Consider the following 56537-nt stretch of genomic DNA (forward strand, 5'->3'; position numbering starts at 1 on the left):
TCGAGCTGGCGCTGCGCGATTGCGAAAACGGGCGGCCCGTGCGCCCCGTCATCGTCTTCGAAACAGGCGGCGTGCGTCTGCAGGAAGCCAACCTCGGCTTGGCCGTCATCGCGGAGATCCAGTCGGCCATCGTCTCGTTGCGCCGCCACGTCCCCGTCGTCGGCGTGATCGCCGGCATGGTGGGGTGCTTCGGCGGCATGTCGCTCGCCGCCGCGCTCTGCACGCGGCTCGTCATGACGCGGCAGGGGCGCCTCGGCATGAATGGCCCGGAGGTCATCGAACAGGAAGCGGGCATCGACGAACTCGACGCCACCGATCGTCTGCGCATTTGGCAATTGATCGGCGGTGCCCAACGGGTCGCTTCGGGTTTTGCGGACATGCTCGTCGAGGACGACGCCAGCGCGATCGCAACGGCGGTGCACGTCGCCTTTTCGCAAGGCGTGGCCGGCCCGCATCGCAGCGAGGCGGTCCAGCGCTATCTGAACAGCCTCGCGCGCATCGATCCGGCAACGGTCGCACCCGAGGCGATGCGCGCCGTGTTCCGCCCCTGCGGCCAGCAAGACGCATGCGATGAGCCGGCTTGCGAGCAGCACGCCGCGCCGCAAGCGAATCGTGAGGAGTCCCAATGAACGAAGCCCCCCTGACCCGCGGCGAGCGCTGGATGCGGGCACTCGCGGGCGAGCCGGCGACACCGGCCCCCGTCTGGTGTGCCGATGCACCGCTTGGCGGCACGCGCACGCGCTTCATCGCCGTCGTGCCTGACGAACGGAACCGCTTCGTGCGCGCGCGCGAGAACGTGGTCGGACTGGAGCAGGGATGGCTGCTCGCACGCGCAGTGCGGCAGGCCATCGACGAAGATGCCGCGAGCGCACGGCCGCGTCCGATCGTCGCGATCGTCGACGTCAAGAGCCAAGCCTACGGCTATCGCGAGGAAATGCTCGGCATTCATCTCGCCTGCGCAGCAGCCGTGGATGCCTATGCCAGCGCGCGGCTCGCAGGGCATCGTGTCGTCGCGCTGATCGTGGGCCCGGCGATGTCGGGCGCGTTCCTCGCGCACGGGTATCAAGCGAACCGGATTCTCGCGCTCGACGCGCCCGGCACGATGGTCCACGCGATGGGCAAGGATGCGGCGGCGCGCGTCACGCGCCGCTCGGTCGAAGCGCTCGACGCGCTCGGCGAGACCGTCACGCCGATGTCGTACGCGTTATCGGCCTTCGCCAAACTCGGCCTGCTCGATCGTCTCGTCACGGATGTCGATGCGGATGCGCCCACCGCCGCACAGATCGAACGCGTGCGCGACGCGCTCGTGGAAGCCATCGCCGGCATAGACGGCAGCGAGCGCGACCTGTCCCGCCGGCTCGACAACGAAGCGGCCCGATCGACGCGCGCGGCTTCCATCGAGGTACGACGACGGCTCGCAGCGCAATGGGACGCGGCCTGAGCGCGGGAGCGGCATTCACGATGGCACGCCCTCACGACCTGCTGAAACTGAATCGCTCACCGCTGGCGAGCGACGCGCCCGCTTGGGCGCACGCGGCGCTGAGCCGCATACCTTTTGCCGTGGTGCGCCGGGCGGTCTACGCCAACGCCGCGATTCCCATCGGCATCCGCGGCGACGTGCGCACGCAACGCTATGCGGCTTACGCGAGGCGTGAGGACATCGAAGCAATCGTCGGCCCGGAGCAGTTGTTGGCCGCCGCCCCGTCCGCCGACCGCCGCGGCCTCGGCGCGTTCGTCGCACTCGCCGGGCTGCGCGCTGTGCGCCGCCTCGCGCGCTATCAGTGGGGGCCGACGGGCAGCGCGGGTTTCGAGCTCGCCACGCGCCTACCGACCGTCAGCGCATCGAGCGACCTCGATTTACTCGTGCGCGCACCGGACGAAGTGGCGCCGGGCGAGGCGGCCGCCCTCCTCGCGGACATCCAGGCGGCAGGGGCCATGGCCGGCGCACGGATCGACGTTCAACTCGAAACGCCGGCGGGCGCCATCGCGCTTTCGGAGTGGGCCGCGGCCAAGCCGCGCACGATGCTCAGGACTCCGAACGGCCCGTGCCTGGTCGACAATCCCTGGTCGGCACAGCCGGTCGACCCATCGCCCGTGCAAGGCGCATGATGCTCGCCTGTCTTTTTCCGGGCCAGGGCGCGCAAAGCCCCGGCTTCCTCCACCGGCTGCCCGAACATCGGGTCATCCGGGAGACCGTCGATCAGGCATCGGCGGCGCTTTCGATCGATGTCCTCTCGCTCGATACGTCAGATGCGCTGCGCTCGAGCGTGGCGGTGCAGATCGGCCTCGTCGTGGCCGGTGTGGCATCGGCGCGCCGTCTCGCCGATGAGGGGTTCGACATCGCAATGTGCGCCGGCTTGTCCGTCGGCGCCTACGCGGCGGCGGTGACCTGCGGCGCGCTCGGGTTCGAAGACGCGCTCGCGCTCGTGAAGCGGCGCGCCGAACTGATGGAAGCCGCCTACCCGGGCGGCTACGGCCTTGCCGCCATCGATGGGCTGACCGAGCACGAAGTCGAGGCACTGGCCGATCAGGTGGCACGGGAACATGCAGTGCGCGTCTACGTCGGCAACGTCAACGCTCCCCGGCAGATCGTCGTCGCGGGCTCCGATGAAGCACTCGAAGCGTTCAATGCGCGTGCGCTCGAAGCGGGTGCGCATCGTGCCAAGCGACTCGCGGTCAGCGTCCCGTCGCATTGCGAGCTGCTTGCGGCTCAATCGGACGAATTGTCGTCGTATGCGGCCCAGATTCCGTTTCATGCGCCTCGCGCGCTCTACATCGGCAATCGTCGGGCGCGGCCGCTGCGCGCCCCGGACGCGATCCGCGAAGATCTGGCTACCAATATGCGCTATACCGTGCGCTGGTTCGACGCCCTGACATCGATCGTCGAACTGGGGGCATCGGTGCTCGTCGAAGCGCCCCCGGGCCAGGTGTTGACATCCATCGCACAGATCGCCTTTCCGGAGGTCCCCGCGCTTTCGGCGTGCGCGATGCCCGACGAGCGGCTCATTCCGGTGTTGCGCAAACGCATCACTCAAGAAACCAGATAGACGCATCGGCGATGCGCATTCTCGAGTGTGCGAAAATGCGCGGCCCTACGCGTTTGGATCGAACGGACCGCTTGACGCAATAGCGCATATATCCATATCGTAGGGTCAATCCGATCGAATCTCAGCGAAGTCCGAGAATGCACCCGAATGGTGGAGACACATGGCGGTAAAACGATGCGCGCGCGAATCAGACGAATAAGAAGCGTCTTTTCGCGCTGGGGCGGGCCGAGCGGGGTTGTACTCGGCGCAATCGTCATCGCCGCGATCATGGTTGCACTGTCCGTGGTCTCGCTCTATCAGGGGCGGCTCAGCGCATTCGAGCGCGCCGAAGATATTTCTAAAAGCCTCGCGCTGATTGCCGAGCGAGACATTACGCGCAATTTCGAGATTTACGCGCTCTCGCTGCAAGCCGTCGTCGACGGTGTAAGCAGTCCGGTGACGATGGCATTGCCGCCGCAGGTGCGCCAGGACGTGCTTTTCGATCGCGCGACGACGGCCCAATACCTCGGGTCGGTGCTGGTGCTCGACGAGAAAGGTAATATCGTCCTCGATGCGGTCGGTCCCGTGCCCCGGCATGGCAATTTTTACCACCGTGAGTATTTTCAGGTCCACCGGGATCGCCCGGATGCCGGTCTTTACATCAGCGACCCGTTCCAGTCCCAGTTGCGAGCCGGCTCGCCGAGCATTGCGTTGAGCCGCAGGATTTCGCGCCCCGATGGCTCGTTCGCCGGCATCGCGCTCATGGCGATCAATCTCGAGTACTTTCACGACCTGTTCGCCGGGCTGGCTCTCGGGCCGCACGGCTCGATGTCGCTGATCGGCGAAGACGGCGTCATGGTGATGCGCCAACCGTTCGATCCGAAGATCATCGGTCGCAATATCCGGTCTGCCAGCACGTTTCGCCGCTTCATGTCGGCGCCCGAGGGCACCTTTACGGACACCGCTTCGATCGACGGCGTGCGCCGGCTCTACTACTTCAAGCACCTGAAAGGGTTGCCGCTCATCATCATGACGGCCCAGGGTGAGGACGATATCTATGCGAGCTGGCAGCATCGGGCGCTGCCGGTCCTCGGACTGATGGTGGTGCTCGCGCTCGCGTTCGTCGCACTCGCCATCATGCTGAGCGTCCAACTGCGGCGGCGCCTGCTCGCCGAATCCGAATTGCAGCTGCTCGCCCGCGTGGACGGCCTGACCGGGTTGAACAACCGCCTCATGCTCGGTGAAATCCTCGAGCAAGAATGGCGTGAGACGCGCCGCGCACGGCGCGCCCTTTCGCTGCTCTTCGTCGATATCGATCACTTCAAAGCCTACAACGATACCTACGGGCATCAGGCCGGCGACAATGCGCTGCTCGAGGTCGCGCGCTGCATCAGCGCGAACATCCGTTTGCCGAACGACAGTGCAGCACGCTACGGCGGCGAGGAGTTCCTGATCGTGCTGCCCGACACGCCGGCAAACGAGGCGGCTCAAATCGCCGAGCGGATTCGCAACGCAATTGCGAACCTCGACATCGTCCATGCGAGTAGCGAGTTCGGCCGCGTGACGGCGAGCATCGGTTTTGCGACCTGGGACCCGGAACGGGATGCCGACGAGCAAACCGATGCGGCCAAAGTGATCAAGGCCGCCGACGAGGCGCTCTATCACGCGAAGGCCGCAGGCCGCAACAAGGTGCTGCCGGGCGAGGCCGCCACGGCGAACTGAGAGGCGCGCAGCCGCAGCGTTTTTGATTTCGGGAAGCGGCCAGCGCGGCTTCCCGAACCGCTGCACGCTGGCGTGCTATGCGATCTCGAACTCGATTTTCCCGAACCCTTCGATCGTGCCGTGCACGCGAGCGGGCTCTTTCGCCATATAAAGCGGCGTGTACGAGCCCGTTGTCAGCACGGTACGCGCGGGAATCGAATGACCGTTTCGCAGCGTCTGCGCGACGAGCCATGCGACGAGGCGGCGCGGATCGCCCGCGGGATGCTTCGCGCGGCCGCTGAAAATCTCGTGCTCCCCGCAGCGAAACGAGACCTGCGGCGAAGCGAAATCGAAATTCTTGTCGTAGGGCCGCGAATCCCCGATCACGAGCGCACCGTTGTTCTGCAAATCCGCCAATTGCAGCAGCGGATCGATCTTGGGCCACCCCTCATAGCGGCTATCGACCACCTCGACGACCACCGACATCGTATCGATCGCGTCCAGCGTGTCTTCGGCCCGCTCGGCGAACGTCCGGTCGATATCCTCGGCAAAGCTGAACGCGATCTCGAGTTCGAGCCCGAGCCGCGTGTAGTCGGCCAGGCGCACGCCCTTCGCCGCGCCGAAAACGCGGCGCGCCGGCAATGGCGCATAGGACGGCTCGGCGGTGGGCGAGGCCGCTCCGATCTTGTAACCGGCGCATCCGCCCAACTCGGCGAGCACCGATTGCTGGACGACGTAGGCTTCCTCGGCATCCGCGGGCGTCAACGCAGCGATCGATCCCGCATCGATCAACCGATGCGTGCGGTGCGCCTCGATCAGTTGAGCGGCAAGCGTTTGTGTCGGGGTCATGATTCGCGTCTCCTCAATTCGAATGGCCTGCGATGGCATCGGACCAGCGTCTCGTCAGCGCGCTCGCAAACAACGGGCCACCCGCCCCGAACTGCGTCGGAGGATCAGAACTTATGGCGAAGGCCGACACGGCCGACCACCTGCCGGGAACTGCCCGACAAGTCGGCCGCACCCGGCACGTAGGCATTATCGAGGCTCGAGCCGGTCGCGTCGCCCCCGACTTTTTGGAACGCGCCCTGGATGTAGACATCGGTCCGGCTGGAAAGGTTGTAATCGGCCATCAAACCGAACGAATGAATCTTCGGCCTTGCGCTGCCGAGCGCCGTGTTGTACGTCTCCAGCGTGTAAACATATTGCGCGCCGACATAGAGCGTCGGCGTGAGCTGATACTTGCCGTTGATCTCGAAGTTCTGGAACCGGATCGAGGTCACGGCCGCACCGGCCAGCGGCCCGGTGACCGGCGCCAGCGTCTCGCCCGTCGTCATCTGATTGAGATAGCCATTGGCAGTCGGATCGCGCACGTCCGCATTCGTATAGGCGAAGCCCGCGGTCGCCGGGCCAAATGTATAGTTGACGCCCGCGCCGAAAATACGCAGCCGGCTTGCTACGAAATTGGTATCGCCGCCATTGCCGATCGCGCCCGTTGCATTGGCGGACGGATTGTTCGCCTGCAAGTAAGCCGCGGCAAAGAGCAATCCGGCATTCGCGTATTGCCCGCCAATGCTGTATTGGCGATTATTGGCGAAGTTCGTACTATTGCTGAAGCTATAAGTACCGCCGAATTGCGCGCCCGCGAAATCAGGGCTCAAATACTTGACGGTATTGTTGACGCGGAAGGTGTTGTCGGTGTTGTCGTTATCGAAAGGATGCGAGAACAGCAGACCGCCCCAACTGCCGTTGGCCGTCGTCGGCGCGAGGAAGTCCACCACCGAGTCGTATTGGCGGCCTACCGTCAGCGTGCCGTATGAATCGCTGGCCAGCCCCACATAAGCCTGCCGGCCGAACATCAGGCCGCCCTGGCCCAGACGTCCATTGCTCAGATTGAAACCGTTTTCGAGCTGAAACACCGCTTTGAGACCGTTACCCAGCGACTCGGTGCCCTTGAGCCCCCATCGGCTGCCCTGCACAAACCCGCTTTGCAACTCGTAGTCGTGATGACCGAGCACGTTGTTCGTGAAGTCGAAGCCTTCGTCGATCAGACCGTAAAGCGTCACGCTGTTCTGCGCGACCGCAGGCCCGGCGAATGCCGTCAGCACCGCCAGCGCCACGATATGCTTTTTCATGAAGCCTCCCAACCGTCCGCTTGGGTCATTTTTGTTGCGCTTTTGTTGTTTGGCCGGCCTGACGCCGTCAGTCATTCATGGAGCGATGGTGGCATGACTGATCCGTTGCGTCTATCGGGAGACGAGCCCCGCGCACGGAGTCGTTGCCCAATCGCCACTCGCCCATCAAACGACCGTTTGACACGACGCTGGGCCCGCGGTAAACGCGGGCCTCAATCCCGATCGCAAAAAATGGCGGTGATGAACGGCGCGACGTGGTGCACGATCGCATTGCTGTGCGCCGCGTCGACCGAGGCCTTGACCTTGGGCGTCGAGCCCCATACCACGGCGCCGTACGCGGAACGCGAAAGACGCGTGCCGCTGCCCTTGCGAAAAATCGGATCGCCCTCCTCGTAGCCGACTATCGCGAACACCGGGTAGCCGAACGCGCGCAAGTCCACCCCTTTGACGAGGTTGAAAGCGTTGATGGAATTCGATTCCACGCGCGTCGGCTCGCCGTCGATCTGTCCGGCGTCGATCAGGCTGTGGATAAACGTATGGGCGGACACATTGCAATGGAGCGCGTCGTCGAGCGGCGCGCATGCGCCCGCCTGGGGCAGCGCAGCGGCAATAGCGACGGCGGTGGCAGTGACGAGGTACTTGTTCATGCAAGTGGATGGAGTCGATCGAACCGTCCGGCGAAACGCGCGACGAGGCGGATTGCGCAGATGGACAACGAGCGATCCGCCGTTCCCGGCAACGCGACGAAGCCGACATTGACGCACTCGAAGGCGCCTGAAGGCACGCACTTTACCGTTTTTATCGATCTCTCGCTGCAACAGTCCGTAATCGCGCGATGCAAGGATGAACGCACTAAAAGTGAAAACCGTATATATTTGCACGGATGGATAATTGCGCCGATACGAACGCTCAAGCCGCCCCGCAAGTCCCGCCGCCGCGTACCTGGGACGCTCGACTCGCACGCTGGCTCGTCACGCCGCTCAAGGACACGCGCATCGTGCCCAATCACCTCACGACGCTGCGGCTCCTCACGGGCCTGGCCGGGGCGGCCGGTCTCGCCATGGGCGATTTTGCGTGGACCAACGCGGGCGCGTTGCTGATCGTGCTGTCCAATTTCATCGATCACACCGACGGCGAGCTCGCGCGCATCAGCGGCAAGTCGAGCCGGTTCGGGCATCTCTACGATCTCGCGAGCGATGCGCTCGTCACCGTCGCGCTGTTCGTGTCGATGGGCGTCGGGATCGCGAAACCGGGCGAATCGGCATTCGCGTTGCCCATTGCGCTGGGGGCGATCGCGGGCGTTGCCGTCGCGCTGATTTTCTATCTGCGCATGCGCATCGAATCGATCGCCGGCAAGGCGGGGACGCGCCAGGCATTCGCCGTCGGCTTCGAGACCGAAGACGTGCTGTACCTGCTGCCGCTCGTCACGCTCGCGCATGGGATCGAACCGTTCATCGATGCGGCCGCGATCGGCGCGCCGCTCTTCGCCGTCTGGGTCACGTTCGATTATTGGCGAGTCGTGCGGCGGGGGCGCCCTGCGCGGCAAGCGGCCGAGCTGCGGATGTCGCGATGAGCGGGCCCGCCTCCGAAGATAACGCGCTGGCCACGCGCGAAGCGCCCGCGATGCCGCAAAATCACGCCGATGCCGGCTCGCTCGATCGGCAGTTGGCCGCGCGACTCGATCGGCTTGCTCCCGCTGGATTGCAGCGCGAGTTCGCGCGACAGGGCGCATTCCTCTATCTCGAGGATTTCTTGCCGGCCGAGGTGACCGCAAGACTGGCCGCTCTCGCACACGCGCTGTTGCCGGCCGTCAATCGCAACTATCTGCCCGGACACAAGCAAGGCGGCAGCGTCAGCCGTCATACGATCGACCGGCTCGCGCCGTTCATCGCCGAGCTCTACCGCTCGCGCGAACTGATGGCATGGCTCGAATCGATCACCGGCGCCCGCCTGCTGCCATCGCCCGGGGACGACCCCCACGCTTACGCCCTCTATTACTACACGCGCGCCGGCGATCACATCGGTTGGCACTACGACACCTCCTACTACGAAGGCACGCGCTATACGGTGTTGCTCGGCGTCGTCGACGATTCGTCGTGCCGGCTCGACTACGAGCTGCATACTCGCACGCCGAACGTCTCACCCGTCGCCGGCTCGATTCAATATCCCCCAGGAGCGCTCGTCCTGTTCGACGGCGACAAGCTGCGACACCGGATCACGCCCGCGGGTGCCAACGAGATGCGTGTTTCGCTCACGTTCGAATACGTCACCGATGCGCGCATGCGCCCCTGGCGGCGCTTCATTTCGAACATGAAAGACGCCGTTGCCTACTTCGGCTTTCGGCAGGTGTTCAGCAAGCCATCGCTGCGCGCGAGCGCGGGCGGCGGACCGGGGGACTCCGCATGACCCGGGCGGCCTTGGCGTTGCTCTCGCTGGGCACCGCTGTCTTCGTTGCGCTCATTGCATGGCAGGGATTCGGCGCGGTGGCCGGTACGCTCGCCGCGGCCGGATGGGGGCTCGCGCTCGTCGCGCTCTTTCATTTGCTGCCGCTCGTCATCGATGCGGGTGCGATTCGCGTGCTCGCGACGCGGCATACGACATTGACCGATACGGTTTTCGCGCGCTGGGCCGGCGAATCGGTCAACAGCTTGTTGCCGGCCGGCCAGCTGGGCGGCCCGGTGCTGATGGCCCGTCATCTGGCGCAACGCGGCATGCCGATGCCGAGCGCCGCCGCGGCCGTCACGGTCAGCACCACGATGCAGGCCGTCGCGCAAATCGTCTTCGCCTGCCTCGGACTCGCCGCGTTCGCGGCCGTCGCGGCGGTTCCGGCCCGCTTGGCCACACCGGGCGTGCGCATGGCGATGCTGATCGCGGGCGTTGCGCTCGGCGTCTGCGTCGCGGCATTTTTCATCGCCCAGCAGCGCGGCGTATTCGGCCGCCTCGTGCGTGCGGCGTCGAAGGTGTTCGGCAAGCGCGATGGCGGCGCGCTCGCCGCGCGGGCCGATACCATCGACGAACACGTACGCGCGCTCTACCTTCGCCGGGGCCGCGTGGCGGCCACGTTTGCCTTCAGCCTGGCCGGCTGGGTCGTCGGCACGGGCGAAGTCTGGCTTGCGCTGCGCTTTCTCGGTCATCCGGTCGGCTGGCTCGATGCGTTGCTGCTCGAAAGCGTGGGGCAGGCCATCCGAGGCGCCGCATTTGCTATTCCGGGTTCGCTCGGCGCACAGGAAGGCGGCTACCTGCTGCTCGCACCGCTCGTGGGGCTGCCGCCCGAAACCGCGCTGGCGCTCTCGCTGGCCAAACGGGCGCGCGAGCTCGCGCTGGGCTTGCCCGGCCTCGTTTATCTGCATTGGAGCGAACGCAGATGGCGGCAACGCCGCGCAGCCGCAACGGGGCCGGTCGATGACGACGGGCCGCGGCCCCGGGCATCGATTTTATAGCTTCGACTTCACGAGCCGGTCACTTCAGCCGGCCCCTTGCAAGGAGACAATCGCTATGCGAGCGATCATTCTCGCCGCCGGGCTCGGCCTGCGTCTGCAGATGCCGGCCGGCGAGCAGCATCCGAAATGCCTGCTGCGCTTTCAGGGCATCACGTTGCTCGAGCGCCACCTGCGTGCACTGCGCGGCGCGGGCGTCACCGAAGTGGTCCTTGCGCTCGGTTTCGAGCCGCAACAGGTGCGCGCCGAACTGGCGCGCATCGAGTGGCAGCCGGCGCCCGAAATCGTGCTCAACCCGCGCTACGAGCTCGGCAGCGTCCTGACCGTTCACACCGTTGCGAATGCGCTCACGCGCGGCGGCGACGTCTTGCTGATGGATGCCGATGTCCTCTACGACGAAGCGATCCTGCGGGCCCTGACGGCCGGTGCCAGCGCGAACCGCTTGCTGCTCGACCGCGACTTCGAGGCGGGAGACGAGCCGGTCAAACTCTGTCTCAAGAACGGCGTGCCCATCGAGCTTCGCAAGCAGCTCGCGGTAGGGCTCGACTACGACACGATCGGCGAATCGGTAGGCTTTTTTCGCTTTCGCGAAGACACGGCGCGGCGACTCGCGCAGATCGTCGCGCAATACGTCGACGACGGCCGAAGCAACATGCCGCACGAGGAAGCCGTACGCGATCTGCTGCTCGAAAGCGGCAACCGTTTCGAGGTGGCCGATGTCACCGGCATGCCTTGGGTCGAAATCGACTTTCCCAACGATGTGAAGCGGGCCGAGCAGGAAGTGCTGCCGCGCCTCGCACCGATTGCAGGAGCCATTCAATGAATGCACGCGAACCGATGAACTCCGCCCCGGCACGCTCCCGTTTTGCGCGGCTGCGCGAGATGATCGCGAGCCAGGAGCTCGAATTCATCATGGAGGCACATAACGGCTTGTCCGCGCGCATCGTGCGCGAGGCTGGCTTCAAAGGCATCTGGGCCTCGGGCCTCGCCATTTCCGCGCAGTTCGGCGTGCGCGACAACAACGAAGCCAGTTGGACGCAGGTGGTCGACACACTCGAGTTCATGGCCGATGCGAGCGATCTGCCGATCCTGCTCGACGGCGATACCGGCTATGGCAACTTCAACAACGTGCGCCGGCTGGTGCGCAAGCTCGAGCAGCGCGGCATTGCGGGCGTGTGCATCGAAGACAAGCAGTTTCCGAAGACGAACAGCTTCATCGGCGGCGAGCGCCAGCCGCTGGCCGATATCGACGAATTCTGCGGCAAGATCAAGGCCGGCAAGGATTCGCAGTGCGAAGCGGATTTCTCGATCGTCGCGCGCGTCGAAGCGCTCATCGCCGGGTGGGGCATGGACGAGGCGCTCAAGCGTGCCGAAGCTTATCGCGCCGCCGGTGCCGATGCGATCCTCATCCACAGCAAACTGTCGCGTCCCGACGAAATCCTGACCTTCGCGCGCGAATGGGCGGGCCGTGCGCCGCTCGTCATCGTGCCGACCAAGTACTACAGCACGCCTACCGAGGTGTTCCGCAAGGCCGGCATCAGCCTCGTCATCTGGGCCAATCATTTGATCCGTGCCGCCGCGTCGTCGATGCAGGCGGTAGCAAGAGAGATTCGCGACAGCGAAACGCTCGTGAACGTGGAAGAACGCATCGCGACCGTCGACGAGATCTTCCGCCTGCAAGACGCCGACGAATACTCGAGCGCCGAGCGCCTTTATCTGTCCAGCACACGGCGCGCCGGCGGCGCCGTGGTGCTGGCCGCCAGCCGCGGCCGCGGGCTGGAAGCCGTCACGGAAGACCGACCGAAAGTCATGCTTCCCGTCGCAGGCAAACCGCTTTTGCGCTGGCTCGTCGACGCGTTCAAGCAGCAACGGGTCAACGAGATCACCGTGGTCGGAGGCTATCGCGCCGATGCGATCGAGCCGACCGGCATCCGGCTCGTCGTCAACGAGCAGCACGCTCAAACCGGCGAACTCGCATCGCTCGCCTGCGCACGCGATGCGCTCGCCGGCGACACCGTTATCTCGTACGGCGATCTGCTCTTTCGCCATTACATCCTGCGCGATCTCGTCGAAAGCGATGCGCCGTTCACGGTCGTCGTCGACTCGTCTCAGACGCAACCGTCGAACCGCAGTGTGCGCGATTTCGCGTACTGCTCGGCGGCCGACGACCGCGCACTGTTCGGACAGAAAACCTATCTCGAGCGCATCCGCTCCGGCTCGCATGCGGATGCCGCTGCCCATGGCCGATGGATCGGTCTGCTGGGCGTGCGGGGCGCCGGATGCGCCCGGCTGACGGCCATGCTGGACGAAATGCGGCAGCAGCCCGATTTCGACGCGCTCGATATGCCGGCGCTGATCAATGCGCTGATCGACGCGGGCGAGCGCATCGAAGTGCAGTACGTGCACGGGCATTGGTGCGGCGTCAACGATCTCGAAGATTTCCGCCGCGCCGGCGATTTCGCGCACTCACAAGCGCCGCTGGGCGCCGCGCGCAACGGCGGGGCCAACGGAGGCCCGCGGTGATCGAAGCGCAACAGTTCGTCGAGGCGGCGCGCCGGCATGGGTTCCACTGGTACGGGGGCGTGCCCTGTTCGTTTCTGACACCGTTCATCAACTATGTGCTGCAAGACCCCGGACTGCACTATGTCAGCGCGGCCAACGAAGGGGACGCCGTGGCGTTCGCGGCAGGCATCGCACTCGGCGCCCGCAACGGCGTGCGGGCCGTCACGATGATGCAGAACTCCGGGCTCGGCAATGCGGTGAGTCCGCTGACTTCGCTGACCTGGACGTTCCGGCTGCCGCAACTGCTGATCGTCACCTGGCGCGGAGAGCCCGGCGTGTCGGACGAGCCGCAGCACGCGTTGATGGGTCCGATCACGCCGAAACTGCTCGAGACGATGGAAATACCGTGGGAGCGCTTTCCTTGCGAAGTGCACGAGATCGAGCCCGCGCTCGGGCGCGCCGTCGCCCATATGAACGAGACGGGCCGCCCGTATGCTCTAGTGATGCAAAAAGGCAGCGTCGCGCCGTATCCGCTGAGCGGGCAGCCCGTCGCGCGTGCGACCCATTGCCAACCTCGCGCACAGTGGCGGGGGCTGCCGGTCGATTCGCTGCCTACGCGGCACGAGGCGTTACAGCGCGTCATCGAGCTCACGCCGCCCGATTCGACCGTCGTTCTCGCATCGACAGGTTTCTCGGGACGCGAACTCTACGCGATCGACGACCGCCCGAATCAGCTCTATATGGTAGGTTCGATGGGTTGCGTGACGTTGTTGGCGCTCGGCTTGTCGCTCGCGCGGCCCGATTTGCGCGTCGTCGCGCTCGACGGCGACGGAGCCGCGCTGATGCGCATGAGCGCATTCGCAACGCTCGGCGCTTACGGCCGGGGCAATCTGCTGCATCTGCTCGTCGATAACGGCGTGCACGATTCGACGGGCGGCCAGGCCACGGTCTCGCCGCACGTCTCCTTCGCCGCGATTGCCGCCGCCTGCGGTTACGCGTCGGCCATCGAGGGCGACGATGCGAGCGTGATCGATGCGCTCTTCGACGATGCCGGCCCGAGCTTGCCCGACGCGCCCCGCTTCGCGCGACTGACCGTGCGCCGCGGTACGCCCGAGGGACTACCGCGGCCCACCGTCTCCCCGGTCGACGTCAAGACGCGGCTCATGCGCCATCTCGGCGCCCCTACCGGAGTGTGATCGATGCTGCTGCTCAACCCTGGCCCCGTAACGTTGACGGAGCGCGTCCGCCAAAGCCTGCTCCGAACCGACCTGTGCCATCGCGAAAGCGAGTTCTACGACTTGCAGGACGAAGCGCGCGCGCGTTTGCTCGACGTCTACGGTCTTGACGCCGCGACATGGTCCGCCACCGTGCTGACCGGATCGGGCACGGCCGCCGTCGAAAGCATGGTTGCCTCGCTCGTACCGCGCGAGGGCAAGCTGCTCGTCGTGCAAAACGGCATCTACGGCGAGCGGATCGTCGATATCGCGCGGCAGTACGGCATTGCGCACGACGCACTCGTCCATGAGTGGACGGCCGCGCCCGATCTCGGCCGCATCGCGGCGCAGCTCGAGGCCGATCGCGCGATCACGCACGTTGCCGTGATCCATCACGAGACGACGAGCGGGCGCCTCAATGACATCGACGCAATCGGCCAGCTCTGCAACGAGCGAGGCGTGCGTCTGCTCGTCGACGCGGTGAGCAGCTTCGGCGCCGAGGCAATCGATTTCGCGAGCGGCGCGATTGCGGCGGTTGCGGCCGGCGCCAACAAGTGTCTCCACGGCGTGCCCGGAGCGGCATTCGTCATTGCCCGGCACGATGCGCTCGAACACGCGGTGAGCCGGACCTACTACCTCGATCTGAGCCGCCTGGCGCGCTTGCAAGCCGAGCGCAACACGCCGTTCACGCCGGCCGTGCACGCTTACTATGCGCTCGTCGAAGCGTTGCGCGAATTCCGCGACGAAGGCGGCTGGCAGGCGCGTCATGCGCGTTACGCGGCCCTCGCCGAGCAAGCCCGCGCCGGGCTGGCCGCGCTCGGAATCGAGGCCGTGCTGCCGCCCGAACGTTCGTCCGTCGTGCTGCGCGCCTATCGGCTGCCGCAAGGCGTGCCGTTCGAGCCGTTCCACGACGGGCTCAAGGCGCACGGGTTCGTGATCTATCCAGGTCAGCGTGCGCTGTACGACAGCGTCTTTCGTATTTCGACGATGGGCGCGATCGAGGCCGGCGATATCGACCGGTTCTTGCAGGCGGTCCGGTCGTCTATCAAGTAGTGCGAGCGTATTCGGAGAGCAAACGATGACCGCAGTACCGCAGTACGATTTTCGCAGCGACACCGTGACCCGGCCCGACGCGGGCATGCGCGCCGCGATGGCGGAAGCCCTCGTCGGCGACGACGTATTCGGCGACGACCCCACCGTCAAGCGCCTCGAAGCGGAACTCGCCGGGCGGCTCGGCAAGGAAGCCGCGCTTTTCGTTCCGTCGGGAACGCAATCGAACCTCATCGCGCTGATGGCGCATTGCGAACGCGGCGACGAGTATCTCGTCGGGCAGCAGGCTCACTGCTACCGCTGGGAAGCGGGCGGCGCGGCGGTGCTGGGCAGCATCCAGCCTCAACCGATCGAAAATCAGGCCGACGGCACGCTGCGTCTGGCCGACATCGAAGCCGCGATCAAGCCCGACGATCCGCACTTCGCCCGCTCGCGGCTTCTGGCTCTCGAGAACACCATCGGCGGTAAGGTATTGCCGATCGCCTATATGGAAGAAGCGGCGGCCTTGGCGCGCCGCCACGGGCTCGCCTGCCACCTCGACGGGGCGCGCGTGTTCAATGCGGCCGTCGCGCTCGGCGAACCGGTCGCCAGGCTTGCGCGACCGTTCGATACCGTCTCGGTCTGCCTGTCGAAAGGGCTCGGTGCCCCTGTTGGGTCGGTGCTCGTCGGCTCAGCCGCGCTGATCGCGAAGGCGCGCCGCCTGCGCAAGATGTTGGGCGGCGGCCTAAGACAAGTCGGCATTCTGGCCGCCGCGGGCCTTTACGCGCTCGAGCATAACGTCGACCGGCTGGCCGCCGATCACGCGAACGCGAAAACGCTGGCGCTGGGGCTGGGCAAGCTGCCCGGCGTGACGGTTGCCGAGCCCGATACGAACATCGTATTCGTCGAGATCGCGCCGCGGTACGCAAGCGCATTCGCCGCGTATCTCGCCGATCACGGCATCGGCATCACGTCCGCATATGGCGCGACGCGCCAGCGTTGGGTGACCCATCTCGATGTGGATCGCGAAGCGGTCGAGCATGCGCTCGCCGTCGCGACGGAATTCTTTTCGATGCAGACCTGATTGAGCAGGCAGCGGATCATGGAAGCCACGAATTTTTCCTTGCGCGCGTACTTCGAGCGGATCGGCTACCGGGGTCCGGAAGCGACCGATCGGCAAACACTGACGGCAATCATGCGGCACCAGCTGCGCGCTGTGCCGTTCGAAAACCTCGACGTGCAGGCGGGCAAGGTCGTCTCGCTCGTGCCTGAAGACATCGTCGAGAAGATTCTCGACAACGGGCGAGGCGGCTACTGCTATGAGGTCAACGGGCTGTTCGCCATGGCGGTGCAGGCGCTTGGCGTGCCCTATCGTATGGTGGGCGCTCGTCCGCGCACCTATGCGAGCCGCCGGCCGAAGACGCATATGGCGCTCATTCTCACGTTCGAGGGCGAGCGGTGGCTTTTCGACCTCGGCTTCGGCAGCCATGGTATCCGTGCGCCCCTATCGCTCGATCGCCCCGACACGGACGTCGTCCAGGACTTCGATACCTATCGGCTCGAGAAAATCGGCGACGATCGGTATCTGTTGCGAACCGTCGTGGAAGGGAAATGGGCCGATCAATACGAGTTCGATCTTTCTCCCCAGGAATGGGTCGACTTCGTGCCGGCCAATTTTCTGAATTCGAAGCATCCCGATTCGATCTTCGTCCAGCACCTGGTTGCCGTCCGGCAGACGGACGAAGGGCGCATAATTCTCCTCGACAATACGTTCAAGATCATCGCACGGGGCCAAATGGAGTCACGCAGCGTTGCGCCGCACGAACGCGATGCCGTCTTGCTCAGTGAATTCGGGCTCATCGCGCCACGTTAGCGGCACGGACGACACGGAACGCGCGGATGACGCGGACGGCGGACGGGTGGAGCGGCCCAGCTGTCACAAAACCGGGGCCGCCCTCGTCTTGAGAGTGTCCCCTCGTCGTCACCGGCGGCAACACCGCTCATCAGCATGGATACGCCACATCCCAGTTCAGCCCCCGATCCGTTCGACGCGTTGCGTCCGCGTCTTTTCGCCATTGCCTACCGCATGCTGGGTACACGTGCCGACGCGGACGACGTACTTCAGGACGCCTGGTTGCGCTGGCATCAGACGGATCGCGCCGTAATCCAGTCACCCGAGGCCTGGCTCGTCACGATCGTCACGCGCCTGGCGATCGACCGGCTGCGAGCCGCCAAGGCTGAACGCGATCATTACGTGGGATCCTGGCTACCTGAACCGCTGGTCGAAATCGACGAGCGCACGCCGGAAACGGCTGCGGAGCTCGCAAGCGAGCTTTCTGTCGCCCTGCTCTGGGTGCTCGAGCGACTCGCTCCCGAAGAGCGGGCCGCGTTCTTGTTGCGTCAGGCATTCGATCAGGACTACGAAGAGATCGCCGCGCTGCTCGGCAAGAGCGAAACGGCCTGCCGGCAGATGGTGCATCGTGCGGTGGAACGGGTGCGGCAACAGCGTGTGAGGTTCGATGTCTCCGAAGAAGCGCACCGGCGCGTCGTGGCGAAGTTCAAGAAAGCCGCGGAAACCGGGGATCGCAATGCCATCCAGGCGCTGCTCGCGGACGATGTCGAGCTCATCGGGGATGGCGGCGGCAAGGTGCCGTCGACGCTCAAGATTTTGCGCGGTGCCTATCGTATCGCCAATCTTTATTGGGCGACCTACCGGCGCTACCCGCAAATCGTCTATCGCATGGCACGCATCAACGGCGAGGCAGGCCTTTTACGTTATGTCGACGGCCAGCTCGAATCGGCACAGACGTTCGTCGTCGACGGCGAGCGGATCGTCGCGGCGTATCTCGTGCGCAACCCCGACAAGCTTGCCCACATTCCCCCGCTCCAGCGATGACCGCCCGGAGCGGCTCGTTGGGCGAGCAAGCGGGCGAATCGCACTGTCACAAACGCGCGGGCGCTACCGTCTTGAAGGTATGGAGGCCGCACGGTGCGGCACTCCGCTTTCATCGAAAAGGGTAACGTCATGACCGCTTCACCTCGTATCGACTACCGCAAACTTGCACCGAAGGCATTTCAGACCCTGTATCAGCTCTCGACCGGCTTGCGGCGCGACCTGCTGGGCCAACGGCTCATCGATCTCGTATTCCTGCGGGTCTCGCAGATCAACGGTTGCGCATTTTGCATCGACATGCATTGGCGCGATCTGATCGAGCTCGGCGTCGAGCCGCGTCACCTGAACGCCGTAGCGGGCTGGCGCGAGGCACCGTTCTTCGACGCACGCGAGCGTGCCGCGTTCGAGTGGGCGGAAATCGTCACCACGATCGCGACGAGCGATGCAAGCGACGAAGCCTTCGCGAGGTTGCGCGAGCACTTCAGCGACGAGGAAATCGCGGAGCTCGGATTCGTGATCGCAGCCATCAACGCATGGAATCGCCTCAACGTGAGCTTGCGCGTTCCAGTGCCGCAAACGGTCTGACCGAAGGGCGGACGCTTCGCGTTTTCTGGCGTGCCGCCTGAGCGATCGCGGATCTCTTTTGGGCGGCCGAAAAGAAAATGCGCGCTGGGACAGGCACGGGCGCGCCGGCCGTGCCGGAGCCCGCCGTGTGCGTCGCGACGCCCCGCCCTATTGCGCCGAATCGCGCCACACCACCGCGAGCGCAGTCATCAATGCGGGTCCGATGAAGAGGCCGACGAGCCCGAAAGTCTGCGCGCCGCCGAGAATTCCGAACAGCACGAGTAAAAACGGTAATCGCGCCGTATTGCCGATCATCACCGGGCGCACGAAGTGCTCGGCCACGAATACGACGACGGCGCCCGTCGCCAGCACGGCGAACGCGCCCGTCGCCGAACCATGCGAGAAAAGCCACAGCGCGGCAACGCAAAAGACGATCGGCGCGCAAAACGGCAACATCGCGGCGATGGCCGTCAAAAGGCTCAGCGCAGCGGCGTGCGGCAAACCGGCGAGTACGTAAGCGATGCCGATCAAGGCACCTTCGCCGAAGCCCACGACGACGAGTCCCGTCACCGTACCGCGGACCGCCGCGGCCATCCGCACGGCAAGGCGCGCGCCCGCCATGCCGAAAAGACGCCGCACCGCCCTGACCGACTGATCGGCGAGCTGGGGGCCGGTCCTCAAAAGAACGAACAACACCAGCAGCATGAAGCCCAGGTGCACGATGCCGCGCAGCGCGAGAAAGCCGACGTGCCGGCCGACCGTGACGACCGTCGCCGTGCCGTGCAACTGCTCCATGGCCGGCGAGCCGATCAAGGGGCGAGCGAGATTGGCGCTCCACCAGTCGGCGACCTGGCTACCGAACGGCAGTTTCGGCAGAAAGGCGGGCACGGGAATGCCGTTGGCGATGGCGTCCTTGAACCATGCGGCAAGGTCATGCATCTCGCTCACGGTCTGGGCGAAGACGACAACCACCGGCACGACGACGAACAAGCCGACGGCGATCGTCAGCAGCAGCGCGATCGCGCTGGCCTTGCGCGGCTCGTGCTGCGGGCCGGATATCCGCAACAGCAGCGGCCACAGGGCGATGGTGACGACAGCAGCCCAGACGACAGGCCCGATGAAATCGCGTATCACCCAGAGCGCAAGCCCGATGAGCACTACGTTGAGCACGAGCCATGCGATCCGCTGCGCCTTGCGGGTGTCGCGCATCGGGGAAAGGAGAGGATGATTGGATGACATCGGAAACGCTCGCATCTGGGGGACGATGGGACCACATGTTATAGGATCGATTCCACGATCTATGCTGCATTGACTCCGTCAGCGTTTGCCTACGAGCGCGACGCCCGACGGGACCCACTTTTTGTCGGGAGTCTCCATGCGTCCTCGCTGCATTGGCCTACCGCATCGCCCGGCCCTGCGCACCGCGTTTCCGAGCCGCCATGCGCGCCCGGTGAGCGCCATCCTTGCCTGCCTGTCGACGGCGCTTTGCCTCGCTAGTCCGCTCGCGCACGCGGCCGACGACGAGGCCGCTCCGCCCGACACGCCCGTCAGTGCGCATGCGGCGCCGGCAGCGGCCGTGTCGACCGCTTCCGGGGCCTCCGCCGCCGTGGCGGCATCGACCGCATTGCCGGCGCCGAACGAAACATCGAAGGTCACGGAGCACACGATCGGCATCGACGGCCACCGGATCGCTTATCGCGCAACCGCGGGCACGCTGCTGATACGCGATGCAAAAGGCGAGCCTGACGCCAGCATGTTCTATGTCGCCTACACGGCGCGCGGCGGCAACGCCGCACATCGACCGGTGACGTTTCTCTTCAACGGCGGCCCGGGCGCGAGCAGCATCTTTCTGCTCATCGGCTCGCTCGGGCCGAAACGGGTGCATACGCAAAGCCCGGCGCCCACGCCGGCCGCGCCCTACCCGCTCGCCGACAATCCCGATTCCCTGCTCGACAAGAGCGATCTCGTGTTCATCGATGCGGTGGGGACGGGTTTCTCGCGCCCGATCGGCCACGGAAGCGGCAAGGAGTTTTATGGCGTCGACGGCGATCTCGACGCGTTCGTCCGCTTTATCGACCGGTATTTGACCGTCAACCAGCGCTGGAACTCGCCGAAGTTTCTGATGGGCGAATCGTACGGCGCGACGCGGGCCGCCATGCTCGCCTACCGTCTGGGCCAGCATCAAATCGCAGTCAACGGCGTCGTACTGCTTTCGTCGGTGCTGAATGCGAACGTGCATGCGCCCGGTTACGATCTCGCCAGTGTGCGCTATCTGCCATCGTATGCAGCCGTCGCGTGGTACCACGGCAAAATCCGCGATACGGGCGCCGCCGATCTGCCCGCATTTCTCGACGAGGTGCGCGCATTCGCGGCGGGGCCCTATTCGGCGGCACTGGCCAAGGGAGACGCACTGCCTGACAGCGAACGCGATGCCGTCGCGGCGCAGCTCGCGCACTACACCGGACTCGACGTGCAATATGTGATCGCCGCCCACCTGCGTGTACGGCCATCTCAGTTCCGCCAGGTACTGTTGCGCGACGAGGCGCGCAGCGTCGGCCGCTACGATGGGCGTTTCAAGGGAATCGAAGCGGATTCGACATTGGATTCGCCTGACTTCGATCCGTCGGAAAAATACATTGTGAGCGCGTTCGATGCGGCTTTCCACGAGCACCTCGCGCGCGACCTCAACTACCAGTCGCCCCTGCCCTACCTCGTCTTCAACAGCAAGGTACTCAGCGCCTGGAACTCGAAACATCGCATGTGGTGGGGCGAAACGCTCCAAGTGCCCTATGCCGCGGGCGACCTCGCCGAAGCGATGCGACAGGATCCCGGCTTGCGCGTGCTGTCCGCCAACGGCTACTTCGATCTCGCGACGCCCTTTTTCTCGACCGAATACGACCTGGCCCATCTGGGCCTGGAGCCCTCGCTGCGCTCGCACATAGAGATCACGCATTATGCGAGCGGCCACATGATCTACCTCGACGATGCGGCGCTGCACGAGCTCAAACGAGACCTGGCGCGTTTTTACGATACCGCGACAAGGCGCGATGCCCGCCGATGACCGGCACCGGCGGGCATTTTTCCTTGCGTTGTCTATTGCAAACCAAAAGCCAGCATGACTTGCCGCGAATCGGGGTCGACGGTGAGCAGCCAATATTTGCCGGCGAAGTGCGTCAGCGCAGGCGTGAAGCGACTCCTTAGAGGATGGCCGTCCGAAGTGACGACGCTGTCGACCAGGAATTGCGGAACATTCGACTGCTTGCCCTGGTACTGGGCAACGGAAGAAAGGCGCCCGTCCGAGTGCGCGGGAAAGACCATCAGCGAGCGGTTCGCTGCGCCCGCCGAGGCCGCCGCCACCGCACCGGTAGTCGTGGGCTGCCACCCATCGGCCGTTGCGACGGGTTGATTGCCGAAAGTCGACAGCGCGCCGTCGGTATAGTCCACGAGTGTCAGCCAGTACAACGAGTAACCGTTGTGCGACCGGTAGTAGAAGTACGCCTGGCCGGGCGTGTACACCGCAATCGGTTGATCGTCGGTTCGCGCGGCGTAGGGAGGTTGCCCCACACCGTACATGTTGTCGAACGGCGACCAGTGCGAGTCCGGTCCCTGACGCCAGGCGCGGTGAAGCAAACTATCGCCGCGTGCTTTCCAAACCAGCCATAACTGATTGCTGAGCGCGAGCGAAACCGCGGCCGGCATCGCATCGGTCAGCGCAATCTGTCCCTGCGCGGTCACCGGCCCCTGGGACGACCATGCGCCATCTCGATGCTGCAACCATTGAATTGCTCCGCCTGTATCGGCATAAAAGCAGTGGAGCACGCCTTGATGAGCGACGAGACAACCGCCCGTCGACGCATCGGCAACACCGATCGGCTCGAACTCGCTCCACTGACCGGTATGAGTCCCGACGAGCAACTGGCTGCCCTGCTTCACGCAGACCCACAGTCGGCCGCCGTGTTCCAGCGACGACGGCGTCGCATCGGTCAGTAACGGAACGCCTTGCGATTGCAGCAGGCCTCCCTGCGCGAGCCAGGCGGCCACGTCATCGCGGTCGTGCACGTTCGGGCCGCTGCTTTCTCCAGTTTTCGGCGGCGCGCCTCGCATCGCGATTTTGAAGATGCTGTGAAAGTCGAGCAATGTACCCACCCAGCGCCGATAACCGTCGCCCACTTTCAGCCATCGGTAGGCCTTGGGGTCGGTCGGAAATTCCCGCCGATAAGCCATCTCCCCCGGTTTCACGACGGTGAAGAGCGGCGAGTAATTGTTCTTGTCATCGGCGCTGAGCGGCAAATCTGGGAGCAAGCGGTGCGACCGGGCGCTGGCCGGCAATGCGCCGCGCTTGAATGCCTCGTAGACGTCGCGAATCGCTTCACGCAGGGCCGCGCGCATGACGTTTCGGTTCGCCCGGTTGGCTTCGTCGAAGTACCGGCCGTCGCCAAAGGCGATCCAGTGGTCGCCCGCCTCGTTGCGCACCCAAAGGCCGTTATAGCTGTCCTCGTTGTGCATCAGGTTCGAGCATGCATCGGGCGCGAAGTGAACGGTCGAGGTATGCGCCGCGTTGAAATCATGCATATGCCGGCGCGGCGTACGCAGATGACCGGCGGAATAGCTGTCGGTCAGATAGTGGCACGCGAAAGCGAGGTACACGTAAGCTCGCAACAGCGCCGTGTTGGCAGCGGGACCGGACTGGCCGTGGCCTTCGGCCGCCGTCTTCATCGCGAGCGAGAGCCCTGCGGAATAGACGACACGGGCATGCTCGCCGAAATGATCCCAGTTGTAGGAGACCAGCCACATAAAGCGGCCCCAGTCGCCGATGGACTGGTAGTAGTTCGATTTGCCGGAGCCGCCCGTCGCCTGGTTGTATTGGGCATTCCATTTATCGCCGAACTTTTCGTAGGCGACGTGGGCCGGATCGCCCGACAGAATCGCTTCTGTCAACGCCTGGAACTCTTCCTGCATGATGGCGAGAATCCGGCCGATCTCGCCGGTGTCGCCATGGTCGAGGGTATCGAACGCATCCTTGAATGCGCGCTCCGTGTCGGATTGGTCCGAAATCGGCTTGGTGGGAATGGCGTAGAAGTCGCCGGCCAATGCGAGAATCTGCCCGAACTTGAGTTTGGCACCGTTGCTCAATTTGAATTCATAGGTGGCGGCATCGGCGAATGAGCCATCTGCCATCGGCAGCGACATGCCGTCGACGATGGACCAATGTTCAGCGCTGTCGAAAAAGCGGGTGCCCACTGGACGGCCCCCCGCGAGTGCAGAGCGAATGCGAAAACGAACCGGTCTATACGGTGCGCCGAGATCGTCGGTATCGGCAGGTGCGTCGGTAACGTCATGGCTTGACATGGCTGGCCCCTCGTCAGTGATTTCGTTGTGGGTTGAAGCGTGTCAATGATCGGACGACGGACAAGCGCGCAACAAGTCCAAACTTTGCATCTATTGCGCTACGCTCATGAAAACGTGAGGACCTCATGATCGACGACGATCGTTATGCCCGCGCCGTGCTGCGCCATACCGAGCATGTGCTCGAACTGTTCGTGGGCGAGCGGCTGATCAACAAGATCTTTGCGCGCGTGTTCCAGTCTCACGCCATGGGACGACTCGTCATTGCGCATTTCGACTGGAAAGCCGGCGTGGGGCCGCGTCCCACCCTGGCCAGCTTGCAGGCGCAAACGGGCAGCGGTCGCACCCTGGCCGCTTTCATCGGCATCGCGAAGGTGGCACGACTCGTGTCGGTCGAGCCGGACCCGACGGACCGGAGGCAGAAGTTCCTCGTCCCCGGCCCGCGGGTCGTCGAGGGACTGAGGACTTGGCTGCGGCATCATCTCGAACTCGCGCATGCCATCGGCATCATGCCGGCCGAATGCGCGAACCGGCTGGATGAAGACAACGCATACTTCGAGCGCTTCGTCAGGGCATCGATCATCGTCATCGACGGCGTGGCCGAAGCAGGCAAGCGCTTTACGCAGTGGCAATGGTTCGAGGATCACGAATGCGGGCAACGCATTGCCTATGCGCTGCTGCGTGCGCACTATCAGGCCTGTCTCGCCGCGCGCACGCCGGTTGACGAGGCGTTGGACCTCGCGATCAGCGGCGCGGCTGTGGCCAACATGCTGGGACTGTCGAAGTCGCACGTGCGCAACGTGCTCAATGGTGCGGAAGCGCGTGGGGCGCTCTCGCACGACGAGTCGCGCAGGACCATGCGGTTGACCAGTGAGTTTCTGCGCGAGGCCCGCGATCAGTTCGTCAACGTGTTGACGTTGATGGCGCGTACGCACGCCGAGGCGGAATTGGAATCAGGACGGTCGCCAGCCAGTCCGAGCGAGCATCTCGGAACACGGGGAATGACAAGCACACCCGCGATCGGTAATGCGGCCTCATATCGATAGCCCGGCCGCCCTCGGCTCGCCAACACTAAGCACTCGATATTCAGAACACGGGTTTCGCATGTATCAAGCGATATTCCCGATCACTGGAATGCGATTCAAATCGGATATACGGTTTATATCGGCGATAAAAACGACGAAATTCGCATACGCGTTTATCGATAAGACACGGTCGCCGCAGTCCCCATAGCCCTCTGCGCGGCGCGCAGGACGCTCCCTCACACATCTGACAGCTGTACGGCAAACCTTTTGTCTCTTACGTTGGATGCGCTCATCAGAATCGATCGAGCAGCTTGAAACGAATGCCGGCTTTTTCCTGGCAAAGCGCAATCCCTTAGGAGGTCGAATTGAAATCGAGAGCAAAATTAATGCGGTCGATATCGCCGTTGTGCCTCGGAGCGGCACTTGCCGCCGCGTCAGTGTCGGTCGAGGCGACGGCGGCCGTTATCGAGGCAGCGCCCGATGCGAACCCCGCTGCGCGCACCGCCGCCTTGCACGAGAACCCCCAATGGGTTGCCACCGCCACACGCGGCTTTCTCAACCCGCGCCAACTGCGCACTTTCGCCGTCGAGCCCACGCGGGAAGCGAAGGCGGGCGAGGCCGCACACATCGTCGTGGCCATGAAAGCGCGGGACTTCGGACAGTTGCGCGACCTGGCCGCCGCGGTCACCCGTCCCGCCGATCCCAACTATCACAAGTTCCTGACACCCGAGACGTTCCTCGAGCGCTTCGCTCCGACGCCCCGGCAAATAGAGCGCGTGGTCGCCCATTTGCGGCAAAACGGATTCATCAACATCCAGGTGTCGAAAAACCGCATGCTGATTTCCGCCGACGGCACCGCAGGCACCGTGAAAACCGCATTCCGTACCCCGCTCGTGCACTTTCGCCGAAACGGGCGGGCGGCGTATGCCAATGCCGCGGCGGCGCAGGTGCCGCAAGCCCTCGGCGAATCGGTCATGGCCGTGCTCGGCCTGCAAAACATCACACGCGCCCACACGATGGCGCGCATTGGCCCGCGCACGCCGCCAGCCAGTGCCGGCGGCGGCACGGCGATCGGTCACGATCCGCTCGAATTCCCCGGCATTTACAACGCGGCGATGCTGCCAAGCGCTGAAAACACCACCGTGGGCATCATCACGATCGGCGGTGCCAATCAAGCCGCATCCGATCTGAGCCAGTTCACGAGCGCCAACAATCTGCCCCCGGTGAACGTCTCGGCCGTCCGGTCAGGCAACCCGGACGGCAATTACGCGGACGATCCGGACGGCCAGGTCGAATGGGACCTCGACAGCCAGAGCATCGTCGGCGCGGCCGGCGGTGCGCTCGGCGGGCTCGTCTTTTACGAAGCCGATCTCGACGCCGGCAACGCCGGCCTCACGCAGGCGTTCAACCAGGCCGTCACGGACAACCAGGCGAAAGTCATCAATGTCTCGCTGGGTTGGTGCGAAGCCGATGCCAACGCGGACGGAACGCTCGCGACCGAAGAACAGATCTTCACAGCCGCCGTGGCGCAGGGCCAGACTTTCTCGGTCTCGTCGGGCGACGAGGGCGCCTACGAATGCAACAACCGCGGATACCCGGACGGCAGCACCTATTCGCTGTCATGGCCGGCCTCGTCGCCTCACGTCATTGCCGTCGGCGGCACGACACTCTTCACCGGCGGCAACGGCGGCTACGCGAGCGAGACGGTCTGGAACGAAGGCCTCGATCAGAACGGCAAGCTCTGGGCATCGACCGGCGGCTTGAGCGCCTATCTGCCAGCGCCATCGTGGCAGCGCTCGCTGGCCGTCAGCCCCCGACCCACGAACCGCGCCGTGCCGGACATCGCGTTCGATGCCGCGCAAAGCACCGGAGCGTTGATCCGCGTCGGCGGCGAGGTCATGCAGGTCGGGGGAACGAGTCTCTCGTCGCCGCTCTTCGTCGGATTCTGGGCGCGGCTGCAATCGGCTCGCGACAACGGGCTCGGCTTCCCGGCGTCGAGCATCTATGCCTCGGTCGGCGCGACGCCATCGCTCGTGCACGATGTCACCGCGGGCAACAATGGGTATAACGGCAACGGCTACGTCGCAGGCAGCGGTTGGGACTACCCGACCGGCTGGGGCAGTTTCGACATGGCCCGCCTTGCCGCCTACATCGAGCGGCATCCTTTCGCACGGTAGCCCAACCACATCGGGCCCATGGCTCGGCATTGAGCTCGTTGCGCGCGCAACCGATATTTTGATGTTGGGGTGCGCGGTTGCGCGCGCATGCGGCAAACTCGGCGCATAATTCGTGCTTTGTGCCCGCCGCCGCAACGCCGCTTTTTCATGCCGCTTGCCATCCAAGCATTCATCTCGCCTTTGATCGTTGCCTGTGCGCTGTTCATGGAAAGCGCGGATGCCAACATCATCGTCACGGCGCTGCCCTCGATGGCACGCGATTTCGGAACCGACCCAGTGGCGCTGAAAGTGGCGATCACGAGCTACGTCGTGGGTCTGGGCGTGTTCATCCCGATATGCGGCTGGCTTGCGGACCGCTTCGGCGCGCGCACCGTGTTTCGGACTGCCATCGGCGTTTTCATTGCGGGCTCGCTGCTGTGCGCCGCCTCGCGTTCGCTGCCCCTCTTCACGCTTGCACGCTTTTTACAGGGTATCGGTGGCGCGATGATGGTGCCGGTCGGGCGCATCATCATTTTCCGCTCGGTGCCGAAAAGCGAATTCGTGCGCGCGATGAACTACCTGAGCCTGCCGGCAATGTTTGCGCCGGCCGCGGCGCCGCTGCTCGGCGGTTTCATCACCACGTATTTGCACTGGCGCCTCATTTTCTTCATCAATGTGCCGATCGGCATACTCGGCATCTATCTCACGAACCGCCACATCGCCAACACGCACGAACCGCATCCGGGCCCGCTCGATTGGTTCGGCTTCCTGCTCTCGGCCATTGGCGCTTCCTTGTTGCTGCTCGGCATGTCGTTCATCGGCGCCGAACTGATCGAAGACCGGACCGCTTACGAAATGTGCCTGACGGGTGTGCTGCTGCTCGCCTTTTATGTGTTGTACGCGCAACGCGCCGCCCGACCCGTGCTCGATCTGAGCTTCCTGAGGATTCCGACCTACCGCGCCAGCGTGCTCGGCGGTTCGATGTTCCGCATCGGGCTCGGTGCGGTGCCGTTTCTGCTGCCGCTCGCGCTGCAAGAAGGGCTCGGCATGTCCGCCTTCGAATCGGGCCTCATCACCTGCGCATCGGCGTTCGGCAGCATGTTCATGCGCTCGCTGACTTCGTTCGTACTGCGAACGTTCGGCTTTCGCACCGTGCTCATGTATAACGCAGTCTTTGCAGGCGTTGCGATCGCCGCGTATGGCTCGTTCTTTCCGGGCACGCCCGTCTGGCTCATCTGGATCATCGTGCTGTTCGGCGGGTTTTTCCCCGCGCTGCAATTCACGAGCCTCAATTCGATGATTTATGCCGATATTGCGAGCCGCGACGTCGGGCGAGCGACGAGCCTCGGCAGCGTCGTCCAGCAAATGTCGCTCGGTCTCGGCGTGACGATCGGCGGCATCGTCGTGCAGATTGCACGCTCGGCGCACGGCCATCCCCACGCGACGTGGTCGGACTTCTGGCCGGCATTCCTCGTCGTCGGTCTTTTCTCGTTCGGCTCGATTCCGATCACACGCCGTCTGGAGCCCAACGCAGGGGACGAAATCGCGCGCGGCTCGCGCGGCTGAGCGCCGCTCCGGGTTTACGTTCTTCCAGTTTGGCGCGGCAAGGCCTATCACATAGAGGCCGAGCGCAAGCTTTCATATTCCCTTCAAAACACTGAAGAAAGGCCGGCCGCTCGAACCGGCGGGCGCCAGCGATGGCGCACACCGCCCTCCCCACGCACACTCGCACAAGGAGCAATGCCATGACGCGTAAATATATCGATTGCCGTGAGTTTCCAAGCGAGATGAACTGTACCGTCGCATTGGCGGCGGACTCCGATGAAGAGCTGGTCGAAGCCGCCGTGCAGCACGCCGTTGCAATCCATCACCATGTCGACTCCCCGGAGCTGCGGGCGCAACTCGTCAGCCTCTTCCACGAAGGCACGCCGCCCGCCACTGCACCCCAGCGCGCGTGAGCCGCGTTCGGATGCCCCCTCGAAGCCCGCTGTTACCAACGATGTTCGGCCCGCCTCACGCCGCAATGGCGAGCGGGCTGACGTAACCCCGCACAGCGTCGAACATGATCGAGGCAAGCTGCTCGACCGGCGCGCTCGACGCCTTGGACGCCCGCACGAGCACGAGCGACAAGGCTGGCAGGCGCGGCAACCCGCATGCATCGGCGTCGAGCGGCCGCAACCCCTGGGGCAAGCCATAGTGCGTACGCATCGTGACGCCGAGCCCCGCCGCCGTGGCCGCCCATAGTCCGGCAAGGCTCGGACTCGTCAGCGCGACGCGCCATGCGATTCCGGCACGATCGAGTGCCGCGGTGGCCATCCCGCAGATCGTGCACGGACCGTCGAACAGCACGAGCGGCAGCGGCTCGCCGCGCTCGGCCGTCCATTGCAACGCATCGGACGCGATCCATTGCACCGCGGGCTTCGCGACTTCGACGCACCTGCCGGTCACTCGCCGAGCCTGGGCGGACAGATCGCTGTCGTCCCAGACGAGGGCGAGGTCGAGCTCTCCGGCGTCGAGCCGGGCGAGCAAATCGGTATTGCGCGCCACGCGCGCCTCGATGCGCACTTTCGGATGCGCGCGCGCGAAACGGCCGAGCACGGCCGGCAGCAAAGTCTCGCCGAAATCCTCCTGAAGCCCCAAGCGCACCCACCCTTGCAAGTCGGTCCCGCGCGTAGCGGCGAGAGCTTCGTCGTTGAGCTCGACGAGCCGCCGGGCGTAACGCAGGAAAACCTCTCCGGCCTCGGTCAGCGCAAGGCCGCGCCCCGCTTTGAGAAAGAGCGGTGTGCCGGTCTGCTCCTCGAGCTTGCGAATCTGCGCGCTGACCGCCGAGGTCGATCGCCCCACGCGCTCGGCTGCCTTGGCGAAACTGCCGAGGTCCATGCCGATGATGAAGCTGCGCAGCATGGCGACATCGAAGTTGATATGACTCATGGCGGCTCTCGCTCGATCGTCCTGGTTTTCCGAACTACTGCTTCAAAATTTTGCGATTTTCGGGACGATCATAGAGTGCGACACTGCGCCCGTCAAACATCGAATGTCGAACGATTGGGAGCCATGGGAATGAACCTGCACTGGATGGGTCATGCAGCACGGAAGCCGAAAACCTTCGGCGCCTCGCATCGATGGAAAGTTCTGGCGGCGGGCGTCGTGGCCAACGCAGCCTTCTCCGCGGCAGCGGCCGGCATCCCGACGACGGGCGTGTGGATGCGGACCGATTATCGCCTCGATAACGCGGGCCTCGGTGTCGTACTCGGTTCGATCGGATTGGGGCTCGCCGTTTCGGAGTTGCCGTGGGGCGTCGCAACCGATCGCTTCGGCGACCGGCCTGTGCTGCTCATCGGCTTGGCCGGATTCGCCCTCGCTCTTTTTATGCTGCTGCTCGCCGGCGTGCCTTCCGGTACCTCGGTTCCCCCGCTCGCGTTGATCGCGGTCGGCATGTGCATCGTGGGCGTCTTCGGCGGCAGCGTGAACGGCTCGAGCGGTCGGGCCGTCATGAGATGGTTCGGCGAGCGCGAGCGCGGATTGGCCATGAGCATCCGCCAGACGGCCGTGCCGCTCGGCGGCGGAATCGGCGCATCGCTGCTGCCGTGGTTGGCTTCCTCGTACGGCTTTGCCGCCGTGTACGGTACGCTCGCGCTGATGTGCGCGATGGCCGCGGTGCTTACGTGGCGCTGGCTGCATCGCCCCCCGATGGACGATGCGGGCAGTTCGTCGGCACCGGCGCCGACATCGACGCTAGGTCCGCTCGCCGATTGGCAGATCTGGCGTGTGGCGCTCGCCATCGGCATTCTGTGCGCGCCGCAATTCGCGGTCATCACGTTCGGCAGCGTGTTCCTGCACGACTTCGGTCGACTGGGTACAGCGGGCATCAGTGTAACGATGGCCGCCGTTCAGCTCGGCGCAATGGTCATGCGCGTCTGGAGCGGGCGCCATACCGACCGCCACGGCAATCGGCGTGCTTACCTGCGCGGCTCGACGCTCGTGGCGGCTGCATCGTTCGCAATCCTCGCGGCCGCCACCGGCGCAGGCCATGATGTCCCGGTCGGCATGCTCGTGATGCTGCTCGTGGCGGCCGGAATCTGCGTGTCGGCCTGGCACGGCGTGGCCTATACCGAGCTTGCGACGCTGGCCGGCGCGACGCGTGCCGGAACGGCGCTCGGCATGGCGAACACGGTCGTCTATGCGGGCCTGTTCGTCACACCGCTCGTCATCGCGCACCTGCTGTCGGGGACGTCATGGACGATCGTCTGGCTCGTTGCCGGCATCGTCGCCCTTTCGGTCTACACGCTGTTTCCGCGGCCCGCCACGGGCTTGCGCGCCGCAATCAAGGCTTCCACCGGTACATGAGTACCTTGGCACGAGCGTCTTCCTCGGCGAGGATGATGTACTCGCCGGTCGAAAGCACGGCGGCGCTGATACCCATTTCGGTGTCGATCCAGCCGCTGATGCCGCCCACCGTTGCACCCGGCGCCAGCGAGCCGACTTGCTGGCCCGTGCGTGCATCGTAGACATCGAGTTTCGCCGTCGTATCCTCCGCGACGAATACATAGTTGCCGGCATGCGCGAGACTGACGGGGATCACAGGCGGGCTCAGCGTCGGGCTGTAAGCAAGGGCGATCACATATTGCAGTTGCGGCGAACCCGAACTCCAGTTGTTGTAGCGGGCCAGCACCCGGCCGATCGATTTCCAATTCGCCGAGTCGTAGGGCGCCGTGCTCGTGTAGCCCGAGATGTACATCGTATCGCTCGAGGAGTCGTAGACGATGCGGGATATCCTCGTGAACGGCTGCGGCATCGGGAACGTCTTCGCGGTGCTGTAGCTGTAGATCGGATTGCCGACGGAATCGACACCTTGCAGCGGCATCTCGCGAATTCCGCTGCCCCCCGTCGCGAGCCACACGTTGGCCGCATCGTCGACCCACCAGTAGCCGTTGTAGACGCTGTTGCCCGTTGCCGGGTTCGTCTGGATTTCGCTCGCCTGCACGGTTGCGTCGCCGTTTTGATCGCGCCACATCCATTCGCCGTAGGTCGGCTGGCCTGCCGGCCAACCACCCGGAATCGGATTCTGCGACAACAATCCCGAAGGAATCGCCACCTCGCCGCTCGTCGCGGCATCGAATCGATAGACGCTCAGGTAATGCGAATACATATCTTGCGTATACAGATAGCGCACGCCGTTGATGCGGCGCACGAGCGGCTCGCCGCGCACACCGCGGGTCGTATGAAACGCGGGGTCGTCGGGATAACGGAACCGGTTGAGCGTGAAACCCGCATAAGACCATTCCTGACCCGCGCTGGCCGCATAGTTGAGCTTGAAATGCTTCGAGCCGCTGAACACGTCGTTCGGCGAAGCCGGATCGATCGCGGCGCCATCGACGAAAAGCAGACCCTGCAGACGCCAGTTCAGCGCCTTGGTCCACCAGTTGTAGCTTTCGAGCACCGTGCCCTCGCCGTTTTGCGTCGAGCCCAGCGTGCGCGGACCGAATCCGTTCTGCGCAACATAAAGGTTGCCGTTCGCATCGAAGCCGATGCCCGTGACGCCATTCAGGCGCCAGTCGCCCGGCGCACCCGGCGTCGACGCAAAAATGCCGTAGCGCGTACCGATCCCCGTCACCGCCTGCAGGCCGCCCGTCGATGTCTTGCCATAGACGAGGATCTGCTGCGACGCGCCGCCATCGGCAATCAATATCTGGTTCGACGGCGACAAGGCGAGACCGACTGGCACCGTGCCGGTCGGCAACGTCACGGCGCCCAACGCACCGCCCGTCGACGAGTAGTGATTCACCGTGCGGTTCGTCGCGAGCCCCTGGATGACCCAGAGCGATCCATCGGTATCGATGAGGATATTGCCCGGCGACGGCACGCTCCATGAGCGCACGGGCGCCATCGTGTTCGCATCGAACACCTGAATCTGGTTCTTGTAGGTATTCGCTACGTAGAGCGCGGCGCTGGTCGCGGCCAGGCCGCGAATGCCGGCGTCGGTGCCGTTCGCTACGGTATTCAGAATGAGAAAGCTGTTCTTGGCGGGATTGGCCAGGTTGCCGACGCCGCTTGCGAACGGTGCGCCCTGCGCGATATTCGAAAGCGTGCGGCGCGTAATGCCGAACCATTGCGACCCGCTCGACGGATAACCGCTGCCGACGAGCGTCCCGTTCTGGTTGCCGATCGACGCTGCCGCATAAAGATAAGTACCGTTGACGGCGACGGCGTCGCCGCCCCCATTGCCCCAACCGTGCGTCTGCCCGGCATAGGCCACCTTCGTACCGGCCTTGTAGGCACTGATCTCACTGCCGCTCTCGTCCCACGGCGCATCGGTATAAACGGTTCCGTCGGTGCCGACCGCCATCGCTTCGACATCGAGCTGGACCCATTTGCCATCGCCATAGCCGAACGTGTTGCCGATCCAGGAAGTGGTATAGCTCAGCGCGGTCTGCGCCGAGGCGGCCACCGGCACGAGCGCCGAAAGTATCGCCAGTGGAACGCAGACGCGCCGCACTGTTTTGACAAAAGCATCCCCGCGCGAGGGCCGCGCCTCGCGAATCATTTCTTGCATGGTCTTCCCCGCGAAATGGCGCCCCGTTTTTAGTTAGGAGTGCCAAACGTTTGCGCTCTTATCGATCTGCCGTTGCGTTGAATCCGGGGATCGTGCGGGTGTGAAGCGGACGCGAGCCGGTAATCCTTGCAACAGAGGGCAGTCACCCTTTGTTATGAGCGTGATTGTTACTTAATGTAACTGACGTAACAATCGGCGCAGGACGGAGAGTCGCGTAGGATATACCGAACTGCCGTAGGACTAGTCCGACATTACCGACAGATTTGGGTATTTTTACCGATTCGAGTGGGAACGAAGGCAGGGAGGCGCCGCAGCGCGGCGCGAAGCGGCGGACGGAGCGGACGGAGAGGCCGGCGCAATGCCGGCGGACGGGGAAAGAAAGAGCTGGGTTTAGGCGAGCGGACGAACGCCGATCAGCCAGCCATGCAGAAGGAATGCAAAAAGCGCCCATGCGACGAGGCCGACCGCCCCCGCCCGCAAGTCGCCGGCCGCGGAGCCTGCGGCATAGCGCACGTGCGCGAGCCGATCCCGGTGGCGCCACACCAGCAATCCGGCGGTGGCCCAGACAAAGAATCCACCGAACAGCACGAGCGCCTGAAGCGTTCCATTCGCGAGCAAATGGCCGACCGCCCATAGCGCGATCCCGGCGTACATGGGGTGCCCGACGATGCGCTTGATGCGGCTGCCGGGCACATAGGCGGCGGCAATGAGCACGAACGCCACGGCGACGATGAGCGCCGTCAGATGACGGACACCGGAAGGCGGCGCCCATAGCACGACGGGCGCGCGCCTGGCCATGCCGTATCCCACGACGATGAGCACGAAACCGGCGATCGAAACGATCGAATAAAGGCCCTTCCAACGGGTCTCGCCCAGCCGGGCGAAGTTCGCGTTGCGCCAGGGCTCCGCGACGAGACGTAACGAGTGCATCCCAAGAAAGACGATCAAGCCAAGAATCAACGTCCCCACGTCGAACTCTCCACTATTTATTGTTTCGTTCGTGTTTCGGCTCGCCCGACGAACGGGTCGAGCATACGGTAGCGCGGGAAGGCGCTCGATCGGGATCAGGGTGCCGCGGCGACGATCTCGGCCATCGCCGCGGTCAGCCGCTTGGCAAAGGGGACATGAAGGAACTCATTCGGTCCGTGCGCATTGGATTTCGGGCCCAATACGCCGCATACGACGAACTGCGAGCGCGGAAATCCCGCTTGCAGAATATTCATGAGCGGGATCGTTCCGCCCTGCCCGATGAACGCGCACGGCGCGCCGAAGTGAGCCTGCGACGCATGCTGGAGCGCATCGGCCAGCCAGGGAACGAGCTCAGGCGCATCCCAGCCGTTTGCGGCGCTGGCCTCGGGCTTGAATGTCACTCGCGCGTTGTAAGGCGGATCCAGTTCGAGCAGTGCCTTGAGATCGGCAACCGCCCGCGCCGCGTCGACAAGCGGCGGTACGCGCAACGACAGCTTGAACGCCGTGCGCGGGCGCAGAACATTGCCGGCACTGGCGAGCGCCGGGAGCCCGGCCGCCCCGGTGACGGAAAGCGACGGACGCCAGGTGGCATTGAGCAGCGCTTCGCGCGCGTCCGTCGTGACCGGCAACACAGGCTTGCCGTCCTGGCCGCACGCCCAGGGCGCCGGTTTCCAGACCTCGTCGCCAAGGATCCGCGCCGTCTCCTCGGCCTCTCGCAGCCGGTTCTCGGGGATGGCGCAATGAAACGCCTGCGGCAGCAACCTGCCCGTCGAGGCATCTTCGAGCCGCTCGAAAAGCTGGCGCATGACGCGAAAGCTCGACGGGACGATACCGCCGTACGATCCCGAATGCACGCCTTCGTCGAGCACTTCGACTTCGAGCGATCCGCCGACGAGGCCGCGCAGCGATGTAGTCAGCCACAGTTGATCGTAATTGCCGGCACCGGAATCGAGGCAGACCACTAGACCGACGTCGCCAAGCCGATCGCGCAGCGCATCGACATAGGGCAACAGGTCGTAGCTGCCCGACTCCTCGCAAGTCTCGATGAGGCCGACGCAACGCGGGCGACCCACGCCCTGCGCATCGAGTGCCGCGAGCGCGCAGATACTCGCATAGATGGCGTAACCGTCGTCGGCGCCGCCGCGCCCGTAGAGCTTGCCGTCCTCGTATTTCGGCGTCCACGGCCCGAGATCGCTGCGCCAGCCCTCGAACTCGGGCTGCTTGTCGAGATGCCCGTAAAGGACGATCGACTCGCCGCTACCCGAACGCGTGGCAGGCGCCTCGAAAAAAATCACCGGCGTGCGCCCCGGCAGCCTCACGATCTCGAGCGTCAATCCGTGCACGCGCTGCGCCTCGGCCCAGGCCGCCGCATCGGCTACCACGCGCTCGAGATAGCCGTGCTCGGACCAGTTCGCGTCGAACGCGGGGCTCTTTGCCGGAATGGCGATGTAATCGGTCAAGGCGGGAACGATCTCGTCGTCCCACTTGCGCTCGACGAATGTGCTCAGGGCGCCGCGATCGAGCGGCGGTTGCGTGGCATCGGCTGCTGTCATGGCTCAGTGCACCGTCGCAATCGGTCAAAGCGCACATGATAGTGCCTGCCGCCGCGTCGTGCACGAACGCCGGGAACGCGCGACAATCGGCTCACTACCGTCGATTAGCGCGAACCATGCTCGATGAGATCATCGAAGGCATCGAAGTTTTCGCGGCGCTCGCGCTGTACTTCCTGCCGGCGATCACCGCCGATCGCCGGCGCCGCCGCGATGTTCTGACGATTGCCCTTTTCAACGCATGCCTTGGCTGGACCGGCTTCGGCTGGCTGATCGCGCTCTATTGGGCGACGTTGCCGAATCCCCCTCCCGGTGTCGAACACGAGGTGGTGCGCAAACGCCGCATGCACACGATGGTCGCATTCTCTCAAGCGCTCGCTGCGCGCGTGGCGCGCAGAGAGGCTCGCGACAGAACAGCTGAGGATCGGTGAGGTACGGACCGGGCACGCCGTCAGTGCGGCGCGCGCGGTTCAAGCGGACTTGAGGCTACGCTTGGGAGCGGGCCGAGCCGGCGTGTGCGCGAAGCCGAACGAGTCCCGGAGAGATGGAGCGCGGTTCGAGCGACAGTGCATCTTGCAGAAACTTTTCCTGGCGCAGTTCGCCGTGCTCGTCGAACCATTGACACAGCAACCAACTGCCGCCATCGTCGGTGGAGCCGACATGCGTGACTGTCATACGTGCACCGCCCGTCTTCAGCGTCACGACATCGCCGGAGCAAAATTGCTCCTGCCGATCGAATGATCCTGTATACATAGATTTGCGCCCCGTCAAAAGTTATCGATCCGAATCGATAATGCCGGAATGTTCGCGGGCGAACGGAAAAGCGAATTATCGAAACAACCTGCTGTTTGCCCCCTCATCGATTAACGCAAGGGGTAGACAAAGGTTACCCATAGAATTTTTATTCTACAAGCGGATTTAGGGTAATCCTGATGCTGGCGATTACCCTCGAGTTCCTATCCGCCGCGGCTTCGCTTTCGCCCGCCGCGCCGGTCCAGTAGGGCTTGGAACGGGCCGCCGACGGCCGCACCACTGAAACAATACTATTTTATACGCGCCCGTTTTTCAGCTTATCGCATGTACGACGAGGGACAATATACGTGGAAGCCAATAATCGTTTTTTGGAGCCGGGGTTACCGGTTTGATCTAAATCAATCGAGCATGCGTTGCATTTGATTTCGAACGGATCAAATGATCGCCTCAAGTTTCATAGATGAACGCTCGATTTACGCGCGAGCAATGGAAACCCGTTTCCGTCCGAAACCGGGAAGTCCCGGTCCGATCACTGCGGTACTGCGAGCGATGCCGAGGCACGCTGCGATGCAACGACGATCAATTTCATCGTCGCCCGTGTGGCGCCGACGAAGAGCTTGCGAGCCGCTCGCTCGTCGAGCGCGTCAAAATCGACCTCGGTCAGGATCACGCAGGGGGCGGACTGCCCTTTGAAGCGGTATATGGATTCGAGCAGGACGTCGCCGTCGCGGTATTCAGGGCTGCCGAACAGGTCGTACTTGCCGGTGAAACTCTTCAGGCGATGGGGCCCGAGCTGATCGAGCGCCGTGAATACCGAGCCTTCGCGGCCCCGGTAGGAAAGCACTGCGATGTCCTGCTTCCGGAAGCCCAGCGCGAGCGCCTGCGTAATCGCACGCTTGGTCGCTTCGACGACGGCCGAGGGGGTCGAATCCTCGTAAGACGTCAAAACGACCTGCGAACCGTCGAAGGGGCTGCCCGAACCGAGCCCCGCCGCGCGCGGGGCCGCGTCGCCAACCTTGTCGCGCACGTAATCGAGCACGTCGCGCGGGCTGCGGTAGTTAGTCGTTTCCGTCAGTACCGTCCAGCCGGGTAGCGCCACCGGCTCGCGCATATAGAGGTTCTGGAGCGGGTCCTCGAGCCACCACCATGCACCGACGGGCCGCACGAGACGGGCGAGCGCCTCGACCCACGGCTCCTGGAAGTCCTGGCCCTCGTCGACGATCAGCACGTCGAAGCGCCAATGCTCACCGATCGGCGCTTGCGCGAAAACGGCTTCCAGACGCGCGAAGACGTCGGCGGACTGGAAGTCCGGAGCACGGCCCACGTCGCGCGCGATCCAATCGCAAAGCTGGTGGTAGTTCGCGACCTTCGCCCCCTCCGGGGCAACGCGCACGATATGGTCCGCGAGCGGGCGATTGAAACAGACGTAAAGCGCGCGCTTGCCGCTCGCCGCGGCGTCGCGCATCACTTGCACCGCGAGCTGCGTCTTGCCGGAACCGGCCGTGCCGATTACGCGCAGCCGGAAAGGCTCGAATTGAAGGCGGCGCGCCCACGTCGCCAACCCGCCCGAAAGCCGCGTGACGAGCGTGCCGGCCTGTCCGACCAGCGCGCTCGCATCGGGTGTCAGCGAGAGCTCGTCGGCAAGATAGTGGTGGATCTTCGGCGCGCAGGGCAAACGCGGCTCGTCGGCGGGCAACGCGTCGAGGATGACCGACACGAGTCTTTCCCTGCGCGGGGCGTCGACGATCCGCTCGGGCGCGAGTCCGGCAATCGCGGTGTCCTTCACGATATAGTCCGGACAATAAAGCAAGCCCTCGATGCCATAGGTACCGGTGCCGAAGGCCGCGGTAAAGCGGCGATGCATCGTTTCGAGCGTGCGAGCCAGTTCGACCGAGACGTTGCGTTCCGTCTGCAGATAGACCTTCACGAGGCCTTTCGGCGTCTCGCGCAGAAAACCGGCCTTTTGCTCGACGAGCAACACGCGGCCGGCCGGACTCACGATCGCGAAGTCGGCCTCGCCGAAGACGGAGAAACTCCGATTCAATCGCGTCCAATGCACGCCGTGATAAACGGTGTAGCTCGCCGGCAGCATCGCTTCGAGCAGCGCAAGCGTCTCGCGCTCGCGCTCGGCCGCGCCGGTTGCGGCAACGTTCTTCCAATCGTCGGGAATCAGGCGGGCCATGGGGAACGGGTTCTCGCGTCAGGGTTCGAATTCGGCGTATTGTACAAACCGCGCGCGCCGGCTCCTTTTCGGGCGCCGCATTTTTTCACTGGGAGGCTTTTGAAGATGCTGAAGATTTGGGGACGTGCGAACTCGGTCAACGTGCAAAAGGTGCTCTGGTGCTGCGACGAACTCGGTCTGTCGTTCGAGCGCATCGATGCCGGCATGCAGTTCGGCCACGTCGACGATGCCGATTACCTCGCGCTCAACCCGAACGGACAGATTCCGACACTCGTCGACGGAACGTTCTCGCTGTGGGAATCGAACTCGATTCTGCGTTATCTGGCCATGCAATACGGCGCGTCGAGCTCGCTCTATCCGAGCGAACCGAAGTTGCGCGCCAGCATCGACCGGTGGCTCGACTGGTCGCTCTCGATGCTACAGCCGGCGGAGCGCCCGGTTTTCGCCACCCTGGTGCGCACGCCGCCGGAAAACCGCGATATGGCCGCACTCGCGGCGAATCTGCAAACGCTCACGAAGCGATGGAAACTGCTGGACGAGCATCTCCAAGGCCGCTTTCACATCGAAGGCGACAAATTCACGATCGCCGATATCGTCCTTGGCGCCTTTGCGAAGCGCTGGTTCGGCCTCGAAGGCATCGAACGCCCGCCCATGCCGAGCCTCCAGCGCTGGTATCAGAGGCTCGCGCAGCGCGCGCCGTTCAAAAAACATATCGATCGACCGCTCACGTAAGCCTGCGCAGCGCTCAGGTAGGCGCGATCAAGCCGACACACCGGCTTGCCCGGGCGCGGAACGCCGTTCGATCGCACGCTGCAGCAAGGCGTCGACGAGCGGCAACTGCACCGGCTTCGTAAGATGGACATCGAAGCCTTCGTCGAGCGAGCGGGCAATATCGCTGGCTTGGCCGAACCCCGTCATGGCGGCAAATAGCGCGCGCTGCAGCCCCGGCGTCTCCTTCAGGCGGCGCATCACGGTGAAGCCGTCCGCCCCGGGCATCGCGATATCGACCAGCGCCACGTCGATGCGGGCGTTCTCGTGCGCGAACGTGAGCGCTTGGGCACCGCTGTAGGCCACATCGACGCTATGGCCCCTCATTCGCAGCAGCATGGCCATGCTGTCGGCCGAATCGTGGTTGTCGTCGACGATGAGAATGGTCAGCGCCGGCTCGAGGTCCTTGGGGGCCGCGGCGCCCATGCGCGCGTCGTCGTTCGCCGCAAACTGCGCCCCGTAAAGCGGCAAGCGAATCGTGAAAGTCGCGCCGCAACCGGGGCCATCGCTCGAGGCACTGATGGCACCGCCATGCATCTGAACGAGCCACCGGCACAACGTAAGACCGATGCCGAGCCCGCTTTCCGTGCGTTCGAGCCGGTGGTCCGCCTGCACGAACAGATCGAAAATCGATTCGAGCGCTCCGGCTTCGATGCCGCATCCGTTGTCGGAGACGCGAAGAACGGCGAACGTCTGTCTCTCCTCGGTAACCGACACGACGATGCGGCCGCCGTGTTCGGAGAATTTCGACGCATTGTTGAGCACGTTCTGCGCAATCTGCACGAGCCGCGCCATGTCGCCGTTGACGACGACGCGCTCCTCGGGCACATGAACGTCCACGCGTTGCTGGCGCAAGGCGACATGCGGCCGGATCATTTCGACCGAGCGCGACACGACCTCGCGCAGATCGACCGGTGCGAGCCGCAGCGCGATCTTGCCCGTGGTGATCCGCCCGGCGTCGAGCAGATCGTCGACGAGTCGCGTCAAATGCGCGATCTGCCGGTCGATGAGATCGCGGCACTGCCTCAGTGTCGGACTGATGAGCGGCTCGAGCATCATGACGCTCAACGCGTTCGTCACGGGCGCCAGCGGGTTACGCAGTTCGTGAGCGAGCGTCGCGAGGAACTCGTTCATGTGCTGACTCGCCGCTTCGAGGTCGCGCAGCCGCTTGCGCTCCGTCATGTCGCGCGTGACTTTCGCGTACCCGCACAGCTTGCGCACCCCATCCTCGTTCTTGTAGACCGCGGTGATGACGACATTGGCCCAGAACATCGAGCCGTCTTTTCGCACGCGCCAGCCTTCGTCTTCCACCGAACCATCGGCGGCTGCCGCCGCGAGCTCGGCCGCCGGCTTGCCGCGGGCTACGTCCTCAGGGGGATAAAACGTCGAAAAGTGCCGGCCAATGATCTCGTCGGCCGCATAACCCTTGATCTTTTGCGCGCCCGGATTCCAGCTGATGACATATCCGTCGGCGTCCAGCATGAAAATCGCGTAGTCCTGGACCGATTCGATAAGAATCCGGAAACGCTCCTCGAAGGGCGCTTCGAGCGCAGACGGCACCGACGACGTTGGCCGAGCGTCCCAGGCGGGGAGATCCGAATGCATAAGCGACGACGATGAGAATTCGTTGAGGGCGGGCGCACGGTAGCGTATTGGATGACCCTTCAAGCATGATGTATGCCTATGCGATATCCGCCGGTCGCCGCAGTTGATGGCACTGCCGCAGGCCAACTGCTGCTCGAAAAAATACGGCCGCAGCGCGCTCGCCTCGCGCCGTTCGCACTCGCCCAGTGCGCGGCGTCCAATCGAAACGCAACTTTGACAGGAAAATTTGCAAAAACTACCTCGGACGCATAAAGGTCTGCCCGGCGTCCGTATGGCGGTTGGCGCTAGTCCGTGGTGCGCTCGCCTATCGCATCGGCCAACCATGTGACGAATTGCGCGGGCTGTATCGGCTTCGTCATGAAATATTGAAATCCCTCGCCGATACTGCGCAGGCGGTAGGCGTCGCCGGAATGGCCGGTGACCGCCACCGCGACGGCGGGTGCCCGATCGCTGCGGATTTCGTCGTCGCGCATGCGCTGGATCAGATAAAACCCGTCCATACCGGGCAAATCGATGTCGCACACCACCGCATCGGGCCGCGTGCGCAAGATGGCATCGACACCTTCCTCCGCATCGTGGGCGGTCACTACGCGCGCGCCCTCCGATTCGAGCAGGAGTGCCAGCGATTCCCTGCTGGCGAGATCATCGTCCACGACGACGATGCTGACCTGCTCCAGTCTCAAAGCTCCATTCATATGACTTGTGCCCGCCGCCCATATCCGAAAACTCTGCTTGGGACTCGCTGGCGGGAGGCAAGTTGCATCGAGCGCGGCGAACCCGCTTTCGACATTCAAGATTCGATCCAGGTCGATGGCCGATACGCCTACAATGACGGAACTGTCCGTGCCTCGCCTGTGCGCTCACGGCGGGTCACTACCGCGGGAGGAAACTGGAATGAACGATGCGTTCGAACGCCGGGCCCTGCTGCTGCATCTCGGCGCGGCTTTGCAGACGTTGAGCCACATCCTCGAGTACGAGCGCGGCGACGAAACGATCGGCGAGTTGATCGCAACGCAACAACTGCTCGCCGATGTTCCGTTCGTCGAATACGTCTTCGAACGCATGACGGTGCGTGAATTCGGTGCCAACGTGCTGCATGCCTTCTGTCTGTGGCCCCAACTGCTGCTCGACGATTCGCTCGATCGCGACGCGCTCGCGCTCTCCGTGCGCCACCATCTCTTCGACGGCAATCCCCGCGGTTGGGAAGCCTATTTGCGCACGCTGCGCGAAGACGTCCCGTGGTTCGGCGAGGGCCTGGAATCGGAGAGCCCATCCGCCTCCTCCGACGAAACCGGCATCGAGACAACCTGATTCGATCCGGCAGTTTTCCCGCATTCGAAATCGCCGCCTGTTTTTTAAAAATCAGGCGGCGATTTTCTTTTATGCGCGATCTGGCAAAATCGCGTTGCCCCGATTCCGGGCACGACTACGAAAAAGAGGAGACCAGACGCGACCAATCGTCATCGATCAGGAGGAGCAATGTTCGCATCGTCCGAATTCCGTTGTTCTCGTCCGCGTTTTTCCCAAGCCAAACCATTCCCGCAGCGTACCGTTTCGAAGCTCGCCGCCCTGCTGTTGCTGGCCGGGCTCGCCGGCGCCGGCCTGGCCCGCGCCGATGCGCTGGCTACGCTGCCGCCACCCCCGTCCGAACTCTATGGCGATTTATTCGTCGCCGTGCAGACGCAGCAAATCTTCGACGATCAGAAAACATTCGTCGATGCCACGCCCAACAGCGATCCCGCCACTATCCTGCAGCTTTACGCACAGCAAAAGAATCAACCGAATTTCGATTTAAAAAGTTTTGTCCTCGCCAATTTCACACTGCCTTCCGAACCGCCCATCACACCGCCAAGCGGACAGTCATTGCGCGAGCATATCAACTGGCTGTGGCCGAAACTGACGCGCACGACGACGAGCGCCCCGCCCTTCAGCTCGCTCATTGCGCTGCCCAAGCCGTATGTGGTGCCGGGCGGCCGGTTTAGAGAGGGGTACTACTGGGACACCTACTTCACGATGCTCGGCCTGCAGGAGTCGGGGCACGAAGAGCTCGTCGACGACATGCTCGACGATTTCGCCTATGAGATCGACCGCTTCGGCCATATTCCCAACGGCAATCGCACTTACTACCTGAGCCGCTCGCAGCCGCCGTTCTTCGCGCAGATGGTCACGCTCGCCGCCAACAACGAGGGCCCACGCGTCTATCAGAAATATCTGCCGCAGTTGCGCAAGGAGTACGCCTACTGGATGACCGGCGAAAACGCGACGCAGCGTGGGCAGGCGACGCGCAACGTCGTGGTGATGCAGGACGGGACGGTGCTCAATCGCTATTGGGACGAACGCGATACGCCGCGTGACGAATCGTATCTGGAAGATGTGAAGACCGCGCAGCAGGTCACGTCGCGTCCCGCCAACGAGGTCTATCGCGATCTGCGTGCCGCTGCCGAGTCGGGCTGGGATTTCAGCTCGCGCTGGTTCGGCGATAACCGCAACCTCACGACGATTCGCACGACGTCGATCGTTCCGGTCGACTTGAACAGCCTGATGTTCGGGCTCGAGATCACCATCGTCAAAGGCTGCGGCGTGGCGCGCGATTTTCGCTGTGTCGCCGAGTTCATCGGCCGGGCCAAGCGGAGGGCCGAAGGCATCAATCACTATCTGTGGAATCGCAACGGCTACTACGGCGACTACGATTGGCGGCTCGGCAAGCCGCGCGACAACCTTTCCGCCGCCGCGCTTTATCCGCTGTTTGCCGGTGTCGCATGGCCCGAGCGTGCGCAGCGCACGCTGTCGGCCGTCAACCAGAACCTGCTGAAAGAGCGCGGTCTCGCGACGACGACATTCGAAACCGGCCAGCAATGGGATGCGCCGAACGGTTGGGCGCCCTTGCATTGGCTGACGATCGAAGGCGCTCGCCGCTACGGGCGTGACGACCTCGCCAAAGACGTCGGCACGCGCTTTTTGGCCGACGTCAAACAGGTCTATGCGGCGCAGCAAAAACTCGTCGAGAAATACGTCGTCGAGGGGCCGAACGCAGGGGGCGGAGGTGGCGGTGAGTATCCGCTGCAGGACGGCTTCGGTTGGACCAATGGCGTGACGCTCAAGCTGCTCGATCTGTACGCGCCAGGACAGTGAACCGTGGGCGCGCGGAGCTGACGGGCCGCTCCGGCAGCCACCTCAAACGAGCAACAGCCCCAGCTCGCGCGCGCCTTCCCTCAACACCGGCAGGAAACGACTCTCCATTTCGGCCACGGAGATGCGCGCGGCCTGAACGCCGACATTGAGCGCCGCAACCACGCGACCGTCGGGCGCCTGGATCGGCACGGCGATCGAGCGCAGTCCGATTTCGAGCTCCTGATCGTTGATCGCATAACCGTTGCGCCGGACTGAATCGAGCGCCTCGCGCAAGCCCTCGCGCGTCACGATCGTGCGCGGTGTGTATTGAATCAGCTTGACGCGCTCGAAATACGCGTCGAGCGCATCGACACCCAGATGCGAAAGCAGTACCCGGCCCATCGACGTGCAGTACGCCGGTAACCGGCTGCCGACGTGCAGGTCGATCGTCATGATTCGCGAAGTAAAAGCTCGCGCGATATAAAGAATTTCATCGCCATCGAGAATGGCGACCGAGCTCGATTCGTTGAGCGTATTGCTCATGTGCCGCAATACGGGCTGCGCCGCGTTGGCGAGCGGCGTCGACGCCAGATACGCATGACCGAGCGCGAGGATGCGCGGCCGCAAGGAGAAGTTGCGGCCGTCTTCGGCACTGACGAAGCCGAGCTTACCGAGCGTATGCAGACACCGCCTGACGGCCGCGCGCGGAATGCCCGTGCGCTGACTGATCTGCGAAGTCGTCAATACGCGGCGCTGAGCCGAGAAGGCCTGGATGACCGAGAGCCCCCGTGCCAGCGATGTCATGAAATCCGGGTCGGACTCGACTACCGCTGCAGCGCCCGCTTCGGGCTCGGCGCTCGCCTCGGTTTCCGGATCGGCCGGCCGCGAGCCGGTTTCTGAATGCGCAGACATCGCTACCCCCTGTTTCAATGGCCGAATTCTAGCCTATATGTGCGGCAATCGAACGTCGGTGCGCCGCAGATAGGGTTTTTCACGGCTCCAAACCGCCATTTGTTCGATCACCGAACAATTTTCCGATAATCGCCATTGACGCCAGGCGACCTGCCGCCCTACATTGACACCCGTCAACTCCGCCAGAGCACATGCTCTGACTCACCGGGCAGGCAACCATGATCGACAAAACCGTTACTTCGCTCGAAGCGGCCGTAGCCGGCATCTTCGACGGCGCGACCGTGATGATCGGCGGCTTCGGCACGGCCGGACAGCCGGCCGAGCTGATCGACGCGCTCATCGCGCAGGGCGCGAAAGACCTCACCATCGTCAACAACAACGCCGGCAACGGAGAACTGGGCTTGGCCGCGCTGCTCAAAGCGCGGCGCGTGCGCAAGATCGTCTGCTCGTTCCCGCGTCAGGCGGATTCGCAAGTGTTCGATGCGCTCTACCGCGCCGGCGAGATCGAGCTCGAGCTGGTCCCACAAGGCAACCTCGCGGTCCGCATCCAGGCGGCCGGTGCCGGTCTTGGCGCCGTGTTCACGCCGACCGGCTACGGCACCCTTTTGGCCGAGGGCAAGGAAACGCGCGAAATCGACGGCCGCCACTACGTGCTCGAATATCCGATCAAGGCGGACTTCGCGCTCATCAAGGCTCACCGCGGCGATCGCTGGGGCAACCTCGTCTATCGAAAAAGCGCTCGCAATTTCGGCCCGATCATGGCGATGGCCGCGACGACGACGATCGCGCAAGTCAGCGAGATCGTGCCGCTCGGCGCACTGGACCCCGAAGCCATCGTCACCCCGGGTATTTTCGTCAAGCGCGTGGTTGCCGTGGCCGGCAGCGCGGCGCTCGCCGCGTAAGGAGCTCAGCATGAACAAATGGACCCGCGACGACATCGCCCGGCGCGTTGCGCAAGACATCCCCGAAGGCGCTTACGTCAATCTCGGCATCGGTCTGCCTACGAAGGTCGCGAACTATCTGCCGAAAGACCGCGAGATCTTTCTTCATAGCGAGAACGGCCTGCTCGGCATGGGGCCAGCTCCGGCTCCCGGTCATGAGGACCCCGAACTGATCAACGCGGGCAAGGAGCCCGTCACGTTGCTCGAAGGCGGCGCGTTCTTTCATCACGGCGACTCGTTCGCGATGATGCGCGGCGGGCATCTCGACGTCTGCGTGCTCGGCGCGTTCCAGGTCTCGGCCTCGGGCGACCTCGCGAACTGGCATACCGGCGCACCGGACGCGATTCCGGCCGTCGGCGGCGCCATGGATCTCGCGATCGGCGCCAAGCAAGTCTTCGTCATGACCGATCATCTGACGAAGACGGGCGAGTGCAAGATCGTCGAGCGCTGCACGTATCCCCTGACCGGCATCGGCTGCGTCGATCGCATCTATACCGATCTGGCCGTCATCGACATCACGCCTCGCGGCCTCGAAGTGATCGAGATCGTCGAAGGCCTTTCGTTCGAAGCGCTGCAGAACGTGACGCCCGTACCGCTCATCCACGCACCGCGCGCTGCCTGACGAAAGCATCCGCACGAACGCCAAAGGACAGACACCCATGAACGACGCTTATATCTGCGACGCCGTGCGCACCCCATTCGGCCGCTACGGCGGCGCATTGGCCACGGTTCGCGCCGACGATCTCGCCGCATTGCCGATCAAGGCACTCGTCGAACGCAATGCCGGCGTGGACTGGCAGGCGGTCGACGACGTCATCTACGGCTGTGCGAACCAGGCCGGCGAGGACAACCGCAACGTCGCCCGCATGGCCGCGCTGCTCGCCGGCCTGCCGGTCGAGGTTCCGGGCAGCACCGTGAACCGGCTCTGCGGCTCGGGGCTCGATGCGCTCGGCACCGCGGCACGCGCGATCAAGACCGGCGAGACGAGCCTCGTCATCGCGGGCGGCGTCGAAAGCATGAGCCGGGCCCCGTTCGTCATGGGCAAGGCCGATAGCGCATTCAGCCGCTCGATGAAAGTTGAAGACACAACGATCGGATGGCGCTTCGTCAACCCGGCGATGAAAGCGATGCACGGCGTCGATTCGATGCCGGAGACCGCGGAAAACGTCGCAACGCAGTTCGGCGTGAGCCGTCAAGACCAGGACGCCTTCGCCCTGCGCTCGCAAATGCGCACCGCGGCCGCCCAGGAAGCGGGGCGCTTCGACGACGAGCTGATCTCCGTTCACGTAGCCCAGAAAAAGGGCGAGCCGCTCGTCGTGACCAAGGACGAGCACCCGCGCGCGACGACGCTCGAAGCGCTGGCCAAGCTCAAGGGCGTCGTGCGTCCCGACGGCACCGTGACGGCGGGCAATGCATCGGGCGTCAACGACGGCGCCTGCGCGCTGTTGCTCGCCGACGAACGAACGGCTGCGCGCTTCGGATTGCGTCCGCGAGCACGCGTGGTCGCGATGGCCACGAGCGGCCTCGCGCCGCGCATCATGGGCTTCGGACCCGCTCAGGCGGTCCGCAAGGTTTTGGACAAGACCGGGCTCGCACTCGATCGCATCGATGTCATCGAATTGAACGAAGCGTTCGCCGCGCAGGCGCTCGCCGTGACGCGCAGCCTCGGGCTCGCGGACGACGATGCCCGAGTCAATCCAAATGGCGGCGCGATTGCGCTCGGGCACCCGCTCGGCGCATCGGGTGCCCGCCTCGCGACGACGGCCACCTATCAGCTTGCCCGCACCGGAGGGCGCTACGCGCTGTGCGCGATGTGCATCGGCGTCGGCCAAGGTATCGCGCTCATCATCGAGCGCGTATGATCGGCGACGCCATCGACCGGAGACACCCAATCATGACGACGCTTCATTACGAGCTTGCGGGACCCGCGGGCGCCCCGGTGGTCGTACTGTCGAACTCGCTCGGCACCACGCTCGAAATGTGGGATCCGCAAGTCGAAGTCCTCGCGCGCACCTTTCGCGTGCTGCGCTATGACACGCGTGGACACGGCCGCTCGGCACTCCCCCCGCCGCCTTACGCCATCGACGATTACGGACGCGACGTGCTCGCGCTGCTGGACTTGCTCGACATCGAACGCGCGCACTTCGTCGGGCTTTCGATGGGAGGCTTGACCGGGCAGTGGCTCGGCATCCATGCTGCGGCGCACATCGACAAGCTCGTGCTCTGCAATACGGCGGCCTGCATTGGCAAACCGGACGGCTGGCGCGAGCGCATCGAGCTGGTACGTTCGCGCGGGCTCGACGAAGTGGCGGGAGGCTCCGCCGCGCGCTGGTTCACGCAGGGATTCGTGGCGGCGCACGGATCGACCGTCGACGCACTGACCGGGCGCTTGCGCACGCTTTCGCCCGAGGGCTACATAGCCGGCTGCGAGGTACTTGCCCACACGGACCTGCGCGACGATATAGAACGCATCGCGTGCCCCACCCTCGTGATCGCAGGCGAGCACGATCCTGTTACGACGGTGGCCGATGCCCGGTTCATGGTGGATCGCATTCGCGGCGCGCGACTCGTCACGCTCGATGCCGCGCATTTGTCCAACGTCGAAGCTGCGCCCGCATTTACCGAAGCGCTGCTGAACTTCCTCGCCTGACGCGCTCGCCGTCAGCGTCACCCTGGGCACGGTGCCCGCGTCTGCCGTCTTCGCCGGCGGCTATCGGCGCCGGCGCCGGCGCCGCAAATAGATCCAGCACTACGCTGCGCTTGCGCACTCGTTGATCCCCACAGCGCGCGCCGCCGCGCCCCACCCCGCATTTTTTTCCTCTTCCATTGACCGAGCCGCGTTTCGCTAACGAAATCAAACGTCTGAGCGAGCTCGGTCAACTTTTCCTGTTACATCTCCGCGAAAAAATTGCCGAAAACCCTTAGATAAATTTTTCGTACATTTTATGGGAAGGGATTGATTTACCGAGGTTCAGTTCGTACAATGCGCTTCATTGGTTGTTACGAAATGTAACTCCTTGTATCAAAGTTACTCAAGCGGTCGAGCAAACGTTGTCGGTCGCAAAAAGAAAGAATTACACGGTACAAATTACCGGAATAAACCAACGGGGCTTCGGAAGCGTGACAAATGGACCGCAACGGCGAGACGCTGGATTCAATCCGCGAAATTAACCTGTCATACATCATGCTCGCGCAGCGCATGCTGCGCGAGGACAAGGCGATCGGCATGTTCCGCCTTGGCCTGTCGTCGCAACTGGCCGATCTGCTCGCCGGTCTTTCGCTCGCGCAATGCGTCAAGCTGGCCTCGTCGGACCAGCTGCTGTGCTTTTTCCGCTTCAACGACCATTCGATGCTCTCGGCCCTCACGCAGACGGCCAGGAATACCGATGTCGCCGCAACGCACACCGCGATCCTCCTCGCGGGTCAGCCAGTCGAACAATTCGCCTAAGGTGCGCGTCATGGGTCCGAAAAAAAGCCTCACCGAAGACGCCCAGGAAGTCTTTCGCGCCATCGCCCTGATCGAACTGGGCGCGCGCATGCAGGTGCTCGAAAGCGAGTTGTCGCTGTCGCGGGATCGGATGATTCGCCTTTATCGCGAGATCAAGGGTGCCTCGCCGCCCAAAGGCATGCTGCCTTTCTCGGCGGACTGGTACATGACCTGGTTGGCCAACATCCATGCGTCGCTGTTCTACAACACTTACCTCTTCCTGAAAAACGAAGCGGGCTGCTCGCATCTGGACGCGTTGACCAAGGGCTACCGGCTTTATCTCGAGCACTGCAGACATGGCGAGTGCGAGCCGGTGCTCGATCTCACGCGTGCCTGGACGCTCGTGCGCTTTTTCGACGCCGACATGCTTCAGCTCACGCCCTGCTGCCGCTGCAGCGGCAAATTCATCGCGCACAAGCACGACCTTCAGCAAAACGTCGTATGCGGCGCGTGTCAACCGCCTTCGAGGGCCGGCAAGACGAAGAAAGCCGCCGCGGGTAAAGAAGCGGTCCAAACCGCCTGCGCGGCGTAAAACCGCCGCCAATCGTCTCCGCCACGCGAGCGCTTCACGCTCTCATTTCAAAAAGCCTGTTCTTTCGAACGGGCTTTTTTTCTTTGCTTTTTCCTCCGGATTTACCCGTAGCCGGCAATCGCATTTGCGCAAAGCAACATGAGCGCGCTGCTGCCTTTTCATAAGGCCGCAATGCGCGCTTGCCTGCCACGGTTTTGCCGCACCGCAGCATTTTGCGTTTCTTGACTCCTCGCCCCCGCGCTGCTGTACTAAATCACGCAAGTTGATTTAGTCTTCGAATCCATCACGAACAAGAACCGCTGCACCCATCGGAGGAGGAACCCTTGATGAAGACTCGCCCCTGTGCCGCGCTCGCGCGCGCCGCCATGTTGTCCACAGCCGTTGCCGCAGCGCTCTGCGCGAGCGGCACTCACGCGGCCGACAAGGTTGTCGTCGGTCTGATTACCAAGACCGACACCAATCCGTTCTTCGTCAAGATGAAACAAGGTGCCGAGGACGCCGCGAAGAAAGACGGAGTCGAACTGCGAACGGCCGCCGGCAAGTTCGACGGCGACAACGCGAGCCAGGTGAATGCGATCGAGAACATGACGGCCGCGGGCGCGAAGGCGATCCTGATCACACCGAGCGACACGAAAGCCATCGTTCCGGCCATCAAGAAGGCGCGCTCGGCCGGTGTCATGGTCATTGCGCTCGATACGCCGACCGATCCGCAGGAGGCGACCGATGCACTGTTCGCCACCGACAACTTCAAGGCCGGCGAATTGATCGGCGAATACGCCAAAGCCGCGCTCGGCAGCAAGCCCGCCAAGATCGCCACGCTCGATCTCGCACCCGGGATTTCCGTCGGTGTTCTGCGCCATAACGGCTTCCTGAAGGGCTTCGGCATCAAGGAAGGCGATCCGAGCATCGTGTGCAGCCAGGACACGCGCGGCGACCGTGCGAAGGGTCAAACGGCAATGGAAAACTGCCTGCAAAAGGCCCCCGGCATCAACGTGGTCTATACGATCAACGAGCCCGCGGCAGCCGGCGCGTATCGCGCGCTCAAGGCCGCCGGTAAGGAAAAAGACGTGTTGATCGTCTCGATCGACGGCGGCTGCGAAGGCGTGCGCAACGTGAAGGCCGGCCAGATCGCCGCGACCGCTCAACAGTACCCGCTCAAGATGGCGGCGCTCGGCGTGGAAGCGGGATCCGAATACGCCAAGACCGGCAAGAAGGTCAGCGGCTACAAGGATACCGGCGTGACGCTGATCACGGACAAGCCGATGCAAGGCGTGGACAGCAAGGACACGAAGTTCGGCCTCGAGAACTGCTGGGGCAGCTAAGCCCTCCCTCCGGCGCGGCCTTCGGGCCGTCTGACGAAGTCCGCGCCATGTCTTATCCCCCGTACTGACGAGAAGACGCACCATGACGACTCGATCCGCTCCGCCGGTCGCACCGGCACCCGTCTCGCGGCCGCATCAGCACCGCATGCCGACCATCGCCGAAGCCGGCCCGCTGATCGCACTGATCGCCGCCTGCGCATTCTTCTTCACGCAGACTCATCGCTTCCTTTCGTTTCAGAATTTCTCGCTGATTCTGCAGCAGACGATGGTCGTCGCCGTGATCGCCATCGGCCAGACGCTGATCGTGCTCACCGCGGGTATCGATCTGTCGTGCGGCATGGTGATGGCCTTCGGCTCCATCGTCATGACGAAGTTCGCCGTGGGCCTCGGCGTGCCGCCCGTACTGGCGATTCTCTGCGGCATGGGCGCCAGTGCATTGTTCGGACTCCTGAACGGCGTACTGGTCACGCGCATCAAGCTGCCGTCCTTCATCGTGACGCTCGGCACGCTGAACATCGCATTCGCGCTCACGCAGATCTACTCGAATGCCGAAACAGTCTCGAATCTGCCCGATGCGATGATGTTCCTCGGCAACACGTTCTCGATCGGCCCGGCCGAGGTCACCTATGGGACCGTGCTCGCGCTGCTCATGTATCTCGCGACCTGGTTCGTACTCCGAAATACCGTGCCCGGCCGGCATCTCTATGCGCTCGGCAACAACCCGGAAGCGGCGCGGCTCATGGGTCTGTCGTCGCAGCGCATCCTCGTTTGCGTCTATACGATCGCCGGCTTCATCTATGGCATTGCCGCCCTGCTGCTCGTCTCGCGAACCGGCGTCGGCGACCCCCAAGCCGGACAGACCGAGAATCTCGACAGCATCACGGCTGTCGTGCTCGGCGGCACCAGCCTCTTCGGCGGCCGCGGCTCGATCATCGGCACGCTGCTCGGCGCACTGATCGTCGGCGTATTCCGCAACGGGCTGACGCTCATCGGCGTCTCGTCGGTATATCAGGTATTGATCACCGGCGTTCTCGTGATTCTGGCCGTTGCGGCCGACAAGCTCTCGCATCGCCGCGCCTGACGCGCCTGTTTTCATCAAGGAACCGCCATGTCGACACCCTCTTCCCATTCGGCCGCACCGGTGCTGCAGGCCCGGGGCCTCGTCAAGCGCTACGGACAGGTCACCGCGCTCGACGGTTGCGATTTCGAGGTCCTGCCCGGTGAAATCCTCGCCGTCATCGGCGATAACGGTGCGGGCAAATCGTCGCTGATCAAGGCGCTCTCCGGTGCACTCGTGCCCGACGAGGGCGAAATCCTGCTCGATGGCGCACGCGTGCAATTCCGCAGCCCGCTCGATGCGCGCGAGAAAGGCATCGAGACCGTCTATCAGGAACTCGCGGTAGCGCCCGCGATGACGATCGCGGAAAACCTTTTTCTCGGCCGCGAACGCCGCCTGCCGGGGTGGCGCGGCTCGATCCTCCAGATGATCGACAAGCGCCGCATGCTCGAGGAAGCGACTTCGCACATGAAGGACCTGCAAATCGGCATCCGCTCGATGCGGCAGGCCGTCGAAACACTGTCGGGCGGGCAGCGCCAGGGCGTGGCCGTGGCGCGCAGCGCCGCGTTCGCGCGCCACGTCGTGATTCTCGACGAACCGACGGCCGCGCTGGGTGTCAAGGAAGGCAACATGGTGCTCGAGTTGATCCGGCGCGTGCGCGACCGTGGCCTGCCGGTGATCCTGATCAGTCACAACATGCCGCATGTCTTCGAGATCGCCGATCGCATCCATATCCAGCGTCTCGGCCGGCGCGCCGCGCTCGTCAAGAAGGAAGACATCCATATGTCGGAAGCCGTAGCCATCATGACCGGCGCGAAAGAAGCCGACGTCAAGGCGATCGCATGATTTTCGATCGCGCGATCGCGTCAGCGGCACGGCGACGATGAGCCGCGCGCATCCCCCGGCGACACGGCCGGTCGGCTCGAATCAGGTCGGCATGCGGCAGTTCAACGAGCGAATCGTGTTGCAGGCGATCCGACTCCATGGATCGCTCGCCAAGGCCGATGTCGCTCGCCTCACGCGGCTGTCGATGCAGACGGCGTCGATGATCGTCGATCGGCTCATCGACGATGGGCTGCTCGTCAAGCAGGCGCGTGTGCGCGGACGTATTGGGCAGCCCTCTGTGCCGATCGCGCTGGAGCCGGACGGCGCTTATACCATCGGCATTAAAGTCGGGCGTCGCAGCCTGGATGTGCTCGCGCTCGATTTTGTCGGGCATGTCCGCAGTCGCGAAGTGTTCGAGTATGCCTATCCGGATCCGCAGACGCTTTTTCCCACGCTCGAGCGCAACCTTGGGCGCGTCATGACGACGCTTGGGGAGGGGGCCGCCAAGGTGGTTGGCATGGGTGTGGCGGCACCGCTCTGGCTGGGCGGCTGGCGCGATTTTCTCGGCGCGCCCCCTGGGGTGCTCGATGGCTGGAATGCCATCGACATTCGCACGCGCATTGCGGCTATGACCGGATTGCCTGTGGAGTTCGCGAAGGATACGACCGCCGCTTGCGCGGCCGAACTCGTCATGGGCCAAGGGCGTGGGATTCGGACGTTTCTTTATCTCTTTATCGGCACGTTTATCGGTGGCGGGCTTGTGATCGATGGGCGGCTGCATAGCGGACCGCATGGTAATGCGGGCGCAGTGGGCTCGATTCCGTTATCGGCCGGCAACGGACACGCACCGCGGCAGTTGCTGCATGCGGCGTCGGGATTCGTGCTCGAACAGCGTATGAGCGAACGAGGAGCACCTGCCGCGGCAGCGCACGATCACCGGGCTTTCGACGCCGAGGTGTGGCCTGTCACGGACCGCTGGCTCGATGAAGCCAGTGGGGCCATTGCCTCGACCGTCGCGACTTCGGCGGCACTCATCGATCTCGAAGCGGTCGTGGTGGATGGCGAGATCGATCGGCAACTCGTACGCGAGCTCATGCGCCGCACACAGCGCGACCTCGATAGGATCGAATGGGAGGGGATGGTGCGGCCGCAGTTGCTCGAAGGGGCGATCGGCACCGATGCGCGGGCAATGGGGGCTGCTATTTTGCCGCTCTACGCGCATTTTGCGCCAACGCATGAGCTGTTTTTGAAGTCGGAAAGTTAGCCTGCGCTAGGCATCGAATCGGTTTAGCGCGCGGCTGCCTGTGCCGGCGAAATCATCTACACACGCGCGAAAAAAACGCCACCCAGCCGATAACGGCTCGAGCGGCGTCCATGCGTTATCGCTCAGGCAAGCTCATCTACCGCTTAGCGACCTGATCGGTTGCACTGCTCCCTTTCATATCGCCCCACCCGCCACCGAGCGCACGAATGAGGTTAACAGTCGCCACCGCCTGCGAACCCGCGAGCTGACTCGCCTGCCGCTGCGCAACCAGCACCGATCGCTCGCTATCGAGCACATCCAGATAGCTGACCTGCCCTTCCCGATACTGCGTCTGCGACAAATGCTCCGCACGCTGCGCCGAACTCACCGCATCGCCTTGAGCGCGAATCTGATCGTCGAGCAATCGCAAATCGGCAAGGTTGTCCTCAACCTCCCTGAACGCCGTCAGCACCTGCGAGCGATACAGCGCGACATCCTCGTCGAATTGCGCGCGCGCCTGCGCGAGTTGAGCCTTGCGCCGGCCGCCGTCGAAAATCGGCAGCGTGAGCGCCGTGCCCGCGAACGGCCCGAGCAGGAACGTCCGGCTCGACCACATGAAGAGCTCGCCAAGCCCCGCCGATTCATAGCCGAATGCCCCGGTGATATCGAGCTTCGGGAAGAATGCCGACTTCGCCAGACCCACGCGGGCGTTCGCCGCCGCCATCGCACGTTCGGCCGCCGCGATGTCGGGCCGCCGTTCGAGCAACGCCGAGGGTAACCCCGCCGGCACACGCGCCGTGACCGGCACGAGCGGCTGCTGCGCAAACGTGAACTCCGCCGGCGTCTTGCCGAGCAGAATCGCAAGGCTGTGCTCGGCCGCCGCACGTTGCCGCTCCACGCCCACCGCTTCGGCACGCGCCGTCGCGAGCGAGTTGTTCGCCTGCGACAAATCGAGCTCGCTCACCTCGCCCTCGTCGAAGCGGCGCTTGACGAGCTTCACACCCTCTTCGCGCAGCCCGATCGTACGGTTGTACAGATCGCGCTCGGCGTCGAGCTCACGCAGCGAAAAATACGTCGCCGCCACGTCGGCCTGCAACGCGAGCTGGACCGAACGGAACAACGCTTCGCTTTGCTGCGAGTCGGCCCGCGCGGCGGAGACGTTCGAGCTGACCCGCCCGAACAGATCGGCCTCGTAGGACACCGTCGACTGCGCGCGCCACAGCGTCAGCGGCGGCACGTTGGCATTTTGCGGCAGGCCTTGCGAAGCCGGCGACAACTTCTCGCGCGTCGGCCCGAAGCCCGCGTCGATTTCAGGGAACCAGGCCGAGCGAGCCGAACCGAGCGCCGCCCGCGATTGCCGCACGCGCGCCGCGGCCGCCTTCAAATCCTGGTTCGCCTCGAGCGCCTGCTGCTCGAGCTGGTTGAGCGTGTCGTCGCCGAACACGGTCCACCATTCGCCGCGCGAGAGGGCGTCGGAGGGCTGCGCAGGCTTCCATTGCCCCTGTGCCCCCGATGCCGCCGTTGCATCCGCCTGCGGCGCTTCCTTGAACGCGCTCGGGATGTTCATGTCCGGCCGCTTGTAGGCCGGATCGAGCGAGCATGCTGCCAATAGCGCCATCAACAGGCCGCTCGCCAGCATCCGCATGGCACCCCTTGTCGTGCCCCGTGCGCCGGCCGTCTTTTCCAATCGTTTCATTTTTTC

General features: G+C 64.1%; 51 protein-coding genes (1 of these 51 cut by a window edge). 36 read left to right on the plus strand and 15 right to left on the minus strand.

Annotation, left to right across the window (positions count from 1 at the left end; all coding sequences use genetic code 11):
- From ACO1XS_RS09645 to ACO1XS_RS09665, 5 genes are all read left to right on the plus strand, one after another.
- Nucleotides 1-629, plus strand: partial view of a biotin-independent malonate decarboxylase subunit beta gene (locus ACO1XS_RS09645; protein WP_486390540.1) — the 3' portion only. Its footprint begins 301 nt before the window's first position; 629 of the gene's 930 nt are visible here — the last part of the coding sequence; its start codon lies off the left edge, out of view; the stop codon is at nucleotides 627-629.
- Nucleotides 626-1441 carry a biotin-independent malonate decarboxylase subunit gamma gene (mdcE, locus tag ACO1XS_RS09650; RefSeq protein ID WP_486390541.1) on the plus strand — a complete coding sequence of 272 codons (816 nt, stop codon included), beginning with the start codon at nucleotides 626-628 and terminating at the stop codon, nucleotides 1439-1441. Before ACO1XS_RS09645 ends, mdcE begins: the two co-directional genes overlap by 4 nt.
- 20 nt (nucleotides 1442-1461) lie before the next feature.
- Complete coding sequence (locus tag ACO1XS_RS09655) at nucleotides 1462-2109, plus strand: malonate decarboxylase holo-ACP synthase (protein ID WP_486390542.1); 648 nt, start codon at nucleotides 1462-1464, stop codon at nucleotides 2107-2109.
- Nucleotides 2109-3047: a malonate decarboxylase subunit epsilon gene (mdcH, locus tag ACO1XS_RS09660; RefSeq protein ID WP_486390574.1), complete on the plus strand. Its 939-nt coding sequence runs from the start codon at nucleotides 2109-2111 to the stop codon at nucleotides 3045-3047. The genes ACO1XS_RS09655 and mdcH overlap by 1 nt, the downstream gene beginning before the upstream one ends.
- Nucleotides 3048-3221: 174 nt before the next feature.
- On the plus strand, nucleotides 3222-4748 hold the full coding sequence (locus ACO1XS_RS09665; protein WP_486390575.1) for a sensor domain-containing diguanylate cyclase: 1527 nt from the start codon (nucleotides 3222-3224) through the stop codon (nucleotides 4746-4748).
- A gap of 75 nt (nucleotides 4749-4823) precedes the next feature.
- Here ACO1XS_RS09665 and ACO1XS_RS09670 read toward each other — a convergent pair whose 3' ends face one another.
- The 3 genes from ACO1XS_RS09670 to ACO1XS_RS09680 form a co-directional block, all read right to left on the minus strand.
- Nucleotides 4824-5576, minus strand: coding sequence for a 2-keto-4-pentenoate hydratase (locus tag ACO1XS_RS09670; protein ID WP_331566280.1), 753 nt, complete (start codon nucleotides 5574-5576; stop codon nucleotides 4824-4826).
- 104 nt (nucleotides 5577-5680) lie between these two features.
- The gene (locus ACO1XS_RS09675) at nucleotides 5681-6859 is read right to left on the minus strand and encodes a porin (RefSeq protein WP_331566282.1); all 1179 of its coding nucleotides are present in this window, start codon (nucleotides 6857-6859) and stop codon (nucleotides 5681-5683) included.
- A gap of 212 nt (nucleotides 6860-7071) precedes the next feature.
- Nucleotides 7072-7506 carry a hypothetical protein gene (locus ACO1XS_RS09680; protein WP_331566284.1) on the minus strand — a complete coding sequence of 145 codons (435 nt, stop codon included), beginning with the start codon at nucleotides 7504-7506 and terminating at the stop codon, nucleotides 7072-7074.
- Between the two features lie 236 nt (nucleotides 7507-7742).
- Here ACO1XS_RS09680 and ACO1XS_RS09685 point away from each other — a divergent pair, with 236 nt between their 5' ends.
- From ACO1XS_RS09685 to ACO1XS_RS09735, 11 genes are all read left to right on the plus strand, one after another.
- On the plus strand, nucleotides 7743-8432 hold the full coding sequence (locus ACO1XS_RS09685) for a CDP-alcohol phosphatidyltransferase family protein (protein ID WP_486390543.1): 690 nt from the start codon (nucleotides 7743-7745) through the stop codon (nucleotides 8430-8432).
- The gene (locus tag ACO1XS_RS09690; RefSeq protein WP_331566287.1) at nucleotides 8429-9265 is read left to right on the plus strand and encodes a HalD/BesD family halogenase; all 837 of its coding nucleotides are present in this window, start codon (nucleotides 8429-8431) and stop codon (nucleotides 9263-9265) included. Before ACO1XS_RS09685 ends, ACO1XS_RS09690 begins: the two co-directional genes overlap by 4 nt.
- Nucleotides 9262-10299: a lysylphosphatidylglycerol synthase domain-containing protein gene (locus ACO1XS_RS09695; RefSeq protein WP_481578874.1), complete on the plus strand. Its 1038-nt coding sequence runs from the start codon at nucleotides 9262-9264 to the stop codon at nucleotides 10297-10299. Before ACO1XS_RS09690 ends, ACO1XS_RS09695 begins: the two co-directional genes overlap by 4 nt.
- Before the next feature lie 55 nt (nucleotides 10300-10354).
- Nucleotides 10355-11119, plus strand: coding sequence for a phosphocholine cytidylyltransferase family protein (locus ACO1XS_RS09700; protein WP_486390544.1), 765 nt, complete (start codon nucleotides 10355-10357; stop codon nucleotides 11117-11119).
- The gene (aepX, locus tag ACO1XS_RS09705) at nucleotides 11116-12819 is read left to right on the plus strand and encodes a phosphoenolpyruvate mutase (RefSeq protein WP_486390545.1); all 1704 of its coding nucleotides are present in this window, start codon (nucleotides 11116-11118) and stop codon (nucleotides 12817-12819) included. Before ACO1XS_RS09700 ends, aepX begins: the two co-directional genes overlap by 4 nt.
- Entirely contained in the window at nucleotides 12816-13994 is a 1179-nt protein-coding gene (gene aepY, locus ACO1XS_RS09710) for a phosphonopyruvate decarboxylase (protein WP_331566295.1), read from the plus strand. The genes aepX and aepY overlap by 4 nt, the downstream gene beginning before the upstream one ends.
- Before the next feature lie 3 nt (nucleotides 13995-13997).
- Nucleotides 13998-15065 carry a 2-aminoethylphosphonate aminotransferase gene (locus ACO1XS_RS09715; RefSeq protein ID WP_486390546.1) on the plus strand — a complete coding sequence of 356 codons (1068 nt, stop codon included), beginning with the start codon at nucleotides 13998-14000 and terminating at the stop codon, nucleotides 15063-15065.
- Nucleotides 15066-15090: 25 nt separating this feature from the next.
- Nucleotides 15091-16125: a low-specificity L-threonine aldolase gene (ltaE, locus tag ACO1XS_RS09720; protein WP_486390547.1), complete on the plus strand. Its 1035-nt coding sequence runs from the start codon at nucleotides 15091-15093 to the stop codon at nucleotides 16123-16125.
- Nucleotides 16126-16143: 18 nt separating this feature from the next.
- Nucleotides 16144-16914, plus strand: coding sequence for an arylamine N-acetyltransferase family protein (locus ACO1XS_RS09725; protein ID WP_486390548.1), 771 nt, complete (start codon nucleotides 16144-16146; stop codon nucleotides 16912-16914).
- A 135-nt stretch (nucleotides 16915-17049) separates the two neighbouring features.
- Nucleotides 17050-17937 carry an RNA polymerase sigma-70 factor gene (locus tag ACO1XS_RS09730; RefSeq protein WP_486390549.1) on the plus strand — a complete coding sequence of 296 codons (888 nt, stop codon included), beginning with the start codon at nucleotides 17050-17052 and terminating at the stop codon, nucleotides 17935-17937.
- 129 nt (nucleotides 17938-18066) lie between these two features.
- Nucleotides 18067-18519, plus strand: coding sequence for a carboxymuconolactone decarboxylase family protein (locus ACO1XS_RS09735; RefSeq protein ID WP_331566305.1), 453 nt, complete (start codon nucleotides 18067-18069; stop codon nucleotides 18517-18519).
- A gap of 147 nt (nucleotides 18520-18666) precedes the next feature.
- On the opposite strand, the gene ACO1XS_RS09740 is transcribed toward ACO1XS_RS09735, so the two are convergent.
- Nucleotides 18667-19737, minus strand: coding sequence for an AI-2E family transporter (locus ACO1XS_RS09740; protein WP_440559682.1), 1071 nt, complete (start codon nucleotides 19735-19737; stop codon nucleotides 18667-18669).
- Between the two features lie 211 nt (nucleotides 19738-19948).
- Between ACO1XS_RS09740 and ACO1XS_RS09745 the strand changes: the two genes are divergently transcribed.
- A complete protein-coding gene (locus ACO1XS_RS09745; RefSeq protein WP_486390550.1) occupies nucleotides 19949-21559 on the plus strand; it encodes a S10 family peptidase in 1611 nt (536 codons plus the stop codon).
- Nucleotides 21560-21591: 32 nt separating this feature from the next.
- Here the strand turns inward: ACO1XS_RS09745 and ACO1XS_RS09750 are convergent, their stop codons facing one another.
- Nucleotides 21592-23847, minus strand: a complete 2256-nt coding sequence (locus ACO1XS_RS09750; RefSeq protein ID WP_486390551.1) for a hypothetical protein — start codon at nucleotides 23845-23847, stop codon at nucleotides 21592-21594.
- Nucleotides 23848-23972: 125 nt separating this feature from the next.
- On the opposite strand from ACO1XS_RS09750, the gene ACO1XS_RS09755 reads away from it, so the two are divergent.
- The 4 genes from ACO1XS_RS09755 (at nucleotide 23973) to ACO1XS_RS09770 (ending at nucleotide 28983) form a co-directional block, all read left to right on the plus strand.
- The gene (locus tag ACO1XS_RS09755) at nucleotides 23973-24890 is read left to right on the plus strand and encodes a hypothetical protein (protein ID WP_486390552.1); all 918 of its coding nucleotides are present in this window, start codon (nucleotides 23973-23975) and stop codon (nucleotides 24888-24890) included.
- A 365-nt stretch (nucleotides 24891-25255) separates the two neighbouring features.
- On the plus strand, nucleotides 25256-27046 hold the full coding sequence (locus ACO1XS_RS09760) for a S53 family peptidase (RefSeq protein ID WP_486390553.1): 1791 nt from the start codon (nucleotides 25256-25258) through the stop codon (nucleotides 27044-27046).
- Between the two features lie 147 nt (nucleotides 27047-27193).
- Nucleotides 27194-28591 (plus strand): MFS transporter, encoded by a 1398-nt coding sequence (locus ACO1XS_RS09765; protein ID WP_331566317.1) that lies wholly within the window; start codon nucleotides 27194-27196, stop codon nucleotides 28589-28591.
- 179 nt (nucleotides 28592-28770) lie between these two features.
- A complete protein-coding gene (locus ACO1XS_RS09770) occupies nucleotides 28771-28983 on the plus strand; it encodes a DUF1059 domain-containing protein (RefSeq protein ID WP_331566319.1) in 213 nt (70 codons plus the stop codon).
- 55 nt (nucleotides 28984-29038) lie between these two features.
- On the opposite strand, the gene ACO1XS_RS09775 is transcribed toward ACO1XS_RS09770, so the two are convergent.
- Nucleotides 29039-29956 (minus strand): LysR substrate-binding domain-containing protein, encoded by a 918-nt coding sequence (locus ACO1XS_RS09775; RefSeq protein ID WP_331566321.1) that lies wholly within the window; start codon nucleotides 29954-29956, stop codon nucleotides 29039-29041.
- A 129-nt stretch (nucleotides 29957-30085) separates the two neighbouring features.
- Between ACO1XS_RS09775 and ACO1XS_RS09780 the strand changes: the two genes are divergently transcribed.
- Nucleotides 30086-31372 carry an MFS transporter gene (locus ACO1XS_RS09780; RefSeq protein ID WP_486390576.1) on the plus strand — a complete coding sequence of 429 codons (1287 nt, stop codon included), beginning with the start codon at nucleotides 30086-30088 and terminating at the stop codon, nucleotides 31370-31372.
- Here ACO1XS_RS09780 and ACO1XS_RS09785 read toward each other — a convergent pair.
- The 3 genes from ACO1XS_RS09785 to ACO1XS_RS09795 form a co-directional block, all read right to left on the minus strand.
- A complete protein-coding gene (locus ACO1XS_RS09785) occupies nucleotides 31350-33569 on the minus strand; it encodes an NHL repeat-containing protein (protein WP_331566581.1) in 2220 nt (739 codons plus the stop codon). The two genes, ACO1XS_RS09780 and ACO1XS_RS09785, sit on opposite strands and share 23 nt — an antisense overlap.
- A gap of 399 nt (nucleotides 33570-33968) precedes the next feature.
- Complete coding sequence (locus ACO1XS_RS09790) at nucleotides 33969-34547, minus strand: NnrU family protein (RefSeq protein WP_486390554.1); 579 nt, start codon at nucleotides 34545-34547, stop codon at nucleotides 33969-33971.
- 95 nt (nucleotides 34548-34642) lie between these two features.
- Complete coding sequence (locus ACO1XS_RS09795) at nucleotides 34643-36100, minus strand: M20/M25/M40 family metallo-hydrolase (protein WP_486390555.1); 1458 nt, start codon at nucleotides 36098-36100, stop codon at nucleotides 34643-34645.
- Between the two features lie 116 nt (nucleotides 36101-36216).
- Between ACO1XS_RS09795 and ACO1XS_RS09800 the strand changes: the two genes are divergently transcribed.
- Nucleotides 36217-36528 (plus strand): superinfection immunity protein, encoded by a 312-nt coding sequence (locus tag ACO1XS_RS09800; RefSeq protein ID WP_331566329.1) that lies wholly within the window; start codon nucleotides 36217-36219, stop codon nucleotides 36526-36528.
- A 55-nt stretch (nucleotides 36529-36583) separates the two neighbouring features.
- Here the strand turns inward: ACO1XS_RS09800 and ACO1XS_RS09805 are convergent, their stop codons facing one another.
- The gene (locus ACO1XS_RS09805; RefSeq protein WP_440559539.1) at nucleotides 36584-36850 is read right to left on the minus strand and encodes a YodC family protein; all 267 of its coding nucleotides are present in this window, start codon (nucleotides 36848-36850) and stop codon (nucleotides 36584-36586) included.
- A 529-nt stretch (nucleotides 36851-37379) separates the two neighbouring features.
- On the minus strand, nucleotides 37380-39032 hold the full coding sequence (locus ACO1XS_RS09810; protein WP_486390556.1) for an ATP-binding domain-containing protein: 1653 nt from the start codon (nucleotides 39030-39032) through the stop codon (nucleotides 37380-37382).
- Between the two features lie 105 nt (nucleotides 39033-39137).
- Here ACO1XS_RS09810 and ACO1XS_RS09815 point away from each other — a divergent pair, with 105 nt between their 5' ends.
- Complete coding sequence (locus ACO1XS_RS09815) at nucleotides 39138-39764, plus strand: glutathione S-transferase family protein (protein ID WP_331566335.1); 627 nt, start codon at nucleotides 39138-39140, stop codon at nucleotides 39762-39764.
- Between the two features lie 27 nt (nucleotides 39765-39791).
- On the opposite strand, the gene ACO1XS_RS09820 is transcribed toward ACO1XS_RS09815, so the two are convergent.
- Nucleotides 39792-41405 carry a PAS domain-containing hybrid sensor histidine kinase/response regulator gene (locus ACO1XS_RS09820; protein ID WP_486390557.1) on the minus strand — a complete coding sequence of 538 codons (1614 nt, stop codon included), beginning with the start codon at nucleotides 41403-41405 and terminating at the stop codon, nucleotides 39792-39794.
- Nucleotides 41406-41689: 284 nt separating this feature from the next.
- Complete coding sequence (locus tag ACO1XS_RS09825; RefSeq protein WP_486390558.1) at nucleotides 41690-42100, minus strand: response regulator; 411 nt, start codon at nucleotides 42098-42100, stop codon at nucleotides 41690-41692.
- 199 nt (nucleotides 42101-42299) lie between these two features.
- Here ACO1XS_RS09825 and ACO1XS_RS09830 point away from each other — a divergent pair, with 199 nt between their 5' ends.
- Nucleotides 42300-42716 (plus strand): hypothetical protein, encoded by a 417-nt coding sequence (locus ACO1XS_RS09830; RefSeq protein WP_486390559.1) that lies wholly within the window; start codon nucleotides 42300-42302, stop codon nucleotides 42714-42716.
- A 168-nt stretch (nucleotides 42717-42884) separates the two neighbouring features.
- Nucleotides 42885-44537, plus strand: a complete 1653-nt coding sequence (gene treA, locus ACO1XS_RS09835) for an alpha,alpha-trehalase TreA (protein WP_331566341.1) — start codon at nucleotides 42885-42887, stop codon at nucleotides 44535-44537.
- A 42-nt stretch (nucleotides 44538-44579) separates the two neighbouring features.
- On the opposite strand, the gene ACO1XS_RS09840 is transcribed toward treA, so the two are convergent.
- Nucleotides 44580-45428: an IclR family transcriptional regulator domain-containing protein gene (locus ACO1XS_RS09840; RefSeq protein WP_481578850.1), complete on the minus strand. Its 849-nt coding sequence runs from the start codon at nucleotides 45426-45428 to the stop codon at nucleotides 44580-44582.
- 218 nt (nucleotides 45429-45646) lie between these two features.
- Here ACO1XS_RS09840 and ACO1XS_RS09845 point away from each other — a divergent pair, with 218 nt between their 5' ends.
- The 10 genes from ACO1XS_RS09845 to ACO1XS_RS09890 all read left to right on the plus strand — a co-directional run bounded on the left by ACO1XS_RS09845 (nucleotide 45647) and on the right by ACO1XS_RS09890 (nucleotide 54856).
- Nucleotides 45647-46330, plus strand: a complete 684-nt coding sequence (locus tag ACO1XS_RS09845) for a 3-oxoacid CoA-transferase subunit A (protein WP_331566343.1) — start codon at nucleotides 45647-45649, stop codon at nucleotides 46328-46330.
- A 10-nt stretch (nucleotides 46331-46340) separates the two neighbouring features.
- Nucleotides 46341-46991 carry a 3-oxoacid CoA-transferase subunit B gene (locus ACO1XS_RS09850; RefSeq protein ID WP_331566345.1) on the plus strand — a complete coding sequence of 217 codons (651 nt, stop codon included), beginning with the start codon at nucleotides 46341-46343 and terminating at the stop codon, nucleotides 46989-46991.
- Between the two features lie 37 nt (nucleotides 46992-47028).
- A complete protein-coding gene (gene pcaF / locus ACO1XS_RS09855; RefSeq protein WP_486390560.1) occupies nucleotides 47029-48231 on the plus strand; it encodes a 3-oxoadipyl-CoA thiolase in 1203 nt (400 codons plus the stop codon).
- Nucleotides 48232-48263: 32 nt separating this feature from the next.
- Nucleotides 48264-49019: a 3-oxoadipate enol-lactonase gene (gene pcaD / locus ACO1XS_RS09860; RefSeq protein ID WP_331566349.1), complete on the plus strand. Its 756-nt coding sequence runs from the start codon at nucleotides 48264-48266 to the stop codon at nucleotides 49017-49019.
- 477 nt (nucleotides 49020-49496) lie between these two features.
- Nucleotides 49497-49817 carry a flagellar transcriptional regulator FlhD gene (flhD, locus tag ACO1XS_RS09865; protein WP_486390561.1) on the plus strand — a complete coding sequence of 107 codons (321 nt, stop codon included), beginning with the start codon at nucleotides 49497-49499 and terminating at the stop codon, nucleotides 49815-49817.
- Nucleotides 49818-49827: 10 nt separating this feature from the next.
- The gene (flhC, locus tag ACO1XS_RS09870) at nucleotides 49828-50388 is read left to right on the plus strand and encodes a flagellar transcriptional regulator FlhC (RefSeq protein ID WP_331566353.1); all 561 of its coding nucleotides are present in this window, start codon (nucleotides 49828-49830) and stop codon (nucleotides 50386-50388) included.
- A 326-nt stretch (nucleotides 50389-50714) separates the two neighbouring features.
- A complete protein-coding gene (locus ACO1XS_RS09875; RefSeq protein ID WP_331566355.1) occupies nucleotides 50715-51710 on the plus strand; it encodes a sugar ABC transporter substrate-binding protein in 996 nt (331 codons plus the stop codon).
- An 82-nt stretch (nucleotides 51711-51792) separates the two neighbouring features.
- Nucleotides 51793-52791, plus strand: a complete 999-nt coding sequence (locus tag ACO1XS_RS09880; RefSeq protein WP_331566357.1) for an ABC transporter permease — start codon at nucleotides 51793-51795, stop codon at nucleotides 52789-52791.
- Between the two features lie 27 nt (nucleotides 52792-52818).
- Entirely contained in the window at nucleotides 52819-53613 is a 795-nt protein-coding gene (locus ACO1XS_RS09885; RefSeq protein WP_486390562.1) for an ATP-binding cassette domain-containing protein, read from the plus strand.
- 37 nt (nucleotides 53614-53650) lie between these two features.
- Nucleotides 53651-54856: an ROK family transcriptional regulator gene (locus ACO1XS_RS09890; protein ID WP_331566361.1), complete on the plus strand. Its 1206-nt coding sequence runs from the start codon at nucleotides 53651-53653 to the stop codon at nucleotides 54854-54856.
- Nucleotides 54857-54992: 136 nt separating this feature from the next.
- Here the strand turns inward: ACO1XS_RS09890 and ACO1XS_RS09895 are convergent, their stop codons facing one another.
- Nucleotides 54993-56531, minus strand: coding sequence for an efflux transporter outer membrane subunit (locus ACO1XS_RS09895; RefSeq protein WP_414720144.1), 1539 nt, complete (start codon nucleotides 56529-56531; stop codon nucleotides 54993-54995).
- Nucleotides 56532-56537: the final 6 nt, after the last annotated feature.

The organism is Trinickia sp., assembly GCF_057351765.1.

What these genes read in the sequence shown, in the direction of transcription:
- aepX (WP_486390545.1), top strand. Translation starts at nt 11,116, where the DNA reads ATGAATGCACGCGAACCGATGAACTCCGCCCCGGCACGCTCCCGTTTT.
- ACO1XS_RS09830 (WP_486390559.1), top strand. Translation starts at nt 42,300, where the DNA reads ATGAACGATGCGTTCGAACGCCGGGCCCTGCTGCTGCATCTCGGCGCG.
- ACO1XS_RS09800 (WP_331566329.1), top strand. Translation starts at nt 36,217, where the DNA reads ATGCTCGATGAGATCATCGAAGGCATCGAAGTTTTCGCGGCGCTCGCG.
- ACO1XS_RS09770 (WP_331566319.1), top strand. Translation starts at nt 28,771, where the DNA reads ATGACGCGTAAATATATCGATTGCCGTGAGTTTCCAAGCGAGATGAAC.
- ACO1XS_RS09690 (WP_331566287.1), top strand. Translation starts at nt 8,429, where the DNA reads ATGAGCGGGCCCGCCTCCGAAGATAACGCGCTGGCCACGCGCGAAGCG.
- ACO1XS_RS09850 (WP_331566345.1), top strand. Translation starts at nt 46,341, where the DNA reads ATGAACAAATGGACCCGCGACGACATCGCCCGGCGCGTTGCGCAAGAC.
- ACO1XS_RS09675 (WP_331566282.1), bottom strand. Translation starts at nt 6,859, where the DNA reads ATGAAAAAGCATATCGTGGCGCTGGCGGTGCTGACGGCATTCGCCGGG.
- ACO1XS_RS09820 (WP_486390557.1), bottom strand. Translation starts at nt 41,405, where the DNA reads ATGCATTCGGATCTCCCCGCCTGGGACGCTCGGCCAACGTCGTCGGTG.
- ACO1XS_RS09700 (WP_486390544.1), top strand. Translation starts at nt 10,355, where the DNA reads ATGCGAGCGATCATTCTCGCCGCCGGGCTCGGCCTGCGTCTGCAGATG.
- ACO1XS_RS09695 (WP_481578874.1), top strand. Translation starts at nt 9,262, where the DNA reads ATGACCCGGGCGGCCTTGGCGTTGCTCTCGCTGGGCACCGCTGTCTTC.
- ACO1XS_RS09895 (WP_414720144.1), bottom strand. Translation starts at nt 56,531, where the DNA reads ATGAAACGATTGGAAAAGACGGCCGGCGCACGGGGCACGACAAGGGGT.
- ACO1XS_RS09875 (WP_331566355.1), top strand. Translation starts at nt 50,715, where the DNA reads ATGAAGACTCGCCCCTGTGCCGCGCTCGCGCGCGCCGCCATGTTGTCC.
- ACO1XS_RS09775 (WP_331566321.1), bottom strand. Translation starts at nt 29,956, where the DNA reads ATGAGTCATATCAACTTCGATGTCGCCATGCTGCGCAGCTTCATCATC.
- ACO1XS_RS09840 (WP_481578850.1), bottom strand. Translation starts at nt 45,428, where the DNA reads ATGTCTGCGCATTCAGAAACCGGCTCGCGGCCGGCCGATCCGGAAACC.
- ACO1XS_RS09780 (WP_486390576.1), top strand. Translation starts at nt 30,086, where the DNA reads ATGAACCTGCACTGGATGGGTCATGCAGCACGGAAGCCGAAAACCTTC.
- ACO1XS_RS09815 (WP_331566335.1), top strand. Translation starts at nt 39,138, where the DNA reads ATGCTGAAGATTTGGGGACGTGCGAACTCGGTCAACGTGCAAAAGGTG.
- ACO1XS_RS09765 (WP_331566317.1), top strand. Translation starts at nt 27,194, where the DNA reads ATGCCGCTTGCCATCCAAGCATTCATCTCGCCTTTGATCGTTGCCTGT.
- flhD (WP_486390561.1), top strand. Translation starts at nt 49,497, where the DNA reads ATGGACCGCAACGGCGAGACGCTGGATTCAATCCGCGAAATTAACCTG.
- ACO1XS_RS09825 (WP_486390558.1), bottom strand. Translation starts at nt 42,100, where the DNA reads ATGAATGGAGCTTTGAGACTGGAGCAGGTCAGCATCGTCGTCGTGGAC.
- ACO1XS_RS09665 (WP_486390575.1), top strand. Translation starts at nt 3,222, where the DNA reads ATGCGCGCGCGAATCAGACGAATAAGAAGCGTCTTTTCGCGCTGGGGC.
- ACO1XS_RS09845 (WP_331566343.1), top strand. Translation starts at nt 45,647, where the DNA reads ATGATCGACAAAACCGTTACTTCGCTCGAAGCGGCCGTAGCCGGCATC.
- ACO1XS_RS09810 (WP_486390556.1), bottom strand. Translation starts at nt 39,032, where the DNA reads ATGGCCCGCCTGATTCCCGACGATTGGAAGAACGTTGCCGCAACCGGC.
- mdcE (WP_486390541.1), top strand. Translation starts at nt 626, where the DNA reads ATGAACGAAGCCCCCCTGACCCGCGGCGAGCGCTGGATGCGGGCACTC.
- ACO1XS_RS09680 (WP_331566284.1), bottom strand. Translation starts at nt 7,506, where the DNA reads ATGAACAAGTACCTCGTCACTGCCACCGCCGTCGCTATTGCCGCTGCG.
- ACO1XS_RS09735 (WP_331566305.1), top strand. Translation starts at nt 18,067, where the DNA reads ATGACCGCTTCACCTCGTATCGACTACCGCAAACTTGCACCGAAGGCA.
- ACO1XS_RS09755 (WP_486390552.1), top strand. Translation starts at nt 23,973, where the DNA reads ATGATCGACGACGATCGTTATGCCCGCGCCGTGCTGCGCCATACCGAG.
- flhC (WP_331566353.1), top strand. Translation starts at nt 49,828, where the DNA reads ATGGGTCCGAAAAAAAGCCTCACCGAAGACGCCCAGGAAGTCTTTCGC.
- ACO1XS_RS09805 (WP_440559539.1), bottom strand. Translation starts at nt 36,850, where the DNA reads ATGTATACAGGATCATTCGATCGGCAGGAGCAATTTTGCTCCGGCGAT.
- ACO1XS_RS09885 (WP_486390562.1), top strand. Translation starts at nt 52,819, where the DNA reads ATGTCGACACCCTCTTCCCATTCGGCCGCACCGGTGCTGCAGGCCCGG.
- treA (WP_331566341.1), top strand. Translation starts at nt 42,885, where the DNA reads ATGTTCGCATCGTCCGAATTCCGTTGTTCTCGTCCGCGTTTTTCCCAA.
- ACO1XS_RS09760 (WP_486390553.1), top strand. Translation starts at nt 25,256, where the DNA reads ATGCGGTCGATATCGCCGTTGTGCCTCGGAGCGGCACTTGCCGCCGCG.
- pcaD (WP_331566349.1), top strand. Translation starts at nt 48,264, where the DNA reads ATGACGACGCTTCATTACGAGCTTGCGGGACCCGCGGGCGCCCCGGTG.
- ltaE (WP_486390547.1), top strand. Translation starts at nt 15,091, where the DNA reads ATGACCGCAGTACCGCAGTACGATTTTCGCAGCGACACCGTGACCCGG.
- ACO1XS_RS09685 (WP_486390543.1), top strand. Translation starts at nt 7,743, where the DNA reads ATGGATAATTGCGCCGATACGAACGCTCAAGCCGCCCCGCAAGTCCCG.
- mdcH (WP_486390574.1), top strand. Translation starts at nt 2,109, where the DNA reads ATGCTCGCCTGTCTTTTTCCGGGCCAGGGCGCGCAAAGCCCCGGCTTC.
- ACO1XS_RS09785 (WP_331566581.1), bottom strand. Translation starts at nt 33,569, where the DNA reads ATGATTCGCGAGGCGCGGCCCTCGCGCGGGGATGCTTTTGTCAAAACA.
- ACO1XS_RS09670 (WP_331566280.1), bottom strand. Translation starts at nt 5,576, where the DNA reads ATGACCCCGACACAAACGCTTGCCGCTCAACTGATCGAGGCGCACCGC.
- ACO1XS_RS09730 (WP_486390549.1), top strand. Translation starts at nt 17,050, where the DNA reads ATGGATACGCCACATCCCAGTTCAGCCCCCGATCCGTTCGACGCGTTG.
- pcaF (WP_486390560.1), top strand. Translation starts at nt 47,029, where the DNA reads ATGAACGACGCTTATATCTGCGACGCCGTGCGCACCCCATTCGGCCGC.
- ACO1XS_RS09715 (WP_486390546.1), top strand. Translation starts at nt 13,998, where the DNA reads ATGCTGCTGCTCAACCCTGGCCCCGTAACGTTGACGGAGCGCGTCCGC.
- ACO1XS_RS09880 (WP_331566357.1), top strand. Translation starts at nt 51,793, where the DNA reads ATGACGACTCGATCCGCTCCGCCGGTCGCACCGGCACCCGTCTCGCGG.
- ACO1XS_RS09655 (WP_486390542.1), top strand. Translation starts at nt 1,462, where the DNA reads ATGGCACGCCCTCACGACCTGCTGAAACTGAATCGCTCACCGCTGGCG.
- ACO1XS_RS09890 (WP_331566361.1), top strand. Translation starts at nt 53,651, where the DNA reads ATGAGCCGCGCGCATCCCCCGGCGACACGGCCGGTCGGCTCGAATCAG.
- ACO1XS_RS09740 (WP_440559682.1), bottom strand. Translation starts at nt 19,737, where the DNA reads ATGTCATCCAATCATCCTCTCCTTTCCCCGATGCGCGACACCCGCAAG.
- ACO1XS_RS09795 (WP_486390555.1), bottom strand. Translation starts at nt 36,100, where the DNA reads ATGACAGCAGCCGATGCCACGCAACCGCCGCTCGATCGCGGCGCCCTG.
- ACO1XS_RS09750 (WP_486390551.1), bottom strand. Translation starts at nt 23,847, where the DNA reads ATGTCAAGCCATGACGTTACCGACGCACCTGCCGATACCGACGATCTC.
- ACO1XS_RS09725 (WP_486390548.1), top strand. Translation starts at nt 16,144, where the DNA reads ATGGAAGCCACGAATTTTTCCTTGCGCGCGTACTTCGAGCGGATCGGC.